Source organism: Rosistilla carotiformis, from assembly GCF_007753095.1.
Classification (GTDB): domain Bacteria; phylum Planctomycetota; class Planctomycetia; order Pirellulales; family Pirellulaceae; genus Rosistilla; species Rosistilla carotiformis.
Genome location: NZ_CP036348.1, coordinates 3,748,648 through 3,806,318, shown reverse-complemented (window position 1 = coordinate 3,806,318; position 57,671 = coordinate 3,748,648). Strand labels below are relative to the sequence as shown.

The window sequence follows — 57,671 nt, the reverse complement described above, 5'->3', positions numbered from 1 at the left end:
AGCGGACTCCCGAGCCGCAACGATCGAGCGCAAATATCGGGATTGGGGCGATCGCGCCGTTTATTCCAGACGTCGCCCCAACGCAGACACGTCAAAAATCGATGACTTGCAAATCTTGCGCGGTATCGATGGTATCCACCCATGCTTTGGCATCGGCGATTCCCACGGGATCGTCGTCGGTTTCCAGCGGATTCAGATGCACGAGCCAGTTTTGCGCTGCCCCGATGGCGGCGGCCGTTTTGCCAACGCGTGTGGTTGAACTGTGCCCGGTCTTGATCGCCCATTCATCTTGGGATGTGCGGAAATTGCATTCGTGCAATAACAAATCGACACCCCGTACAATCCGAACGTAGTCGGCTGTGGGATCCGCAGTCGTATCGGTCACGTACGCCATGCTGTGATCGTTCCAATCGATTCGATAACCGATCGATCCGCCGGGGTGTTCCAGAGAGAACGGAGTCACCGTTGCATCGCCCTTCAATGAAAACGATTGCCCCGGTAGCACCGGCATCCACTCCACTTCCAATCCGACAGGAAAGATCGACTCGCTAAACAGGTGCGTTTGAATCGCCGACAGCTTCTCCGGATCGCCCCAGACCCGCACCGTGGCAACCGGCCGTTGGTACAACACACTCAGTAGAAACGTCAGACCACAGATATGATCCAGATGAGAATGCGTCAGCAGGATGTCTAAATGATCCGTTTCGATCCGCGGTGGCAACCGGAACATCCCCGATCCCGCATCGAGAACGATTCCCGATTCAGGCAAGAGATAACAAGACGTCTGACGCGTTTCGCTGGGGTGATATCCAGCGGTTCCCAAGCAATGCAGTTTCATATCCGCAGGATACACGAAATCTTTCCCACGTGTCGTCTGGGGATTCACAGGAGCCAAAATCGTGGCAGCTTCTTGTCGGACCGGGCGTGTTGGCTCGCTTACCGCGCGCTCCGTATCGCTCACGACAACTCGATCGCGTCCCCAACGCAAACCACACAGCGCATGCACCAAGTTAGAACGCTTGTTCACCATCCACTTCACTCAAATCCAACCGGTCCCGTCTCTGTTTGGATCAACCGTGCGGCGGAACATCGAACTTCCGGGGCGTCCCATGGCATCCGTGCAATTTGGGTCGGTTGGTAAAACGCTTGAACGTCATGCTTGTCGGTGTCAGACTATCGATCCTCAATGGTTCGAACCCGAACTCCCGCCTGCCCCCACCTCGCCACCGATGGAAGCATCGATGAAACGGAAGCCCTACCTGAATGCATGGAATGCCACTTATCGATTCATCGGAACGGCGCTCTGGGTCGGCAATCTATTGCTGGCAACCTTGGGGGAATTGAATGCCAAGGAACCGGAAGTGGCGGCGGTCCCCGCTCAAATCGACGCCAGTTTCGCGCATCTGGCAGACCGCTCCAAACCCTCGATGCGATGGAAAGCTGAAACGCCAGCGCAACACCAACAATGGCAGCAGAACTTGCATCCGGTAGTTGTCGATCTCTTGGGGAAGATGCCCGACCGTGTTCCTTTGGAAGTGAAGTGGAGCGAGGAGAAGTCGTTCGACACCTACACACGGCACAAGATCTATGTTCGAACCGAAGCGGCCTATTGGGCGCCGGTATACTACTTTGTTCCTCATCACCGCGCCGCACCATTGCCTGCGATCGTCTGTTTGCACGGGCACAGTGGAATCGTTCCCTATATTGGCGAAGCGAAAAACGCTCATGAAGAAGCAAAGATTCGCGACAGTCAACTGGACTATGCCGTCTACCTGGCGAAGCACGGATATGTGACCGCCGCGATCAATGTCCGCGGCTGGAACGAAACCGCCGGCAATCAGGACTCGGGAGTCAAGAACCTCCGTCGCAGTTGCACGCAAGTCACGATGGATTCCTTTTTGTTAGGAATGACCCCGCAAGGCTTGCGATGCTGGGACGCGATGCGAGTGATCGATTTCCTTCAGAGCCGCCAGGAAGAAGTCGACCCGGACAAGATCGGAGTCGCCGGTCTTTCGGGCGGAGGGACGCTTTCGATGTATCTGCCCGTTTTGGACGACCGCGTCAAGTTGGCGATGATCGCGGGAGCATTCTCGACGTATCGATCGTCGATTTTTCCGATCCGCCACTGCATCTGCAATTGCCTGCCACGGATCATGCAGTATGCGGAGATGGATGACGTCGTCGCACTCTACGCGCCGCGCCCCGTTCTATTGATCAATGGCGTCGAAGATCCCATCTTCCCGATTGCCGGTGCGCGTGAGGGGCTGGAAACCTTGCAACAGGTTTACAAGCTCTTGGGCAAACCGGACAACATCCAGGCAGACTTCTTCGACGGCGGTCACGCTTGGTCGAACAACAAAACGCTTGAGTTTCTTGCCCAACACTTCGGCTTGCCCACCACGCCTCCATCGCAATAGATCGCGTTCAGCAAGACGGACTGCTTTGCGACGCAATGCGGGGACCGAACCTACGGCTGCGTCGGTTCCATGGTGTTTCTTTTCAACAGTTTGGTGTCAACTAACCAATCGCACAGTCGTTCGGGCCAATCGCCGGCGGCCGTGGTGGTGCCGGGGCGAAAGCCAAATCCGTGGCCGGCGTTGCTGTAAACATGCATTTCGCAAGGGACGCCCGCTGCCTTGTATTGCAGGTAGACGCCGACCATTCCGATGGCGATGTCTTCGCGGTCGTGATATCCAAACGCGATGAAGGCGGGGGGCATGCCCGGTTCGACGGTAAACGTTGCCGATTTGCCGGGGTAGATGAGGCCTTGGAAATCGGGCCGGCTGCTCTGGCGTTCGATCGGATCGTCACTTTTCGGATCTCCCATCTCCGGATGCATCGCGGCGTAGGCCGCCAATTCGCCGCCAGCGGAGAAGCCAACGATGCCGATGCGGTTGGGATCAATCTGCCACTGCGTTGCATTGGCTCGTACCATGCGGATCGCGCGGCGGGTGTCATCCATCGCGTGCCCTTCCAAGGTGTAATCGGACTCGGGCTCGCGGCACAGCCGATAACGCATCACAAACGCCGCGATGCCATGCTCGGCAAACCATTTCGCTAACGCGTCCCCTTCGTGCCCCAGGCAGAGCTTCGTGTGGCCGCCCCCCGGCGCGATCAAGATCGCGGTTCCGGTGGCCGTCTCTGGCGTAGGTAGGTACGGTGTGATCGACGGATGATGGACATTGCTGACGTTGGTCCCTTCCACCGTCTCCGGTTCGTTCATCCGATGAACCGAACCCGGTGCCCCGTCGACCCAAAGTGGAATTCTAACGGGCGTTTCCGCAGCGGACGCTTGAACGAAAGAGAGTCCTGAGAGAGCCAAAACCACACAAAACGAAAGCCATCGTGTCATAACGCCGCCTGAATTTTAATGCATCGAAGGAAAGGTGGGGGATTGTTTGCCCGCCATTGTAGTCACTGCACGCCTACTCCTGGCGATTCCGCATGTGGTCGGCGGTTCGATAGAAGGAATGTCTTAATTGCGCGGCCAGATGGATGTCTTCGACCAATTCGTCGATTGCTTGGTTCATGCACAACATCCACTGATCCCGTTCCGCCTGACCGATCGAAAAGGGCATGTGCCGGGCGCGAAGCATCGGGTGGCCGTATTCTTCGATGTACAGCGAAGGCCCGCCAAAGAAGCCCGACAGGAACTTGAACAACTTGTCCCGCGATTCGCTCATATCCTCGGCATGCATCTTGCGAATCGTTTCGGCGGCGGGCAATTCGGTCATCAAGTCGTAGAACCGATCGACCAATCGCCGCACCCCGTCGGCGCCTCCGAGTTGACTGTAGGTGGTTGCGGCGGCCATGCGGTGGGATCCTGTGCGAGCGGCAAATGAGCTTTGAAGGAGGGCAACGATTCAAAGCTCATTTTTTAAGCGGGCCGTCGGACCATTGGCAACCGCCCGAGACCAAATTCGTCCGTTCTCGAGCTTGGGAAACGCACCAACGGGCCAATCCCGATTTTCGATGAACGCAGCTTTCCCGTGCCGCGCAGCAGCGTTGGGCGGCGTCCGTGGTGAAGCATCCCCCGTTCCGCGGCCTACAGTTTTTCCGCCGCGGGAAAATCGAGCGTCGTATCGTTGACGTGGTTAAACAGGTTGGAGAAGGTCGCCAATCCGATATAACCGACCGCCTCGGCAATCTGCCCGTCGGTGTACCCTGCCGACTGAACCGCTTGCAGTTCTGCGTCGCTTACCAAACCTCGACTGGCGATCACGCGGCGGATGAAAGTTAGCAGCGCTTCGTGCTTCTTGTCGCCCGATTGGAACTGCCGCGCGGCAAGGATCTCGTCGTTCGCGACACCAACCTTTTTTGCCAACATCGAATGCGCGGAGACGCAATATTGGCAACCGTTTTGTTCGCTGACCGCCAGGTAGATGATCTCACGCTCCGCAGGCGCTAGCTCCCCTTGGGCCAACGCGTCGGACATCGAAAGATAGGCGTTTAACGCCGCTGGGCTGTTGCCCATCCCTTGAAAAATGTTGACGACCTTTCCCATTTTGGCGGTCAGGTCGTCGTAAATTCCCTTCAATGGTCCTTCAGCTTGGTCGGGAGTGATGGTTTGAAGGCGTGGCATGGGGGATTCCTTGGTTGGGGTTGTTCGATCCGACGCGACCGAGCGCGCCGCTAGGGTTTGCACCCAATTGACGCAGCACGGCGGCGATCCTTACAAAGAAATTTCCCCCTCCTACCAACGTTGGAGGTGTCGCGGACCGGGGCTCACGCCATGGACCGCTGGCGGTGAGGCACGGATTACTGCTTCGAAGCCAGATCGTTGCGGATGAACTTCAGCATCAAAGGGTGCGCCGGTTCGGCCATGCCACCGTGATTGTAGCCATCGAGTTCGAACAGTTCCGTCCGCGCATGCCCCGCGACTTTCATCATCCGCCATAGGTAAGCGTTCTCTTCATAGCGGCCCAGTATTTCCAACTCGCGATCCCCGGTGATCAGCAGTAAAGGGGGCGCATCACTACGCACGTGGTACAGCGGCGCCATGTCATCAACGACCGGCTGCTTCCCACCGATCCCACGTTCGGCGCGGATCGTGAAGTGTGTGATCGTGTGACCGCTGAACGGGATCAAACCCGCGATATCGTCGGCTTCGATTTTGTGTGCGGCCAACCAGCGGCGGTCGAGTCCGACCATGCTTGCCAGATAGCCGCCGGCCGAATGCCCGCTCACATAGATTTTCTCCGGCGATCCGCCGTAGTCGGCAATGTTTTGGAAAGTCCAGGCAACCGCTGCGGCGGCGTCTTCGATATAGGCGGGCGACTTCACCGCAGGCCCCAAGCGATAATTCACCGCTACCACGGCGATCCCTTGATTCTTCAAGCCCTTGGGAATCGATTTGTTCCCGGCCGTCAGCCCACCGCCGTGGAACCAGACGACGGTTGCGAAATCCGTTTTGTTGTCGGGGTAATAAATGTCCAACTTGCACCGTTCGCGCATCGCGTCGGTCAAATCGTCGCCACTGCGATAAGCAACATCCTCATCGGTCTTGTAGGTCGTCGCTGCGGGGGCGGCATCTTGCGCCGCGGCATGCAGCAGCGTGGTGAACGCAAACGCCGCAACAAATAGGAAACGGAGTTTCAAAACGGAGGGGTTAGGCATGGTGATCGACAGGGTGGGAGGAAAGGCGAACCGCCTCGCGAGGGACGCGAGGCCGATTTTCAAGAGGAAGACTTTTTGTCCGCGTCAGCCGCTTGCTTGGCGTGGAATTCTTGTTGCTTCTTGATGAAGAATTCCAACTGGCGACGAATCGGAGGCGAATGCGGTTCCAGTGCAACCGCTTCACGCTGCGTGCGGACAGCCGCATCGTAATCGCCCAAGGCGTAATAACAATGCGACAGCGTATCGGTCAGCGAAGCCAACTTAGGCGTCAACTCCAGCGAACGGCGACTGTAGGCCAGCGCCCGCTTGAGGTCGCCGTTTGTGTTTGCCGCCAGCCACGCATACTGATTGCAGTAATGGGAGATGATCCGGTTACGTTGCATTTGATTGACGCCCAAGGCCTGGCGTTCTTCATCGCGAATCATCCGTTCGAATTCGGTCAACGCCGTCCGCATTGCCCGCTGGGTGTCTCGTTTCCATTGTTCATCGCCATCGAAGCGGTACATGGCGATCAAGATGTCGCCGTCCAGCGGATCGGCGGCGATGGCCGACTTCAACGCGGCAGCCGCTTCGTCGGGTTGTTCTGCTTGCAGGTGTCCAAGTGCCGCGTTGTAATGCATCCGAGCTTCAAAGTCGTCGAACGCATAGATCAATTCGCGTTCGACGATGCGGCGGAAATCACGATCGATCTTCATTCGATCGACCGTCGGTTTCAGCATCTCCGCCGCTTCGCGATGCTCCTCAAACTCGCTCAGAATCATCGCCAACTTCCATCGCGCATCGGCCGCGCTGGACGTATCGATCGGACTGCGGTCGATCACATAACGGTATTCGCGTTGGGCCCATGCGAATCGTCCGCGACCGACCAACTCCATCGCCACCAGCATATGGCGTTGGGTCGCTTGCTGCCGCGCATCGGCGGTCATGGGGCTGCTGCCATCTTCGTTCAACGGTGCCAACGGCGCAAGCTCCAGTGCTTGGGCGACCCATTGTTCGCCCTGCTTCGGCTCCCCCGTTTCGGTCAGCGCTTCGGCAACCGCGTACGACAACCACGCATCGTTTTTAAAGTCGCTTGGATCGCGATGCAGCAGCTTTAAGACGATCGTCCACATCTGGTGATCCAACGCCCATTCCACCGCATTGCGTAGCGGCTGCTTGCGGGATTCGACAAGTTCAAGACTCTCGACCGCCAGATCCAAGGATTCCGATTTCAGCCCGTGTTCGAGGGCGCGGACAGCACTGATCCGGTACAGTTCCAAAACGGCAAGGTCATCGCTTGATCGCGTCGTGTGTCCGGCGACGCGTTGCCGTTCGGCAGCAATGAACGCGCGCCATCCGGCGACGTCGTATTCGTCGTGCGCCAAATCGTCGGCATACAACGTCAACCACTTGGCCGCTTCTCGAGCGTTTGCTCCCAACGCCTCAGCGATCACGGCACTATTGCGACGGCGAACTTCGATCGAATCGGCCGTCGGTTGCTGCATGATCAAGAGTGCCGCCGATCGACTCAGCCGCAGCTTGGTTTCAAACCGAACCAACCGACAGAGCGCCGCCAGCCCTTCGCGTTGCGGCAGCGCCGCCAAACGATCCATTCGACTCTTGCGTTCGACTTCCGATTGCGATCCATACTCCGACAGGATCTGCCGCACGTCGGTCGAATCGTCTTCGGTCGACCAACTGACCTGCAAACTCTCGACCAGGTACCGCGCTGCCATCGCGATCTCACTGTCGTCGTTCAATTGAGCTGCGTGCAGCGCGTCGAACGCCAACAGTCCCATGCGTTGTAATTCGCCCCGAGCGCGGATCCGTTTGGCGTAACTGGGATCGCCCAACTGCGTGATCAGACGATCGACTTGTTCTCGCAGCTGAAGATCACCGACCGGTTGGACCGGATCGTCGGCCGCCTGCAATGGTATCGCGGTCAGCACCAGAAGCAACATCGCCGCACGGAAAATCGAGGGCTTCGGGGCCGAAGCCGCAGCGGGAATGATTGGCGTTGGCATAGATTAAAACCATCTTTCGACGCATCGTGAGCGAAACACACAGTCTACAGTCTAACCGGATTGCCGGCGGAATAGCAAAACGGTCAGATCGTCCGGTTTGCTGGGCCGACCTTCCCCAGGGCTGCCCATCCGTTGGACGGCAAGACTTGTCAATTCGTTAACACTCTCTTCGATCTTCCCGCTGCGAATTCGATCGATCGCTTCCTGGATCGTGACGTTATCGGTTAAGCCATCGCTGGCCAACAGCACCGTGTCGCGCGCCGCCAACCGGATCGCCGATCCAATTTCAATACGCATCGAAGCCGAACCCACAGCATTCAGGATCACGTGCCGTTCGGCATGCTCCATCGCTTCTTTGGAATTCAAAAAACCGGCGGCCAGTCCAAATCCAACCGGCGAATGCGAAGTCGTTTCCAGTTTGATCTTGCCTCGCGAACCGACAACCAAGACCACCGAATCCCCCGCATGATACGGGCGGACTTCGTCTTTGGTGATTTCGACCACGGCCAGCGTCGTTCCCGATCCAATGCCCATTGCCTGGACCGCTTCGTTAGCGCGTTCGAAACCGTTGATGATTCCAATCCGAAGCATGAACTGTTGACGCAGCGCCTCGTTGATCGCAAGCACCATTTCGCGAACCGCCATCAACGATGCGACCTCCCCCGCCGAATGCCCGCCCATCCCATCGGCAACAATCAGCACGCAGGTGTCGCCGTCACAAGGAACAATCGCCGCGACATCTTCGTTGGGCGTTTCCTTGTTGGGGCTTCGCGACGTGAAAACGGCCGCTTCCCCACCGGCCGCTAGATGAACAGCGGCGCGGTTCATCCGCCGATCACGGTAGATTATCGAAGGGCCTGGGCCGCAGGGATTGAGCACCAACTGAACTTCCTTATCCAATTTAGTTTCTTTAGATGTCCGTGGCACACCAAGGGCAACAGCTCCAGAATTCACGCGTCACGCCCCAATCACACGATTGACATTTGTCCTTCGATCGAGGCAATTTCCACGATCGCTGCACCGCACTCTGGCACCAGGGACAATATCGCATGAATGGCATCAGACTGCCGCCACAGGCTTCGTTTTCGCAGGTCGTCGTGTAGCGTTTGTCGGTAAACGAACGGGTCGAACCCAATTCGAATTCAGCGCCATCGCACCACGGACAGAAGGACCAATCCAGCTTCATGCCGCCGTCGCAGCGTGGACAAACCTGCGGGAAACGGGTCTCTCGCACCTGTTGGTCGCGATCCGAACTGCACCACGGACACGCGATCATCGACTCGGCGACCGGCCCGTTGCACTTCTTGCAGAATCCGTTGACATCGACTGCCTTGCCGTAGCTGCGCAGGAACTGCTGGTACCGCAGCGTCCGCCAATCGCGTCCTGTCTTCTTCTTTTTTCCAGCGTTTGCCGTCGCTTCGTTGTTCAGGATCGCACGCGGTTTCAAACGCCGAAAGGCAGACAACATCTGCGTCGCGTTGCGGTAGCGTCGCTGTGGTTCCATCTGCAATGAACGCCGCAACATCTCCACAAACTCAGGACTCACCCGTTCGCAAAGCGCCCGATAATTCGGGGGCGGCCAGGTGAAAGGCCATTCGGGCAGCTTGCCGCTGAAGACGCGATACAGCACCAACCCCAGCGAAAAGACGTCGCTGCGGAACGAAGGACGCCCCATCGCTTGTTCGGGAGCGATGTAGCCAACGGTTCCTGAACCAGACGCACGGAGCGTCCGCATGGCAATCTTCGCGATCCCGAAATCGGTAAGCCGCAGGTCCCCCTCGGGAAACAAGACCATGTTCTCGGGCTTCAGATCGCAATGAATGATCCGCCGCTCGTGGGCATACGAAACCGCTTCGAGCATCTGTTCGGTATAGCTGATCCCTTGGGCAATCGACATCCGTTTGGTGATGCGGTCCCCCAAAGTCTGTTCGGCCAGCGGAAACGCGAGCACAAAATGCCCTTCGATAAACTCCGCGTTCTTGAGCGTGAGAATGTTAGGATGATCCAACGACGCCATCATCCGCACTTCTTTCAGACATTCTTCCAGCACATCGGAACTGAGCGTCTGCGAATAAGGGATCTTCAGCGCAACGCGGACCCCCTCGATCGTGTCTAGCGCACGGTAAACACCTGCGAAGCCCCCTTCACCGAGCTTCTTCTCAATCTGATATTTTCCAAGTTTCTGTCGTGACTTGATCATCCAGGTGCAGCAATCAAAGATCCAGGTCGCCGTCGGGCGATTCGATACCACGCGAACTCAACATAATGATACTTCACGCCTAGCATATCGAATCGCCAGCTTGGGGAAACCATGCGCGATTCTTTCCGATCACGGCTTTTTGATTTTCTGCGCAGCCTGCCCAACCGACCTGGCCCACCGCGCGGCAGCAATGCCCGGCGGCTCGATGGCTGATCCGGCACCGATTGCCTGCCGGAAATGAACGCCGGCATCGAGCTTCGATGCTCGCCGGACTGACGCCCGCGATGCGTAACCGAATCGGCGGTAAAACAGTCGCCGAACAGGGCAATTCCTGTCTATCGGTTGCCAAACAGCTTTTGCAAGCCGCGGGAGAGTTCCTTTTGCAGGGCGTTCTTGGCAGTCTCCTCCAACGCCTTGGTTCCCAACCGCGTCAGCGATTCTTGAACACCTCGCGAATCGAGGCTCGGACGGTTGAACGTACCATCGATCGGGATCTGGAATGTCTGGCCGATCATTCCTGCTTTTTTCATGTCGGTGCCGGCCCAAGCCTCTTCGATCGGGATCTGTGCGTTCAGCTCCAGCCGTCCGTCCAGCGAAGCGCTGCCGCTGGAAACCACCTGCACGTCATCCAGTTGCATCATCAATCGCTGATGCGTGACGACGCCGTTCTCCATCACAAAATCGACCGATTGGGCGGGCAATTCAATCCAACGGTTGCCCGCCGTCAGCGGTTTGCTGCCTCCCAGCGACGCGAATTGGCCGATCACACCGACCACGCTGTTCGCGATCGGGCCTGGGCCCACTTGCGCGTGGTCGATCCCCAAGCGGCCGCTGATTTTGTTTTGCGCCGGGGCCAGCGGATAGATCATCGCGTGATCGATCTCCAACTTAAACGTGCCGTTGACATCCGTCGCGTCGGCCAACAATGGCGCTACGTACTTCAACCACGTTCGCGTCATCTCTGTTTCCAGTTCCAACCCTTCGGCAATCAGGCCGGGCGTGGCTTGGATCCACATCGGATCGTCCACGTAGCTGGCTTTGCCCGCCAAGTTCAGTCGGCCCTTGGGCAATTGAATCGTCGTTGGGGCAATTTCGATCTGCCCCGCCGCAGTTTTTAAAGGAATCGAAGCCGCGCCGATCTCCACTCCCGCGATCGTTGCGGTCTCCCAAGCCAGTGTCCCCGAAGCGACCACGTCGACGGGATCGTCGCCGTGCATCCGCACCTGCAAATCGATCGGACCCTCGCTGGAACCGGACATCTGGATCGGCTGGCCGATCAGTTCTTCCAACCGCCGCGCGATCTCGTCGCTGCGAATCCGTGCCGGTCCCGAAACCGAGATCTGCGTGTCGGTAGCGTCCGACCGGTACTTGGCGGCCAACGTGGCATCGAGCCACTGTGTGGTGACCTTCAAATCCTCCGCGTCCACGTCGCCGCTGGATTCGATGTATTGAACCGTACCGATCAGTTTCATGTTCGGTTCACGCCACAGCGATTCGGTCGTGGTCTGCACCGGGATCGGTTGGGCTCCGTTGGCGAAGTTCACCTGCCCGGCAACGCCCACGTTTTGCAACAGCTCCAAATTCTCGCCGTCGGCCTCGACGTTCGCCTTCCAGATTCCGTCGATTCCTCGCAGCGTAGCCCGCCCTTCGACCGACCCTTTGTACTGGTAATCGCTGGATTCCACCGCCGGTTGCGGAACGAAGTTTGTAAGCTGAATCGGTTGGAATTGTGCGGCGATCGCGTCGGTCGATTGACGCAGTCGTTCGATGTCGGCACGCCAGGCGATTTCGAGATCGCTTTGACCGGAGGCGCGATAGTCGCCTTGGGCGCTCAGGGCCGCCGCATTCCCGATCGCCGTGAACGATCGAATCGCAATTTCATCCATCGCCATTGGAAGCTTGCCATCGAAGTTCAATTGCAGCGTCGATTGGCTGTAACGCGCGCCGGACCAAACCACCGCTGGTTGTTCCAGTACCATCGTCGCGGCGCGCAACACACCGTCGGTCATGGCAATGTCCGCATTTAACGTCGCTTGGAATTCCCCTTCAGCCGCTCCCATCTCCGCGGGCAGCCAAGGCCGCAGCAGGCTCACGACCGCTCCCACCCGGCCGTTGCCAACCGCTTTGATCGGCAACAGGGTTTGCGAGGTCGGTTGGTCGATCGGCCGTTCCAGTTCAAGGTCCCACATTTGTGAAGCGTTGCGCAGCGTGATCGCCGCTTCATTCAATCGGGACAAATGATCGCCGCCCCAAATTCCGATCGCGCCGACTTTCAGATCAACCGCTGGTTCGCGAATCGTTTCGCCTCCCGACAAACCGATCGCCAACTTCGCAGCGGTCGCCTGACCGTCCAGTCGCCATAAGCCATCCGGCTGCGCAGTCCAGCGAATGTTGCCCGACGTGCTTCCCCCCAACTCCGTTTCCGACATATCGACAAGCGGCGACAACATCGTCGCCAAACGGCCCAGGTCGACGTTGAATTCCGCTTGCCCGTTACGAAGGTCGCCGCTGCCGGTCGCGTTGGCGAACATGCTGCGAATCTGCAGCCGTTCGGCCATGATCCAGGCTCCCGAGGGGCGCGCGGCCAATTGGATCGTCATCGGTTCGATCTGCAGCGGCCGACCAAACGAGGTCGCCCGAATCGGATCCGACTCCAAATCGATGTTCGTCAAAAATCCCGACGCATCTTGGATGCCGCTGAGACTGCCACGCAGGATCGCCGATTCGATCGACGCGTTTTCGCGCAGCGGCAAAAGCCCAGGTGCCGCTTTGGTCAGTCGTGCCAAATCGACCTCCAGCCCCGCCGTGCCCGAAAGGGCTTCCAGCCAAGCAAACGGATTTTCCGCGAGATCGCCGGCAACGTTTTCCGCAGCGATGCGGAAGGTGCCGTTCAGATCGGCAACGCCCACGTCGCTGCTGACTCTTAGCCCCATCCCTTGCAGGTGGGTTTCGGTATAAAGGAAGGAACCTTCCACGCGCGCCGCCTGGATCGCCCACAACTGTTCCGACAACCGCGGATCGCCGACTTGAACATCGCGCAGATTCAAGCTGCGGAAATCGCCACGCAACGCTCCGCTGGCGTCGATCGTTAGCCGCACATCGCCGTCGGCAAGCCCCGCGACATACTGCGGTGCAAGCCCATCGTCCGTTGGAAACCGCATCGCCAGCAGTTTGGCGATCGACAGCGGCAGCGCCGCCAAAGACGCGTCGAGTTGTAAGGCTCCGGCACCGCCTTGCGCGGGCGCAGCCAGACGCAGTTCCAGCTTGCCCGTCTGAGATCGTGGGTCGATCAGTGTTAGCGAAACATTGCCCTGCGGTAGGTCGCCGACCAAGGTGAGGTCAGCCGCGATTCCGGCCAGCTTCCACTGTTCGCCGGTCGGCGCACTGGTCAGCATCGCTTCGGCATCGCGGACGACGATCTTGATCGACATCGCATCGCCCGAATCGGCCGAGGCGTCGGACGTTGCCGACGGTTCTGAATCGTCCGCGGCATTCAGCGCGGCGAGATCGGATTCCAAGCTGCTGGTTCCCGAATCGACAGCCACTTCGCTACGCAGCCCCGTCGCCTGGACGGTTCCGAAGTCGTTGCGTCCGGAGATCAGATCGATCAGTGTGATTTCGGTTTCGATTCGAGACGCGGTCAACCGCGTCTGTCCGCTGGGGCCCGTCAATTCCAAATCGTCCAACCGCAGCGGCGTCAACCAACCCAAGCGAATTCCGTAGGCCTTTGCCTGCCAGCCATATTTTGCCGCGTTGCTGCCCAACAGCGAATCGGCGATGGGCGAATTGCACACGATCGAGGGGCCGACCGCGATCGCTAAGACGATCGTCAACGCGAAGAGCCCCAACGCAATCCGATTGCGAGTCCGCCGTCGCTGACGCATCTGATCGGTCCGCCGACGGGATGTCTCGATTGCTTCGTCCATGTCCTTATCGATGCGTCCCACAACGAGCCTCCTGCTCCATCGGAAATCCGCCCCGCTCACCCCACACCTCGCCGATCGACCCTGTCTGCCCAGGCCGTGCGGTTGGTGTTTGCGCAGCAGCTACCTATCATTACGAATAGACCGGCGATTCTAAACAGAATCCGCGGTTCAGCCCAACAGCATTCTTGGAGTTGATATCATTGGCCGATTTCCTGCAAATTACAACAACCACACCGACGGAGAGCGAAGCCCAGCAGATCGCCGCGGAATTGATCCAGCAACGCTTCGCCGCGTGCGTGCAGATTGAAGGCCCGATCGCCAGTCATTATCGATGGGAAGGAGCGGTCCACTGCGATTCTGAATTTCGTTTGAGCATCAAAACCGTTGCGGCGAGGTATCCCGAGGTGGAGCGTTTGATCCAGTCACTGCATTCGTATCAGCAGCCGCAAATCATCGCGTTGCCGATCGTTGCCGGGACGGCAGGTTACTTGGACTGGTTGACCGAACAGACACGCCCGATTTGCTAGCGGCTGCGATTCGTTAGGGTTGGAGCCAGCGGCGGCTGTGTTAAACTTTGTTGGGGCATCCAAACCGTTCTTCGCGACGGTTCATCATCAGGATTGCGGGCACCCAGCTCGCGGATAAATGGATTTGCAACAGTACGGCGAACGATTTGAAGGCTTCGGGCCCAATCCGCTGGACCCATTGGGGCCGCGGCCGACGCAGCGGATCGATGCGTCCTCGCCCCCCGAACTGCGAACTTTGGTTCGCCAACGATTCCCTAAGGCCCCCGGCATCTACGGAATGCTGGATCGCCGCGGTCAATTGATCTACGTCGGAAAATCGAAGCGATTGCGTACGCGGCTGTTGTCCTACTTCAGCCCCCGCAATGCCGAAGAAAAGGCGGGCCGGATCATCCAAGCGTCCCAGACGATCCTGTGGGAGACGCAGCCCAGCGAATTTGCGGCACTGCTGCGTGAACAACAACTGATTCGCCGCTGGACACCGCGTTGGAACGTTCAAGAAATTCCGAAACGCCAACGCCCCGTCTATTTATGTTTGGGAGGCGTGCCAGCACCCTATTTCTTCATCGACAGGATGCCGCCGGCGGACGTCGTCGCCAGCGAAGGGCCGTTTATGGGAGCCGGCAAGATGCAGCGGGCGGTCGATGCGCTGAACAACTTTTTTCGACTGCGCGATTGCAGCAGCAAACAAGAACTCTATTTCGCTGACCAGTTGCAACTATTCGACCTGCAACAGCGTCCCGGGTGTCTGCGGTATGAGATCGGCCGCTGCAGTGGTCCCTGCGTTGGGCAATGCACGCGCCGTCAATACGATCAACAGGTGGCCGAGGCGGAGAGTTTTCTCGATGGCTTCCATGCAGGGCCACTGGAAGCGATTCGCGAGACGATCCAACGGGCGGCGGAAATGCGACAGTACGAACTGGCGGGGCGGATGAGTCGCGATCTGGTCGCGTTGGAGTTTCTGCATCGGAAACTAATGTTCTTGGCCGCGGCGCGGCGCAAATTTACATTTGTGTATGCCGTTGCTGGTCACGCCCCCCAGGATACCGCCGCCGAACCGCAACGCGGTGTCTGGTATCTGATTCGGCAAGGCGAGGTTTGCGAATCGATCGTCGCGCCGCGCTGCCCTGAAGAATTTCAGCGGGCACGTCCACGTGTCGCCCATTGGAAACGCGTCCTGGCCGATCCTGAAAACCATCGCTCGGCGAGCGCTTTCCCATTCACTTTGTCACTGGTCGCCAATTGGTTGCGAAAACAACCTCAGGAACTCGAAAGCACCTTCCATCCGTCGGAAGCTGGCCGCCGCTACCGCGATTTGGCGCGGTTGTGACCGCTCGCCGTTTCGCTTGGAACGCAACGGGGCCCCTCCAGCTTGGTTTCGCTAGAAGGTGGTCTCGCATTCGATTGGCGAATCGAAGGCGACGGGAAACGCCCTCAGCGATCGCGCCGGCGGATAAGCTGCCACGGTAAGCAACACCGGCTTGGAGTACGTGCCGCCATCGCCACCGCTGCACGCGACAAGATCGGCACAAACCAACGTCGACGCGAAGGCTTTTTGATTGGCCTGGATAATGTCGGGCGAGTCAACCAGAAGTGTGTGCAAGAGTTGATCGACGCGCCCGGTTACCTCGGGTTTCGTTGTATCCGCACGTGCTTCGGATGTCCGTGCGCGTTTCACCGTGAGAAGAGATGGGATCGATGAAGAAGAGCCTGATCGCAACGTCGTCGCAGCATGAATTTGCAAACGCGGAGCTGCCGAGCCGCCGCCACGATAGTTCTCAGCACTGTGAGCGTTTGCTCGACGAAGCGGAATCGCTGGTCCAACAGGCGATCGACGACGCCCAGACCGATGCGCCGGAGCTGTCGGTGGTGATCCCAGTCTTCAACGAACGCGAGACGCTGCCGCAAGTGATCGCCGCGGTCCAAGCCCTGCCGATCACGAAAGAAATCATCGTCGTCGACGACGGTAGCAGCGACGGAACCGCCGATTGGCTGGCTAGCCAACGCGGGAAGTCGGGGCTGACGATCGTCCTGCGGCGTCGCAATCGCGGCAAGGGATCGGCCCTGCGGATGGGCTTTCGCCACTGCCGCGGCGAGATCATCGCGATCCAAGATGCCGACCTCGAATACGATCCCCGCGATCTGATGAAAGTCATCCGGCCGATCCAGGATGGACTCTCCGATATCGCCTACGGTTCCCGCTATCTGGGCAACCACGTGCAGGACCCTTCGTTCTTGCATCGCTTGGGGAATCGCGTGCTGACCGGTTTAAGTAACGTCACGACCGGTCTACGGTTGACCGACATGGAGACCTGTTACAAAGCGTTCCGCCGGGACTTGATCCAAGGGCTGACGCTGCGACAGTGCCGATTTGGATTTGAACCCGAAGTGACGGCCAAGTTGGCTCGCAGCGGCCAAAGGTTCATGGAAGTCCCGATCGAATACCAGAGTCGCGGCTACGACGAGGGGAAGAAGATCGGTTGGCGCGATGGTGTCAACGCGATCTACTGCATGTTACGGTACAGCCGCTGGGATTGAGCCGCCAGTTGGTCCAGGCGGTGCGGATCGAAACGCGGGGCTGAACTTCGAACGTGTTGGAACTCCATCGATGTGGCTTCGCAAACGACTCGCCGACCGCTTTATCCTTCGTCCCTCGCGGCGCGTGGTCGACGATCCGCAACCCGCGACGCGGATGATCGTCGACGGACCGCAAGGCGACATCGAATGCTTCGCGGCGCGGAAGCCAGCTGGCACACAAGCCGCAGCGCCGTTGGACGTTGATCAATCGCCGGCCGATCTGCTGATCTTAAAGTTGCCTGGGACAGGCGGCCGCGCCGAGCGATCGACAGCTTTTCCCGCCCTGCTCTTCCAGCCGCGCGATGTCGAAGTTTGGACCTGGAATCCGCCGGGCTACGGACTCAGCCAAGGCTCCGCCTCGCTGCGACACATTCCCGCCGCAGTCCTTGCCGTTTGGGATCATCTGCAACAGCACCGCGTCGGTCCCAACACGAAGACATTGATCGTCGGCAACAGTCTCGGTTCGGTGACAGCTTTGTATTTGGCCAGCCAACGCGAGGCCGACGCGCTGATGATCCGCAACCCGCCGCCGCTCGTCGACATGGTCCGCGACGGCAACGCCTGGTGGAACGCTCATCGCGGCGGAACGTGGATCGCGGCATCGATCGAAGCGAAGATGGACGCCACGACAACCGCCAGCCACTGCCAGATGCCAGCTCTGTTTGTCCAATCGCAACTCGACGCCCTCGTCCCCGCTCGGCTTCAGCAATCGATCATCGACGCCTACGCCGGCCCGCACCGCCTGGTCGTCCTGCCCGAAGCCGAACACGATACCCCCTACCGCGCCGACGACCTCGACGCGATCCAATCGGGACTGCAATGGCTGCTGCCCAAGATGTTCGACCAACCGCTGGAGTAAAGGCTTCAGCCGAACGAGCTCAAGGCGCTGGAGTGGAGGCTTCAGCCGACTCAAGCGCCGCACCGTTCGCCCAAACGCTCGAGTCCAGCGTTTCGGTCGCCGCGGAGCGAGAAAATTTGCAGCGTGGTGCCGCCTCGCGGGAGAACGCCGCCGTCGCGTCGACCGAGCGGAAAGTCAAGCTTTTCCGGCACGATTGGTACAAACCGTGCTGGGCCGACTCAAGTTGTGAAAAAAGCTTGCCGATAGCCCCTAAGGCGACCTTGCGAGGATGAAAGTGATACAGTAAATTTCGGACACGAGAGGAACGCCGCCTCGGAAACCCAAGTCCCACGAAGGACCTGGGCGTCCCCGGAGCAGCAATCCGCTCCATATTCCCCTGTAGCTCAGTTGGTAGAGCAGGCGGCTGTTAACCGCCTTGTCAGAGGTTCGAGTCCTCTCGGGGGAGCTTTTTCAAGCCATAAAGGCTACGAGCTAGTATGAACTAAAAGCCCGACCTCGAGTGATCGAACGTCGGGCTTTTTTTCGTTTGCACCTTAGTCCTTCCGCTTTTTCTTGCGGTGTTTGGCCTCAGCCAGCAACCTTCCGCTGTCTGTTAGGAGGTTTTGTGGCATTGAGTGTAGTCCGGTAATTATCGCCATCCACCACTCGGCATCTGCTCCCAGGTCTGCGTGTTTTGTTGGCAAGGCTACGCCGGGGACATGCAAATGTCCAAATCAAAAAACGATTCGAACGCATGAGTATCGCCGTATTGGACACTCGCCTTGGACGTTGAGCGTTACAATCAGATACAGCAAAGCTGATATGGACAGGAGAAAAGGACAATGTTCTCGCGAGAATCAGAAATGTCTACAAGCGTCCTGCGATGGATGCGACGTAGCGGTTTGATCGTGAAAGAAGAATTTGTGTCTCCTTGGGGAATCTGTGATTTTGCCGGCATTCAGTTCAACTTGAAGCACGTGCAGCACAGGCTGGGACTTAGGCAGAAAAAGGCTGTGACGTCCATCACAAGGGCAGCGTTACTGCTGCAGGTCCCCGACGTTGAAGATCGCCGGTCTATCTCAGTGGATTGCCTTGCGAAGAAGTTTTCAACTGCGCTTACGCGTGAGTGTCTAGAGCGAGACATTGCTCGTCTTCAAGCCGACGGTTTTTTGGTGCGAACTAAGCGTGGCACGCTTCAGAAACGCAATGGTTGGATGCCGCTTCAGGATCGTATCGTGGCCGTGGAGGCTAAATTAGCCCGTGTCGAAGAGGCATTGCAGCAAGCTCGGGCAAACCTAGGGTTTGCCGCAGAGTCTTACGTGGCGCTTCCAATCCAGTTGGCACGACGGGTAGCTGCAGACCCTAGCCAGTGGGAAAAGTACTTTGATCTGGGGATTGGTTTGATTGGAGTAGCGTCGACTCGATGCGAACTTTTTATTGATGCGGACATCAATTCGCACTGCCACGATCCAGCAGTACGTCTTTATTGCGCTGAGAAATTTTGGAATGAAGCTGCACGCTCAGAGGCAACTTAACATTAGTGGCTCGGCAACGGACTCAGGGCGTCTTGCCGTGCCCTCGTCAGCAAATGGAGGCAATGACTTACCTAGCGCATACGCTGCTGACAAATCCTGAAACAGTGCCATTGAACGACCGGTCGATGGGACCGACGCGATGCCGTCGTACCAGTTTTTGTAGAAGCTGGCGACCTGTTCTTTTGCCCGCGTTGTGTCCTGGAACAGCGTTAGGTTTTTCTTGATGTCCGCGAATTCGGATCGTGCAGGATGCGAAGCAGATAATCTGGACATTGCGTTGTCGAGCCATTTTGATAGTTCAGGGGTGACTTTGACTCTTCGTCTAAGGGCTGGGATGGCAATCCTCGCGCTTGGCGGACGAACTTTCCCACCCGAAACGAAGTAGTTGTAACCCGACCCCACTCCGATAAGTGGCGACTCAATCAGCCCCTTTGCCCAAAGCACAATATTTAGTCCCCAGTACGGACCACCGAGCTTCAATTTGCTCGGTATCCGATCGTTCAGTTCTTCGTGCAACGACAGGATCCCCGGGAATCGTTTTTGCCGTAGTGTGGCTGAACCACTGTCATCGACTAAACTTTGATCAACCACCCAGAATCCATCGGCGTGGGCATCGTGGTAACATTTCTCTGCTTGCTGAACTTTTGGATTACGTTCCGTTTTCTTCGTCAATTGTTTTTGATGCATAAAGATCAATGGGAGAATTAGTCTTCCCGAGAAGCCGTTTGAGCTTTTCCAGTTTCCAGTTGCCTTAGCCAACGCTCTATTAATTTTGTTTCGATCAGCCCCATCCACAATCGGCAGCTGAGGAACACTGATCCATGACGGCTTGTGCAACGCACATTGATCGAGCAATTCGTTCACCATCGCATTTACCGTCGCCTGAACTGGACTGCCAAGGCACAGGCAAAAGGAATCGAATGTTTGGAACTCACTCATGAAATCAAACCAATTGTTTTTATCCCCTACTAGCTTACTACGGCGTGATTCGACATCGTCAAAGCCATCGAAGCAGCTATCCACCCACAGTTTGCGGCTCTTGGGGAGTGCTGCGGAGAGTTTTGGGGCACGGTTCAATGGAACTCGTGCATGAATCGAGTCTCCAAAATAACGAGATGCGAGCCCCGCTGCTTCGTCGCCTGTAACGTTTGGGATATGGTCTGCCATTTAAATTCCTAAATCCTTGCGGAACGAAGCAAGTGAGAACAAACGTGTTCAGGCTCTGGGAGAATGAACATTTCACCAATTCCAACACGTTCGAGTTCGTTTAACAAAGTTGATTTAAATTCCTTTAGGATCGGAACGTAAATTAGCGAGCTTGCTTGACTGTTATCGAGTTCAAATCGTTTCCCATGTAGCGTAAACGCCCCTTGTTGCATCGCAATTCGTTCAGTGTTCCACGTGGGGTTGATCGCAATAGTTTTCCTTCCTCGTCGGGAGTCGCGACCATCCATCTCAAGATACGGCTCGATAACTTTCGCATCCTTTTGGAAATTGAAAACACGAGGAAGGCTAGCATCCACTGCTAGGTTTAATTCAATCGGGTTAAGAATGGCAACCAAGCCATCGTCTTGTTGATTTGAGCAGCATGTAAAAAACAACGCCACCGCAGCGTTCTGAGTCCAGTCGAGCAATCGAGTTGGCAGTCCGTAGTGCTGTGCGACCTGCATCCAACCCAAATTATCGTGCGGAGCAGGCGGACGCGGAAGCTTCATCTCCAGAAACCTCTTCATCTCAGATACCAGGCTCAATGCTTTGTTTCTGGCATCTACTGTCGAATACCTTAATGCTGAAGGAGCTAGTCTATAACTCAACTTGGAGTGGCCGCGGAACCAAAAAACCTTTCCGGGATCGAGCAATGAATGGAATACAGCAAAAAAATCACTTAAAGACTGGATGGTGGTGTCGGCATAAAGTGGGCATTCAAGCGGACACTTTGCGAACCGCCGCCTAATCTTTGCCCGCTCCCTTGCTGATGCTACTGCCACTCGACCCCTCACTGAACATATTGACCGTTTGCATTATTGCTGATTGTCTGGCACTGAACTGGTTCAGCATCATGCAACTTAGGATGAAATACTAGATCATAGCAAACCTTCAAACCTAACGTGCGCTCCGACAAGTGTGGCCAGCCAGCTTTTGTAATGCCAAGCTCCTGATACCCACCACGCCCCCCTGCCCCCAAAAGTGAATATGGGCTGTTGGATGCCCGCCTTTTCTATAACAGGCGCTACGAATGATCGGCTCAGGAGCCAGCAATCGATGATTCGCAGTCGTCCTAGAGTTAGTACGTACGCCGAACGGAATCAGCACGGCGATTCGCGAACTCCGATGGGGTTCGGTAGCCAAGCGAACTGTGCGACCGCCGAATGTTGAAGTCCCCCCGCCAAGCTCGTGCCTTTATCCGTGTTTGGTCTATACTGATCAAATCCGTGTGATGCTGATACTCGTCACGAAACCGACTGTTGAAACTCACGCACACACCGTTATGCCAAGGCGAGCCAGGTTCGATGCAGAGGACCTCAACCCCAATTTTAGCCAGCAATTGCTCGATCGCGGATGGTCGAGCACGCGACGGGCGCGTCATTGCGACACTGCGAACTACAGTTGGAGCCCTGCTTCTGCCGCGCGTCACGCTTTAGGGGTGGCCATTTTGCCTGGGTGATATCCTGCCGTATCGAAATTTCCGAAGCTTGTTCGGCCCCAAATTTCTTGAGTCGGTCGTTCTCCTCCTCACGTGCCCTTAGACATTTGCCCTCTCCGCTCTTCATGCCGCCGTACAGGCAGCGCCTGCGACTTAGCGTGGCATCGCTAACTTCCAGTTCTTGGAGAACTTCGCCCACGCTTTTGTCGGCGGAAAGCGTGGCATCCGCGTCATGCAGCTACTTGATGATCTTTTCGGGTGAATGTCGTCCTCGTTTCTTGCTCATGGTAAATCCTTTGCGGAAATTGGCTCTAGACTTTCATAACACCTGGAGCAGTTTTTGGAGAGCATTCCATGCGACACCAGTGAAGGGGGACTGGACGCCAACGTGCGTGCTTCGTATGACAAGTAACCTCTCTAACGAAAACGCGACGCCGTCTAATGCGCGAACCTGGACTACGCTTTGTCCGGAGAAACATTCGCTGCCAATTTCACCCCTTGCCGAAACGAGTTCTGATGCCAAAGCAAATTTATGGTGGCGAGCACCCTCTCAAAGAAATTTTCAGCTCGCAGTTTGACTTTTTGATCCCTCCATATCAACGGCCGTATGATTGGGACGCCGAGCAAGCAAACGAGTTGTTTGATGATCTGTTTGAGTTCTTTACGGAGCAGCCCAATGAAAACTACTTTCTCGGCAGCATCGTTCTGATCAAAGAGGAGAAAGTTCCGCGTGCGGAGGTGATCGATGGTCAACAACGTTTGACCACGCTGACGATTTTGTTAGCACTGCTTTCGCAAGCGGTCGACACGAAGCACAAGGACGCCTTCGTGAAGTACATACTAGAACCGGGCGATCCATTGGAGGATTTGGAGCCAAAACCAAGGCTGACGATCCGCGAAAAGGATCGAGACTTCTTCGAAAAACACATTCAGAAAGGCGATATCGGTGGTTTGCTGGCCAAGGACTCTCAAGCGTTGGACAACGATTCGCGTCGGAAGATCCAAGCCAACGCGAACACGTTGCGCGATCGTATCGAAGCATCGTTCAAGAACGATCACGCTGCAGTGTTTCAGTTTGGAAAGTTCATCGTCAATCAATGCTATTTGGTTGCGGTCGCCACGCCTAGCCAAAAATCAGCGTTTCGTGTTTTCTCGGTGATGAACAATCGTGGGAAAGACTTAAAGCCTATCGACATTATCAAAGCGGATTTGATCGGAAGTTTGCCGGAAACCGATCAGGAGGAGTACACGACACTTTGGGAGGATTTGGAAGCGGAGGTTGGACGCGACCAATTCAACGACTTGTTTAGCCACATCCGAACCATCTACGCCAAGACGAAAGCGAAGCATGATTTGCTACAGGAATTCAACACACATGTCTTGTCCAAGGAAAGCGACCCAGGTCGGTTCATCGGTGAAGTCGTCAAGCCATTGGCCCGATCGTTTGTCATCGCAACTGGGGCAAGCTATCAGTCCATCGCGAACAACAAACCGATCAATGACAACTTGCGATGGTTGGGGCGGATTCCTCAGTCGGATTGGATACCACCCGCGATTAGTTACTTGACGAAGTTTCGCGATCATCCAACTGATGTGCTTTGGTTCACGCAAAAGCTGGAACGGCTGGCCGCTTATCTGCTGGTAACCGGAAAATATGTCAACGCTCGGTTGGCACGATACGCAGAATTACTGGCGGAACTGGAGCGGGATCCTGGCAATGCAAAGCTGACGAGCGTTGAATTGCGAAATGATGAGATCGAAGAGTTCAACGGAGTTCTTTCGGGAGAGATCTACACGTTGTCGCCGCCTCGTCGAAATTACTTGATCTTACGTACCGATTGCTTCCTATCAGATTCGCTAGCGGAGTACGACTGTAAATTGTTGACGCTTGAGCACATCTTGCCACAGACAGTCAAAGACAACAGCCAGTGGGCAGAGTGGTGGCCGGATGAAAGAATGCGGCGTTTCTGGGTTCACCGTCTGGCCAATCTGGCCCCGCTGAACAGGCGACGCAATTCGAAGGCCAGCAACTACGATTTTGAAAAGAAGAAATCGGCGTACTTCAAGGGCAAAGACAGCGTGACGTCCTTCATTATGACAACGCAAGTTTTGTCTCACGACAATTGGGACGAGGCTGTAGTCAAGCATCGTCAGGCCGATCTGTTAGGTCTGCTTGCGGTCCGCTGGGAGTTAAAGTGACCGTAGCAAGTTACTTTTGCCGATCGAGTCAAAGCGATTCTGCACCAAAGGGATATCACTCAAGAAGAACCTGCGGCGCGAATCGAGCGCACTCAATTAGATATCGGATATGCGCGCTCGCAAAGCTCGACCGCAACGAAAGTCGATACTTAAAATATCGGCTGCACCCAACGTAGCTCCAACGCAGCGATGTCCATACCTCGAAGTCTCTGCGATTCTCGACTTGAGGGGATTCAGTAGGGGACATCCACAATATGATTGCCCTTAGGGAGGCCGTTGCCTTCGAATTGCGTAGCCAGGACGCCGCGGGATTAGCAGACGTCTAGGCATCTTTTGCGGGGGGCCGTGGAGATGTCACGGCAAGCCTGGGGCGAGATGATCGATCTCGTCCAGGTGCAGATTGTGCGTCGGTTGTGCGATGATCTGCGAAGCTTGTCCCCTCCGCAGATCTTGCACCGATTTTGGCTCGACGGCCCGACTGGTGCGACCTGGTCAAGCGATTCGCGCGACTGTACTAGCGGTCAGCCGGAACTGCGGAGAGTCTCTGCGCGGAAGCCGCTCGACGCAGCCAGGCCCTGGATGCAAGCTCCCGTCAATCCGTTGAAGGGTCTATCCCCAAATCACTACCTTCCCGAGTGAGCTGCACTGCGGCTACTCCGCACCTTCAGCAGCCCATCCAATGACTCTCGACTCTCCAGAAAATGCTCGCTTTAGCTCTAAGAATGGTTGTCCCCAAAATGCACCTTTATAGACCACAGCATCCTGATTGGATCGCAGTCGGTCCGCAGCCGTCCAAAGCTTCTTGTCGAGCTCATTCAAGAACTGCTGCGCGTCCGATGCCGCCATGATTCACTGTTCGCTGGGTAAAGAAGAACGAAAGCAGCGCGTGACGCATTCCCCTCTCGTAGTGTTGCCTTTGCACTGCAAGGATCGTATTGTCTACGTGCACCGCAAACAAGCAGGCTTCACACCGCTTGCAATCTTGAACATCTTATCGGCGAATCGACTGGCCCCGAGACGGTTGCCAAACCGTCAAACCGAATGAGCAATCGTCTAGTAGCGATCCGTCTATCCCGATGATCTCTCGGCATTGGGGACAGCTGTTGCAGGTCTAGAAACCATTTTCCTGCGTGCGTTTCTTCGGCTACGATGCGATGAACCACAGCTGCGTGGCATTTTGGGCAGAAGCGTAAGCTTGATTCCGTTAGCGATGTCGGTGGACCTAACATGTTGGATTCGGTATCGGACATCAAACGGTCGTAACGGCTGCACCGCCGATCGGTATCACCAGACCGTTGGACAGCCGGGGCGGTTTTGCTAAAAGAGGTTTCGAGCACACCATTGAAGAGAGCTGTCGACGTGCTGGTCGGACCTGGCGATTCTGGAAATCCAAACGCGCAGTAGTTCTTCCCCCAGATTTCTTGGACGAAAACGATGTCAGAGTATCAATGGATTGAATTTCGTGCAGTGGACGGGCCGCTCGATGATGCAAGCTTGGAATTCATGCGCCAACAATCCACTCGAGCGGAGATTTCCCGTTGGTCATTCACAAACGAATATCACTTTGGCGATTTTCGCGGTGATGTCGACCAGATGATGCGGCGTGGCTACGACGTTCATGTCCACTACGCCAACTATGGAATCCGGCGAGTCGCTTTCCGACTGCCCGACGGGTTTCCTTTTGCCGACGCGATCGAACCTTATCTGTTCGAGGAGGGAATCTATTGGGAACCCGATGGAAGCGGGACAGCAGGAATTCTGACCTTAGAACCCGAAGGCGACGCGGGGACTTGGGAATGGATGGAGGATGTTCAGAATCTCGCTAGCGATTTGATTCCGATTCGTGAGATGTTAATCGTTGGGGATCTGCGACCGCTGTACATCGCGCATCTCGCATTCAATTGGAACGACGACGCGATTGAGCCGCCAGTACCAGCGGGACTTCGTGACCAACACTACGCGCTAGACCGGTTGCGCAGTTTTTACGAGATTGCCCCGGACCTATTGTCGGTCGCGTCCGAAGCATCTCCAGAACGGAACAAGAGCGCAAGCGACGATTCCATGATCGACAATTGGATGGCATCGCTCTCCGAGGCAGAACTGGCGGAGAACTTACGGCGTTGCTTAACCGAGCCGAAACTCGCTGCATCGCAGTTGCTCACAACAATCCGCACCCAGGCGTCTGAGGCTCCAAACCTTGGAACTGGGGAGCGTACATTGGGACAATTGCGAGAGGCTGCGTCCAAAATCGAAGCCGAACGATTGCGAATCCAACTTGCAGAGGCGGCAAAACGATCGGCAGAACAAAAAGCCGCAGCGGAGAAAGCACTCGAAAAACAATTGGCTTCAATCGCCGAAAATCCCGAACTTACAATCGGTCGCATCGACAGCGCGATCTCCGAAAAAAAACGCCCCGCCTATCAGCGTGCAGCTAAGCAACTAGGCTTGCTTGCTATGGCTTGCGGCAAACCGATGGCGGACGCGATTCGGCAAAAGTATCCCACACGCAGCGCATTGAGCAGTGAACTAAAAAAGGAAGGCTTCTAAGGGACGGCTCAAAAATGACTTCCCGATTCAATCTTTCATAACGTGCCAATCGGATGTCTCGTTCTTGGCTGAAGCTCGAACTGGAACCTTTAAGTTTAAGGGACGGGTTTAACCCGTTGTGAGGAAATTGTACTTCGAGAGCTTGGCGTCGTGCCGGATGTAGTCTCTGCTCAGAAATCGCTCGGTCGCCTGCACGCCACGCCGATAAATCCGTTTCGAGATTGCGACTTTAACCTGCAGCCCAGTGCTCGTGGCGGCTGATAACTCAAATTGAAACACTGAATAGCCCTGGCCGTCCCTTAGCGATATCCCACGCAGTTTTTTTCCCGACCGCGAAATGATCCAGGGCGATGTCTCGAAGATTCTTAAGCCCCCCTCCCTTTTCCTGCGGAGGCTGAAATCGGCTAACGTATACGGATTCCGCTTCGTCCAGCTCCTTAGATCGTCGCGACGGTCGCGACGATTCACCCCCAGCCAAGAACCCAATATGATCCTAACCGCTATCGACTATGCGATCATCGGTGCCTACTTCGCCATCACGATTGGGATCGGATTCTGGTTCCGCAATCGAGCCAGCAAGGACATTGCGGAGTATTTTGTCTCTGGACGGTCGTTGCCATGGTGGATTGCCGGGACGTCGATGGTCGCGACAACGTTTGCCGCAGATACGCCGTTGGCCGTAACTGGGCTTACGATTCAGCACGGTCTGGCCGGGAATTGGGTTTGGTGGTCGTTTGCGCTCGGTGGCATGATCACTGTTTTCGTTTATGCCAAGCTGTGGCGAAGGTCGGGCGTGATGACCGACGTCGAGCTCGTAGAGCTACGCTACTCGGGCAAATCGGCGGCCCTGCTGCGTGGTTCCCGGGCGATCTACGTCGCCCTGATCGTCAATCCGATCATCATCGGTTGGGTGACGTCGGCGATGTTCATGGTGTTGGACGAAACTGTCTTGTTCGAACTGCCCGCGTCGACGCTCGAACAAACGGTATTCGGCGATAACGCGCTGTCGGTTCGGCCTTGGTTGATCATCGCTGGAACGCTGATGATGGTGGGCGTCTATGGGACGCTTTCGGGGATGTGGGGCGTTGCCGTCGCTGATGCGCTGCAATTCTGTCTCGCGATGTTCGGCTGTATTGCCTTGGCATGGCTGGCGATCGCGCACTTCGGTGGCGCTTCGCAATTGGAAGCCAAAGTGATCGAGAACTTTGGCGAGGGCGGCACGGCAGCGTTTGATTTGATCCCCGATTTTACAGGTGCCAACGCATGGCTGCCGCTGCATGTATTTTTGTTGCTGCTGTTGGTGCAATGGTGGGCGACATGGTATCCAGGCGCTGAACCCGGCGGTGGCGGATTTATCGTTCAGCGGATGGCGGCTTGCAAAGATGAACGTCATTCGCTGCTCGCGACGCTGTGGTTTCAGATCGCCCACTACTGTGTTCGTCCCTGGCCATGGTTAGTCGTAGCGCTGGCTGCGCTTGCGATGTACCCGGAACTGCGTCAAAGCGAACTTGCGGATCCCGCTTTTAACTCTGGCGTCGGTTTTCCGAGAGTGATGCGCGACCTCAGTCCTCCGGGACTTCGCGGCCTGTTGACTGTCACGTTCTTCGCCGCGTTCATGTCGACGCTCAGCACCCAAATGAACTGGGGCGCATCGTATATTAGTTCGCGATGTCTACCAGCGGTTTATGCGTCCCGACGCAACGGAAAAACAATTAAACCGAGCGTCGCGTTATGCGTCGCTGATCGTGTTGCTGGCCGGTGGCGTCGCGTCGGTGCTGATGTTTGGCCAATCGGTCGACGCTGCTTGGCGGTTGTTATTGGCGTTGGGCGCTGGCACAGGAGCCGTTTTTATGCTGCGTTGGTTTTGGTGGCGGATCAACGCTTGGAGCGAGATCGTTTCGATGTTCGGATCGCTTCTGTTTTTCTTGACAGTCGAACCGATCGCGCTTGCCAGCGGACTGGTGTCCGCCGATGGCGGCGGCCCCATCTTAGGGCCGGAGGTTAAGATGTTTTCTGTTGCCGTGATGACGATCGCGCTGTGGGTGATCGTTACTTGGTTAACGCCCCCCGTCGATGACGCGACGCTCGATAGGTTCTTTCAAATGGTCAGGCCGGGCGGACCGTTTTGGAAGCCGGTCGCCGAACGCAATCCCAACGTCAAGGTCGATACCGACATTGGCCTTTCGATCCTAACCGCCCTCTCCGCAACGGGGATCGTTTACGCGGTGCTGCCGGGAATTGGGAACCTGATCTTTGGGCACTACCAAGCCGCGGCGCTGTGCGGCGGGATCGCCGCCATTTTGACAGCGATCGTTGCCGTTTTGGTGAAGCGATTGACACGAGTCGATTCTCATTCGTAGGAGCAGCAGTAGGGGACATCCACAAAATGATTGCCTTTGGCGTGGCGGTTGGCCTCGAATTGCGTCGCCAGGACGCTGCGGGAAGAACGGGCGTCTAGGCATTTTACTGGGGGCTTGTTGATGTCTCCGCAGGACTGGGACGAGGCGAGCCATCTGGTCGAGCGGTTTGTTCTTTCGAGTGACTCGACTCTGGGGTGGTTCCATTTGTCGCCCCGTCCCATGCAAGTTTTGCTGCTAAATACTGCAGCGATCGAGAGTCGTTCGCTCGGTTGCAGCTTAGAGGCAACCACGTCGGGTGCAAGTTGACGCGTATTGAAGCAACTGACATTGGTGGTCGGGTGCAGGGCAGGAAGAACAAACGCAGAGGCGCCGAGAACGCAGAGTGTCTTTCGCCCACGGCCCCTCTGCGATCTCTGCGGCTCCGCGTTTCAATCCCGTCATTTCCTTGTGAGGTCAAGCGAACATTTATATGGGGAGCGTCTCTTTCGGCGCCGCCATCGCTTCCCCACTCTGAGCGTTCTTGGTATTTTCGTTCTTTATGATTCCCAAGGACCCAACGACAGACACTCGCGTGCAAACTGTTTGCCTGATGGCATTGGCCGTCGTTGCAGTCACTTTCTCGATCTATTGGCTCCGCCCGGTGTTGGTGCCGCTGGTGGTCGCGCTGATTGTGGTCAGCGGGGTAAGTCCCATTCTGACGACGCTGGAGCGGCGTTTGGGCGTGAACCGGTTGATTGCCGCGGGGCTCACATTTGTCTCCGGCGTGGGACTCATGATTGCGTTTGGGTTCTCCGTTTGGATGTCGATGGTCGATCTGAATGCCAATTCCGAAATGTATCGAGTTCGCGTTCAAGAAATTGTCGACTGGGCCGAACTCCGCGTCGAAGCGATCGGCAGTCGCATGGAAGAAGAAGCGGCTCTCTTTTTGCCTACAAGGGAATTGTCAGTCGACGCGACCAAGTCGCCTGAAATCGTTAAAGCAAATGAGCCCCCGATGCGAGACGCGAGCGAGTTTGTCGACGCATTTATCCGGGACGGGATTTCGATCATCTCTCAGGCATTTATCAATCTTGTGTCGACGTGTGCCATCGTGATGATCTATGTCTTCTTTCTGTTGATCGGCACACCGACGGTCGGCGACGATTGGCCGATGGTCCGCGAGATCGATCAACAAATCCGTTCCTACCTCGGACTCAAGACGATCATTTCCATCTTCACGGGATTGGCTTTTGGCATCGCGCTGCGGATGTTCGGCGTCCCGATGGCATTCACCTTTGGCGTTTTGGCGTTCCTCTTAAATTTCGTTCCAAACATCGGTCCGCTCGTTGCCAGCCTGCTTCCGATTCCACTGATCCTGCTGAATCCAGAAGGCAGCATCGGGTGGATGGCGTCGGCGATCGTCGTCACGTGCGGTATTCAGGGCATCAGTGGGAATTTGATCGAGCCGAAAATCATGGGCAATTCATCCGACCTGCACCCTGTCACGGTGCTGGTCGCACTCATGTTTTGGGGAATGATGTGGGGAGTGATTGGGATGTTTCTCGCGACCCCCATCACTGCGGCCATGAAAATACTGCTGCAACGCATCGATTCCACCAGGCCGCTTGCCGATTTGATGGCTGGGCGATTTTCTGCCAACGGGGCTGCAGAAGATCGCAGTTTGGTCGTGTGAAAAGCGTCGATCGCCCGGGGCTCTTACGGAACCTTGTGGTTTGGCCAAGGGATGTCGTTTGCAAAGATAGGTTGAGCATCGGTTGCCCGACGCGAGTGAACAGGCCTGCGGCTCGGGGAAGGGAGCGGTCGACGATACCGATAACGATTCGGTTCTTGCCCGCAGGACGCGTGACAGAATCCTTGCACGCTGTGAAGCCCCCTGTAAGTTTGTGTCGTCGCATTTACAATCGGGCGATGTTTCAACTGCGCTGTACCGTCCGAGATTGTCAAGAATTGCTTGAGCCATGCGAGCGAGGCCTAGCGTGCCGCGCCGGCCATCATTTTGATCAAGCCAAACAGGGCTACTGGAATCTCCTGCAACCTCAGGATAAGAAGTCGAAGAATCCTGGCGATTCGCTGGATGCTGTTCTGGCCCGTCACCGTTGGCTTCAACGTGGGCACGCAACATCCCTGATCGAAACGCTGCGTCCGTGGGTTGCGACGGCCGCCACGCTGACGAATCAAAGAACGCTTGATTTAGGGTGTGGTGAAGGATCGTTTGGTCCTGCCTTGTTTCCCGACGACGCCGATTCGTACTGCGGTATCGACCTGTCCCGGCGCGCTATCAAGTTGGCTGCTCGCCGGTGGCCTGAGGCGACTTGGGTGCTGGCGAACGCGGATCGCGAGTTGCCGGCCGCCGATCAAAGTGTTCAACGCGTGATCTCACTTTTCGGGCGGCGTCCGGTTTCGGAGATCTATCGCGTTCTTGCGCCCGGGGGGATCTGTGTGGTTGCCGTGCCGGGCGAAGATGATTTGATCGAACTTCGCGAGAAGGTCCAGCAAGCTGGCCATCGCCGCAGTCGTTGGGAAATGATTGCCGACGAGATGACGGATGCCGGTCTTGAAGTCGTGGATCGGAAGCATTGGCACATCAACGTCAACCTAGATCCGGACGCGATTGCCGACGCGTTAGCAATGACCTACCGTGCGGTCCGCCATTCCCAGAAGTCTCGCTTGGATTTCGTTCAGGCGATGGACGTCACGCTGGCTGCGGACCTGCTGCTGCTGCGGCGGAATTAGATCTCGGGGCTTCCGCCCCGAGCTAACGACGTGGACTTCTCCGGAGTCTATCCATGTGCGAGGCGGCGATTCCTTTTGCCGTGCAATGCATCAGTAAATCGCCAAAATGAACTTCCCACCTCGCAACGCCAAGTAATTTCGTGGTTGCCTGACGGGTACGATCGGCGGCTTATTTTTTCTCGGGCCTGCGTTGTTGCATGCCGTTGCGAGTCGCCTGGGCCGACAGAGGATCCTCGGGCCAATGGTGTTTGGGGTATCGCCGCCGCAGTTCTTTGCGAACCACCGTGTAGGTCGTCTTCCAAAAGTTGGCGAGGTCGTCGGTGATCTGCTGGGGCCGTTGATTGGGGCCCAATAAATGCAATTGCAATCGGACACGTCCGCCGGCGATCCGCGGCGTGTCGGTCCATCCAAACAGCTCCTGCAGCTTGACGTGCATCACCGGCGGCTTGCCCGGCGTGTATTCGATCGTCCGCCAATTGCCGCTGGGCACCTGCATCCTCGCGGGCGCATGACGCTCGATCGCTTGCTGCTGCGGGTAATCGAAGCTGCCGAGCAAATGGTCCAACCACGGGGCGGAACGCAATTGGGCAAACGAGGTCCGCGATTGGCAAAGCTCGCGCAGCACCTGGTTGATGCGGTCGTCGTCCAGCGGCGGCAATCCCAGGTCGGGGGCGTGGCTGTTGAGAAACGCAACGCGGTGGATCAAGCCAGCGACCTCCGGCTTGTCGGGTGGAAAGACGCGGGCATGCTCGAGAGCGGCTTCGTCGTACAACAACTGCGCGGTCTCGGGCGAAGGCGTGCAAGCGATCGGAGCCTCCGACAGTAGCAGATCGGAAAAATAGAGGCAGCGCCGCATCTGTACGGCTTGCGATTGCGGATCAAAACGGGGCTGATCGACCCGCCGCACCTGGTCGTCGTCCAACCAGCGGGCGTCGATCTGTGTCGCCATGCGTACTTGTGCCTCGGAGCCCGACGCTTCGACATCCAAGCAGAGGAACAACTCTCCGCGATCCGCCTGCGCTGTCGCCACGTGACAGGCGACCGATCCGCGATGCAGTCGAACCCCGCGGCCACCCACCATCACGCCCTGCGCGCTGCCGGGCGATCTGCGTCGGGCGACGCGATCGGGAAATGCGGCGAGCAAGGCACGGGCCAGCAAATCGGCGGCGACCGTTGCGCCGTCCGACAACTGCTGTCGCGGCGACGACTTCGGCCGTCGACCCGCCAAGCGATCGGCAACCTTCCAGATCGTCTTCACCGCGCCCGGATGCACCCGAACGTTGGCGTTGCCGGCCCGCAGGTCCTTGAGCATCTGCACGCGGAGCGCAACGTCACAACTGCCGACATCCGCTCCCGATGGCAATGAATCGCGATCAAACGGGCTGCGCTCGGTCAGCAAAGCGGCAGCCAGAGCCGCATCGTCGGCGATCCCCAGTCGTTCGGCTTCGACGAGAAACCGGGCAAGTCGCGGCGACAGCGGTTGGGCAGCCATCTGTTTGCCCATCGAGGTTACCGCGCGATCGGCATCGACTGCGCCCAGCAATTCCAACAACCGGTACGCCCGGTCGACCGAATCCGAGCGAGGCGGCGTCAGCCATGGAAAGTCGGTCGCGTCGCGTTCACCCCAGGCGGCCAGCGTTAACGCAGCGCCGGAAAAGTCCGCTCGCAAGATTTCCGGCGAGTCGGCTGGAGGCCGCGTCCGCTGAAGGGTCTCGGGCCACAATCGCCGGCAGACACCCGGTTCGGTACGCCCGGCTCGCCCGGCCCGCTGCGTCGCCGAAGCCTGCGAGATGTTTTCGATCTGCAGCCGGGGCAGCCCGACGCGGTCGTCGTAACGCAACACGCGAGCCAGCCCGCTGTCGATCACTCCGGTCACGCCTGGGATGGTGACCGAGGTTTCGGCGACGTTGGTCGACAAGATTACTTTACGCTGGCCGCTCGCGGCGATCACACGGTCCTGCTGGTCGGGCCGCAGGTCGCCGTAAAGTTGCATCACCTGGTAATCGCCGGCCAAACCGGCTGCTTCGATCGCATGCTGAGTTCGACGGATCTCGCCGACGCCGGGCAGGAACACCAGGATATGGCCGGCAGTGCTGTGCAACATTTCCGGCAACGCGGCCACCACCTGGTTTTCAATCCGATCGGTCGACAGATCGCCCGCATGCGAGATCGCGACGTCGAACGAGCGCCCACGACTCTCGATCCCTTCGGCATCTCCCAGGAATTTGACAATCGGCTCGGGCTGCAACGTGGCCGACATGATGACCAGTCGCAGGTCGTCGCGTAGCGTCCGACGGATGCGGCACAACATCCCCAGTGCGAGATCACCGTCGAGCGAGCGTTCGTGGAATTCGTCGAGGATCACGCAACCGACGTCCTCCAAAAGAGGATCGTCCTGCAGCCGACGCAGCAACATGCCGGTTGTCATCGCGATCAAACGCGTCTCGCTGCCGACTTGGCGATCGAAGCGGACGTGGTAGCCGACTTCGTTGCCGAGTTTGGATTGCCGCAGCGTTGCCAGCCGAGCTGCGGCGCTGCGGGCTGCCAAGCGACGCGGTTGGACCAACAGAATTCGACCGGACTGCCCGGCCGTCGACGCGGACGCGTCAGAACCCAACAGGGCCAACGGCACGCCGGTCGTCTTGCCGGCTCCCGGCGGCGCCTTGAGCACCACCGACCGTTGGCGCGCCAACGCCGCCGTGATTGCATCGATACAATCCGCGATCGGCAATCGTTCTATTTCCAGGTCGGTAATAACTTAATACTCCGTTGCACCTAAGGGCCCTATTCAGCAGCAAGCACAGCGTTTTCACGTCTAACCGCAATACCGTTCAACGAAGCGTCGTGGACGAGGCGACGAGTCCATTTGCATGCATCAGACCAAATCGCTGGGACTCGTAACCTCGTCCACGACATCTCGCCGCGCATTCTTGCGACGGTCCGAGGCTCCTTCGTTGAACGGTATTGCGTTTAACCGCGTGGGCATCACCCCGCGTTTTGAAGGGCCACGCGGCCCGATGGGCTCGCGGTCAAACGAAAACACTCAAGACGACTGCTTAGAACAGATTTTATCGACCCGAAAATGCGAATCGTCAACTCAGGTGACCGCTTCCCCGGTTCAATTCGCGAAGTTATCTCAAGCGGATGGTCTGGAAAAGCGAGTTGCCGTTAACGCGAAACCTCGCCACGGGTGATGGCGTGGAGGGATACAACATTCGAAGGTGGGGGCGTTTTTGTGCCGCGTCGGGGCGGTCAACTTCCCGTCTCGCAAAGTCGCGTTCCGGCAGGACGTCGTGAAATGGATCGCTCTCGTCGAACTCCAGCCAAACCATAAAGGGGGCCGAGAGTCGACGGATGTCGGCCATGCGGTAGCTAACCGTCGCGACCGAGACATTGAGCCGATCCGCAGCGGCACGCATGCTCCGTGCGTCGGCCGCAACATTCTGTAAAACGTTGCGTTCAAAGGATCGCAATGCACTTTGCTTCGCCTCAGATCGCCGAGGAGTTTCAGCAGAATGATGTGGGGCAGAATGAGTCGCGTTTGCGGTAGTGGACGAGGCTACGAGTCCCTCCTCCAACGTTGCCGTCGTGTTGCTTGAGGGAGGACTCGTGACCTCGCCCACTACAGACTCGGTAGTGGACGAGGCTACGAGTCCCTTCTCCAACGTTGCTGTCGTGTTGTTCGGGGGAGGACTCGTGACCTCGTCCACTACAGACTCGGTAGTGGACGAGGCTACGAGTCCCTTCTCCAACGTTGCCGTCGTGTTGTTCGGGGGAGGACTCGTGACCTCGTCCACTACATTCTCGGTCGTGGACGAGGTTGCGACGGATCGTAAACGAGCTAGTTGGCAGCTCGTCGGCCAGCGTTTAACGACAATCCTATACGAACGTGCTTTGCCGTTGACGGACACGCGCGCAACCCGGCGTATGTCGCTTGGGGGGAACGCGGGGGCTGGACTTCTTCTCAACGAACCGCCTACTGACCCGCTCGATCTCAAGCAACTCAGTAACTCCTTTTCGCAACGCCTGGCTGACGGACTGGAAACATTTGCTGCGTTGGCCCAAACCGGCGTTTGGCATCAGGATTGCACTGCTAACAGGCTTGTGTCGCAGTCCGAAGTCCAGCGTTCCAGGGAGCGAGAAGATGAGCCAAGAATTTCAGAAGAACCAATCCGTCCAATGGAACTTCGGTTCCGGCGTAGGGAAGGGGAAGATCAAAGACGCGTTCATAAGCAAAGTCACGCGAACCATTAAGGGGAGCGAAGTGACTCGCAATGCAACGGAAGAAGAACCGGCCTACCTGATCCATCAGGACGATGGCGATGAGGTGCTTAAGTGCCAAAGCGAGTTAACGAAGGCTTAGTTTTGCGGTTTTATTCGCTTGTGGATTTGCGCGAGTTTCATGCCGTTTGGGACTTGTGGCGAAAACGATCACGGCGATCACTGACTTGGAATGATGGATGGATGTACGAGACAAACTGACGGTTTTGGCCGACGCAGCGAAGTACGACGCGTCGTGCGCCAGTAGCGGTTCGAAGACGACACGACCAGGCAGCACGATCGGCAGCACCGAGGGGATGGGGATTTGCCACAGCTACACGCCCGATGGACGCTGTGTCTCGCTGCTGAAAATCCTGCTGACCAACTACTGCATCTATGACTGCCAGTACTGCGTCAATCGCATCTCCAGCGATACCCCACGGGCTCGGTTTACGGTCGACGAAGTTGTCTCGCTGACGATGGAGTTCTACAAACGTAACTACATCGAAGGACTGTTCCTCAGTTCGGGGATCATTCAAACATCCGACTACACGATGGAGCAATTGATCGCGGTCGCCAAAAAGCTGCGAACGGAGCAACGTTACGGCGGGTACATCCATCTGAAGACGATCCCCAACGCGTCGCAGTCGCTGATCGAGGAAGCCGGTCTGTGGGCGGATCGCTTGAGCGTTAACATCGAACTGCCGACCGAAGGCGATCTTTATAAGTTGGCCCCCGAGAAAAAGAAGCCTCAAATCGAAGGGGCGATGGCGGGCATCCGCAACAAGATCGACGAGACCAAGCAAGAACAAAAGGCTGGATTCAAACCGCCGCGTTTCACGCCCGCTGGCCAGAGCACGCAGATGATCGTCGGCGCGACCGACACGCCCGATGTCGAAGTTCTCAAGACGGCATCGCAACTGTATAGTTTGCAGAACTTGCGCCGCGTTTATTATTCCGCCTACAGTCCCATCCCGCATGCCGATGCGCGTCTACCCGGTCAATCGCCGCCTCTGGTTCGCGAGCATCGCCTGTACCAAGCCGATTGGCTGATCCGCTTCTACGGATTCGACGCAAGCGAAATTGTGGCCGAAGCGGATCAGAACCTCTCGCTGGACATCGATCCCAAACTGGCCTGGTCTTTGGCGAATCGGCACTACTTTCCCGTCGACGTCAACAAGGCCAGCCGGGAAGAGTTGCTGCGAGTTCCGGGGATTGGTGCGAGGAACGTCAAACGCATCTTGAACATCCGTCGCTTTCAGTCGCTCGCCAGCGGCGACATGAAGAAGTTGCGAGTCGCCTGGAATCGCGCCAAGTTCTTCGTCTTGACCGCCGATCACAACCCCGCGTTGTTAAATCTGGACAAGCTCGACTTGCGGGCCAAGGCGAAACCGAAGACGAAACAGTTGCTGCTGTTCGACGCCGCAAGTTCTGCTCTCTCCGGTGAAGTCTAACTGCAGAGCGGCCGCATTCCATCGGCCCCAAACAAGATGCCCCACGCCGCGTCCCGCTGAAAGTTCCCCTCATGCAATCCATTCACGTCGATACCTTTGACGACTGGCGCGACGCAGCGCGACGTCTATTGGCGTCGGGCGTTTCACCGACCGACGTGCAATGGATCGGGGGTGCAGAGCGATCTCTGTTCGATGACGCACCATCGCCAACCGCTGCGGAGCATGGTGGAAGAGGCACAACGCCAAGCGTTCCGAAAGCGTTTCTGGAGCTCGCCCGATACGTCGCCTGCCATCGCGAATCGGGCCGTTGGTCGTTGCTGTATCGAACGTTATGGCGTTTAACCCACGGTGAGCGTCATCTGCTGCAGGTGACCACGGACGACGATGTTCATCAATTGATGCAGATGCGAAAAGGGGTCTCCCGCGACATCCACAAGATGAAAGCCTTCGTGCGTTTTCGTAAACTCGAGACCGGCGGCGCGGAGGAGCAGTTCGTTGCTTGGCACCGTCCCGACCACCGGATCGTTCGTTTGGCCGCACCGTTTTTTGCACGTCGTTTCGGAGGCATGCATTGGTCGATCCTCACCCCGGACGAATCGGTGACTTGGGATCAGACTTCGTTGCACTACGGACCGGGAGTGCCCGCTTCGGAAGCTCCCAACCAGGACGCGTTGGAAGATCTGTGGAAGGCCTATTACGCATCGATCTTCAATCCGGCACGCGTGAAGGTCGCCGCGATGAAGCGTGAGATGCCCGTGCGACATTGGCCCACGCTGCCCGAAGCCACGCTGATCGACGATCTGTTGCGGCAGGCACCTGCCCGCGCTGACGCGATGATTCAAACTAACGAAGGTTTTGCCGAAACGGCGGCCCACTTCATGCCTGAGCGTGGCGACTTGGTGTCGCTGCGTCTTGCGGCCGCCAACTGCCGTGCCTGTCCGTTGCACCAGTGTGCCACGCAAACGGTCTTCGGCGAAGGTTCGCCGTCGGCTCGCATCGTGTTGGTCGGAGAACAACCCGGCGACCGCGAAGATATCCAGGGGCATCCGTTTGTCGGCCCGGCGGGCAAGTTGCTCGACGAAGCACTGAAACACGCAGGGATCGAGCGTCGCGAAGTTTACATCACCAACGTTGTTAAACACTTCAAATTTAAGGAAACCGAGACTCCGCGTGGCAAGCGGCGTTTGCATCAGAAACCGGATTCGCGAGAGATCTACGCCTGTCGGCCTTGGTTGGAAGCGGAGCTTGCCGCGATCGGTCCCCAGGTGATTGTTTGTCTGGGAGCAACCGCGGCCCAAGCGTTGTTTGGGCGCGACTTTGCCATCACGAAAGATCGAGGAAACGTGATGCGAACCGATTGGTGCGACATCACGATCGCAACTTGGCATCCGGCAGCGATTCTGCGGATGCAAGATGCGTCGCGACAAACGCAGATGCGGACGCAGCTTGTCGAAGATTTGACATCGGTTAAGTAGCGGGTCGATGGGGGAACGGGTTTGCGCGCGACTCGGGGGGGAGTTCGCCTGAAGGCTCGACTCCAGCTCTCGCACCGGGATTAGAGATACGCCTCGATCGCTTCGGCGAGCGCTTCGGCAATCGAGTCTTTGTAACGCGCGTCTTTTAACCTACGTTCATCCGATTCGGCGTTTGTCTTGCCGGGGCCGGTGATGAAGCTGATTTCCACCAAACAACGCGCCGTTTTGGCGAGGTGATTCTGCGGATTCAAAACGCCCAGTCGTCGCTCATCTTTGATTCCGCGATCGCGATAGCCAGTGACACCGACTGTCGCTTTCTGAACCAAGTTGGCCAACACATACGATTTCTCCGTCGGACCGGTGCCGGGCCAGACAAGTGTTTCGGTTCCCTGCACGTTTGGATTGGAAAAGCCGTTGAAGTGGATCGAAAGAAAAACATCCGCCGCTGCGTCTCTGGCAACGTGAGCCCGCGCCGCAATCCCGACGTTCACATCGGTCTGTCGCGTCATCCGCACGTCGTGCATCGCCGACAGGATCCGCTGCACTCGTTTAGCGATGTCCAAGGTGAGGTCTTTCTCGAGCGTCCCCTCCGGCGCGGTGGCATTGTTGGCGGAGGATCCGCCTACTTTTGTGTCACCGCCGTGTCCGGCGTCGATCACGATAATCGCCATAACTTCTTGCCTTGTTTCGTGCGGTTTCATGCCTGTCGGACACTTCCGTCATGGCCGGTTGGAAACCGGATTGGGGCGGTGGAGCAATCAAAGATTCCCATTGGTTACGCTGTCGATTTTATCCTGCATCGTTTGGTCGCGGTCAGTGCGTGTTCCCACCTTGATGCTTGTCGTGATGCGTGGTGCCCCCATCGCATGAACACGCTCGTGGCAACGCTTGATCGCGGCAAACACATCGTCCCATTCCCCTTCGATGTTCGTGCCATAGGCGTGCAACTGGTGCTCCAACCCGGCTTCTTGCAGCACCTTCTGACATTCGGCTACGTACTTGCTGACCGAAACGCCAACTCCAATCGGAACGACGCACAAATCGACGATTACTTTCATTTCCATTGAGTCCTCAAGGCATTGGCCCATCAAGTCGGATCGTCCGCGTCCTGCCCGATTCCAACTCAAGCAGATCTGCGGATCGGACGCTCGCCCACAAACCGTAAGCGAGATCTTGAGCGTAGCCGAAAATTGCCCTCGCGTCTTCCCGTTTCAGTGTCTTGCGGTCGACCGGGTTGAGCTCTTGCGTTCGCGTGCCATCACGTTGGAGGAATCCAAAACGCCGAATCGCTCGGGACCGATCAACGCCTTTTTTGGTTCGGCTTGCTGATTTGTGATATGTTAAACCGGCCCTGCGCAACGGAGGCGAAGCTTCCGTGGCACCCGCAATAACCGCAAGCGTCCTGCCCTTGGCGCAGAATAACCATGTTCCATGGCATCATAAAGATGCAAACGACTGTCTGACGCGGAGACGATCGCGCTCGCAAACAAATCGATGAGAAGCAAGATGAATTCCACAGCACGATTGGCCGCTCTGATCGCTTTCCTCTCCTGTGCGACCCCGACGATTGGTGAAGAGACGACGCACAGCTTCCTAGCATGTGGTCAAAAGACCTACATCATGGATGCCGACGGAAAGGCGACCTGGACCTACCCGGCCTCCACACGAGACGGCTATGTGCTGCGCGACGGCTCGATCGTTTTGACGCTCAGCAAATCAAAGCGTCATCGCGGTGGAGCGGTTGTCAAAATTGCCCCCGACAAAACCGAAACCCTGCTTTGGGAAGGAACGCAAACGGAAGTCAACAGTGCGCAGCCAACTGCCGAGGGGAATCTTGTCATCACCGAAGCGGGGGACCAGCCACGCCTAATCGAAATCGATCCCGAGGGAGAGATCGTCCTGGAATTCCCGTTGGCGTGTCAAAAGAAGAATCATCATATGCAGACGCGGATGGCCCGGAAGCTCGCCGATGGAACTTTCCTCGCACCGCATCTGCTGGACTTCGCCGTCTTCCACTACGGCAGAGATGGTGAAGTCTTAAACAAGCTGGACACCACCGTCCCCGGCGATACCGAACATAAGGTCCACAGCTGGCCGTTCACCGCGATCCGGCATGGCGACGGGCACACACTCGTATGCTGCACCCACGGAAATCGCGTCGTCGATTTCGACAGCAACGGCAAGATCGTTTGGACGCTTACCAACGATGATTTACCGGGCAACTGGCTTCAAGATCCCTGCGGGGGCCAGGTGCTTCCCAACGGTAACATCGTGATTGCCAGCTACGCCGCCGGACGGGCCGATCCAAACGCTCCGAAACTGTTTGAAGTGACACGCGACAAGAACGTTGTCTGGAAATATGTCGACGGTCAAAAGGTCGGAATCCATCACTTTCAATTGCTCACCACCAATGGGAAGCCGTTGCAAGGGCCGGTTCTAAAGTAGACGCAAATCGCCGAAGTGGCATTCGGCCCAACACCGGCCACTGGCCCTAACAATTTTCGTGAGTCCTGCTTTACAAGGCGAAGCAGATGATGCAGCATCCAAAGTTCCATCGAAGTATGACCATGAAAATGTTGCACGTCCTGGGGCTTGTCAGCGTCGCATTGGCTCCGATGTTGGCAGCCGCGGCCCCTCCGAACTTTGTCATCATTTTCACCGATGACCAAGGGTATCAGGACGTCGGCTGCTTCGGTTCCCCCGACATTCGCACTCCATGTTTAGACGCCATGGCACAGGCGGGAATGAAGTTCACCAACTTCTACGCTCAACCCATTTGTGGACCCTCGCGAGCTGCCCTGATGACAGGATGCTATCCTCTGCGTGTTGCCGAACGGGGGAACACGAAACAGGTGCATCCTATTCTGCACGAGCAGGAGATCACGATCGCTGAAGTGCTGAAACCACAGGGCTACGCCACAGCCTGCTTCGGAAAATGGGACCTGGCGAAACACGCTCAGACAGACTTCTTCCTCGACCTCTTTCCGACTCACCAGGGATTCGACACTTTCTACGGAACGCCCACCAGCAATGACCGCGTTGTGAATCTCTACCGAAACGATGCGTTGATCGAAACCGACTCCGATATGGCCACGTTGACTCGGCGTTACACCGATGAAGCCATTGCGTTCATCGAAAGGAAGCGGGATCAGCCGTTTTTCGTTTACCTGGCTCACACCATGCCGCACACGCGACTCGATGCATCGCCGAGGTTCAAGGGGAAGAGCCAACGCGGACTGTATGGGGACGTGATTGAAGAAATCGATTTCAACGTCGGCCGCATCCTGGAGACGCTCGAAAAATTGAAGTTGGCTGAAAATACGTATGTTCTGTTCACCAGCGACAACGGCCCATGGCTGACCAAGAACAAGAACTATGCAGACGGACACCGACGATCTGACAATGGAGGATCAGCGGGACCGTTGCGGAGCGGCAAAGTGTCGACATTTGAAGGGGGCGTGCGAGTCCCCGCGATCCTATGGGGACCGGGCAAAGTCCCTGCGGCCACGGTTTGCGATTCCATCGCCACGACGTTGGATGTGATGCCAACGTTTGCATCCCTTGCCGGTGCGCCGGTGCCGTCGGATCGAGTGATCGATGGCGAAGACATTCGCCATCTCTTCCATGGCGAATTCGACAAGGCGAATCCCGAGAAGACGTACTTCTACTACTTGCGAGTTCATCTCCAAGCGGTACGTCAGGGGAAGTGGAAATTGCATGTACCTCGAGCGTCAGAACCAGTCGGAGTCGCTCCGTTCAGCCGCAACACACACATCGGTCCCGAGGATCGTGTCGGCTTTGATGAACCGTTTCTAGTCGACTTGGAGAACGATCTCGGTGAAACTTCCAATCTTGCGGCGGAGAATCCAGCGGTGGTTGATCGCTTGATTGGACTTATTGAATCGATGCGTGAAGACCTAGGCGATCATGATCGCGTTGGAAAAAACATGCGTTTTTTCGACGCATTGGACGACCGCCCGGCAACGCCACCCGTCCCTGCGCCTCCGAAACGGGGACGGCAGTCGTCGCCACCTCATCAGTGAAACCTTCTATAAACGGTTCCCCCGACATAACATTATCCAACGACCGGCCGCAACCTCCTATGAAATACGTCGTCTTCTCTCTGAGCATCTCATGCATCCCCTTTGCCCTGACGGGGAGGATCCGTGATCGGTCTACCTTCCGAGGGTTCTTGGCGTTGTGTGGACTGATGGTTTTGTTAGTTCCTGTTGCGATAGCTCAGGAACCGGAGCCGTCGTCCGGTGACGCTGCGGCGATTCGACCTGAATATCCCGACTTCAGCTGGCAGCGCATTCCGTTGTACATGCACATTCGCAAAGCCAAGACCTTTACCAACCGTGAGATCGCTTTTTTGGCGAAGTTCCCATTGATCACCTTCGAGAAAGCCAATGGACATCAGGACCATGGTTCGGTCGAAGCGGGAACGTTGGCCGCGGCGAAAGCGGTCAAGAAGCTCAATCCAAACGCAAAGATCCTCTATTACCGCAACGTGATCGTTCATTATGGCGACTACAAAGTGGACAAACAGCTTGAGGAAATTCCAGGTGCGTTGCTGCGCGATGAACAGGGTAAAACGAACCTCGTTCGCAATCGCTCCGCCGCTTACGATTTGTCCAACCCCACGCTTCGCAAATGGTGGATCGATTCCTGCAAGGTCGTGACGGCCGATGCGTCCATCGACGGTCTCTTCATCGACGGCAACATCAAAGCGCTCGAACCGGGCTACCTACGCCGACAGATCGGGGCGGAGAAGAAGGACCAAACGATCGACGGGTATCACTTGTTGATGAACCAAACACGCGAAGCCATCGGCCCGAACAAACTGATGATCGGCAATATTCTTCGGGCCCGCTTCGATGATGGGGGACTTGAGTATTTGGATTACTTCGACGGTTCGTACCTCGAAGGCTTCTTCCACAACGTGGGTGGGGTGAGCTATCCGCAATACGTTGCCAAAGGGATCGACACGATGCAGCGAGCGGCACGCCAGGGCAAGATCATCGCCTTCACCACCGGTTTCAACGCCCCCAAGAACACAAGCGATCTCGGCATCGACGAAAGCCACGGAAGCATTGAATCCGATGCGGCCGCCCGCGAAGCCCTTGTCTATCCCTTGGCCATCTTTCTGATCTGCGCCGAAGAGCACAGCTACTTTCGCGTCCACGAAGGTTACTCTGCCAACGGGAATGATCGTTGGATGCGATGGCTTCCCGAGTATGACCGCCCCCTTGGCCCACCCGTCGGTCCGGCAACGAAGGAAGGCTACCGCTACTCGCGGAAGTTCCAACATGCAGCGGTTCAACTCGATATCGAAAAGCGGACCGCAAGCATCCAATGGATTAGGGAGAATAGAGAATGAACCGAGATGCCATCCCTCAAAACGCTGGACCTCCACGACGCCAGGTCGCCGCGGCCCGGGACTTTGTGCGACTCGGAGCTATTGAACGTTGCGTGGATTTTTTTGTGCACCACCTAGAAGAATCGATCGGAACCATGAACCCATTATTCATTCGATCTACCAATCCAACCCCTCGTGACCCGAGGATCGTTTCGAGCCTTCCGCATCGGAAGCGTTATCGACGCGTGTTGCGGATGTGGGTGTTTCTTTTGCCGCTTGTCGCTTCAATCGCTGCCGCTGAATCCGAGCCATCCCGCCCCAACATTGTGGTCGTTATGGCGGACGATATGGGCTGGGGAGATTCCGCGACGTACGGTCACCCGCAGATACAAACACCCCATCTCGACAAGTTGGCAGCGGAAGGCGTGAAATTCACTCAGTGCTATTCTGCCTGCGGCGTCTGTTCACCGTCGCGTTCTGCGATCCTGACCGGCCGGACTCCTTATCGCAACGGGGTCTATCGGCATCTGTCGGGGAACCACGCCGCTCATTTGCGAGCGAGTGAGATCACGTATCCGAAACTACTGAAATCGATCGGTTACGCAACCTGCCATGTCGGCAAATGGCATCTCGCATCGAAGCCCCAATTCAACACCGCGGACTATCCACAACCTGGCGATCACGGTTACGACTATTGGATGGCAACCCACAACAATGCGGAACCGAGCCACAAGAACCCACGCAACTTCGTCCGCAATGGTGAACCAGTCGGTGAACTTCAAGGCTATTCCGCGCCGTTGGTTGCCAGCGAAGCTGCGCGTTGGTTGAGTGATTTACGAGACAAGTCGAAGCCGTTCGTATTGTCGGTCTGGTTCCATGAACCGCACTCCCCGATCGCGACCGATCCGCAGTTTCGCAAGTTGTATGATGGGCACGAGAACGCAACCTACATGGGCAATATCACTCAGCTCGATCACGCACTTGGGATCGTGTTGCAGGCATTGGATCAGGAAGGTGTTCGCGACAACACCTTGGTGATCTTTACATCGGACAATGGGCCGGTCGCCAGGTTCGGCGGGACGACGGGCGGTTTGCGCGGCGGTAAACGTAGCGATCATGAAGGTGGAATCCGTGTGCCCGGTGTCGCCCGTTGGCCGGGACACATCGAACCGGGAACCGTTAGCGACGTGGCGGTGATCGGAACCGATATTTTCGCCACCGTGCTGGATATCACCGGCGTTCCGCTTCCCAAGGACCGCACCATCGATGGCGTCAGCATGGTGCCTGCATTTAAGGGAGAACCGGTCGAACGAAAGATACCGCTGTTCTGGCGAACCCACGTCTCGCCACCGGCAGATCGCGTCGCCCTTCGGATCGGCGACTGGAAACTGGTCGGCGACGAAACGCTCACAAAATTCCAATTGTTTGAGATCCAGAAAGATTGGAAGGAAGAACACGATCTCGCCGCTTCCATGCCGGAGAAGACCGAACAGATGAAGCAGCGGATGTTAGAAGTCTGGAGGGGCATCGAAGCCGAAGGCCCCGACCACTGGTGGAAGAACGAACGGCAACAACCGACGCGAGGCGGAAAGGTGAACTATTGATTCAACCGTTCCACCGCCCATTCCCTTGACGTTCTCTCCACCGTAAGTGTTCACCGCGCCGGCGTTCAACCGCAGGAACGCAAGCCATCACCGACTGTCCCGCGTTTCGAATGCGATCCGATTCGAGAACGCCCCATTCCTTACGCCCCCTACGTTTTCAAAGCGACGATATGTGTGTCGATTCCATCATTCGAGTTATCGCCCTGTTCCTGCTATCGACGGCGACGGCGTTTGCCGCGGAAAGGCCCCCCAACGTTGTTCTGATCTTCGCCGACGATCTCGGCTACGGTGACCTTGGATGTTACGGCGCCACGAAAGTGCAAACGCCCAATATCGACAGGCTGGCAGCCGAAGGACGTCGGTTTACGGATGCCCATTCGGTGTCGGCGGTTTGCACACCGTCGCGTTACGCGTTGCTGACCGGGCAATATCCAGTGCGGGCCGGAGGCAAAGGCGTGTGGGGACCGGCACCGATCAATTCGCCCCTGATTGTCGACACCGAGAAGACGACGATTGCTGATGTCTTCAAAACCAGCGGTTACGACACCGCCGCGATTGGAAAATGGCACTTGGGATTTGGCGAGGGGACGAATCACTGGCAGGGTCGACTGCGTCCCGGACCGCAGGATCTCGGCTTTGACTACTACTTTGGCATGCCAGTGGTCAACAGCGCGCCCCCCTATGTCTATGTGGAAAACGATCGCATCGTCGGCAGCGACCCCAACGATCCGTTGGTCTATCTTGGCAAGAACGCGCAGGGGACCACCCCGATCACTCCGATTCCGCCCGAAGCCGCACAGCGTACCGCCAATCTGTTTGGTGGAGCCAAAGAAGCGCACCAACGGTTCAACGATTATCAGGTCGGAACCACGCTCGCACGAAAATCGGTCCAATGGATCAACAACCGCCAAGACCGCCCTTTCTTTCTCTACTTGGCGACCACCAACATCCACCATCCGTTCACGCCGGCCCAACGATTTCAGGGAACCAGCCAGTGTGGACTCTACGGCGACTTTATCCACGAACTCGATTGGATCGTCGGCGAAGTTCTTGGGTGCCTGGAAGACAACGGGCTGCGCGACGACACGCTGGTGATTTTCACCAGCGATAATGGCGGCATGTTCAATCGCGGTGGACAGGCCGCGTTCCACGCCGGGCATCGACCCAATGGCGATCTGCTGGGATTCAAGTTTGGCGTTTGGGAAGGCGGTCACCGCGTGCCGATGATCGTTCGTTGGCCAGGTAAGGTGAAGGCCGGAACCACGTCGAAACAATTGATCGGCAACGTCGACATGCTTGCGACGTTTGCTGCATTAACGCATCAGACGCTGGACAACGTTCAGCGGGCCGACAGCGTCAACATGCTTCCTGCGATGTTGGACGATCCCGATGCCCCGATACGCGACCATCTGCTCCTGGCTCCGCACAAGGGGACGCACCTGTCGATACGCAAAGGCAGGTGGATGTATATTCCCGGAAAAGGGAGCGGCGGGTTTGGTGGCAGAAAGCCAGGCGTTCACACTTTCGCCGGCCCCGCTGCGGCCAGCTTCGTAGGCGCCGTCAACAGCGACATTCAAAATGGCAAGATCAAGCCGGAGGCACCCGCTGCGCAGCTTTACGACCTGGACGCCGATGTCCATCAAACGCAGAACCTCCACGACGAACATCCCGAAGTGGTCGCGCAGCTGAAGGCGTTGCTGGATGCGTACCAACCAAAATCCGACTAACGTCGACGCCGCGGCACGAACTCCGCGAACGAATCGCCCACGCTCATCGGAACAACGCATCGATCAACGCTGGCCTGCGCTGCCAATGAGTTCCCCAGCGCGTGGAGTTGTCTTCGGTATTCTCATTGGATCGCCCGCCTCTCGTCGGTTGGCATCGCAGGCAGAGATGCAGACCGGAGCATCGCTTGCAAACGGCGAACGAAATCGTAAAGGTCGTCGAAACCTCGGCTCCATTGCTCCGCATGCATGATGAGTAGGGCAGCGACGAAGTGGAGTCCCCGCGTGCGGCGAGTTCCCCGGGCGATTGTGCAAACAGAGGACACGAAACGGGCCCCGACACACCAAGGGTTTACGGCAGCGCATCGGATGGTCTTTGCAGATGAAGCCCCGTGATCTCTTGGTGAGTAAAACGCTTCGACCCGCAAACGCTACGGATGTTGAAACGCTTGCTGCGGTGAGGGGGCAGTCTTCGTTTCCGCAAGCGAACGATGGGGTTGGGAGCATCGACAATCCGCGCTGCTGATTGCATGTTTCGCGATGGGGGGAGCTTCGGTGCAACGGGCGCTTTGGATTGTCGTGCGATCGCAGCGACAGTCAACGAGGTTGCTGACGTTCACGCGTTCATTGTTAACACGGCAACCCGTCATACCGCTTGCGGCACAGTCGATGGGATGCCTGCGGAAGTGGTGAGGCCAAGCAACTTCGTGCATCCCCGATCGGCGCGCCTCCCGGGCTCGAAAACTCGTGCGCGGCTTCGATTGCGTCGGCCCCACTCCAACGCCCCTTTGCCACAGTCAAGAAACTCGCGACCGGTCCGCTTCTTGCATTGGTTCACATCTTTCCCTATCCAATCCTGCGCTGGACTTCCATCTAGCCCACAGTACTGGCAGTCCGACGATTCCACTTGCCTTTCCCCACCGCACGCGTCGGTTCACCAAAACTTCCCCCATAGTCCTGGCATGCATCGGCAATCGACATGCCTTGATGCGCGTCTTTGTGCCTGTGAGCGTCCCCAGTTGGAATATTCGCCGCTGGATTAGAAAAAATCATATTTATTGCATAGGGATCCCTTCTCCAATCATTAAACTCGTCTACTCGCTCCCATTGGAACTAGTTGACGATGTGGCGCCGATGACGACCGTGCTGGCTAAGACCCCCAAGGCGCAAGATGCTCTCTGCGAAAAAATATATCGACGGCTTCACTTCACGAATTTCGGAAAAGCGCAAGACGCGAGGGGCTCGCACCGCGTCGCGGACACGTCGCCGATTGGGATTGCTGGAGCAATTGGAAGATCGGCGTGTGCTGGCGACCTTCCCGCCGGTCGATGTTAGTGGACTGATTTCCAGTATCAATACCGCCAATGCCAACGCGGAAGACGATGTGATCGATCTGGGGGGCGGAACATTTACGCTCACAGCGATTGACAACGATCCGAGTGGGCCGAATGCTGGCGATGCGGCGAACGGGTTGCCGGTGGTTAGGGCGGATGGTGGTAATTCGCTGACGATTATGAACGGCACCATCGAACGGGATCAGACGGGCGGCACGCCGGAATTTCGGATTCTCAGCGTCGGCGGCGGGGCGGATCTCACGATTCAGGACACCGTCATTCAGGGCGGCGATCTGTCGTCATCCACCAACACGGACCTCGGCGGAGGAATTCGCTCGACCGGCACGCTGACCGTCATCGGAAGTTCGCTCACGTCCAATACTCCCAGCGGCCTGGAGAGCAGCGGGACAGCGACGATCATCAATAGCACCATTGCGGCAAATACTGGCGCCGGAATCGTAAACAAAGGGTCGATGTCGGTTGCAAACACAACAATTTCCGGCACCTTGGGCGAATCGAGCAACGGATTGCTTAACTACGGATTATTGGGAAAAAACGCCGATTTGGCGGTACTGAACAGCACCATCGCGAACAACTCTGGGTGGGGGATCACGAATTCCACAATTTTGTTTGGCAACGCAACTTTGTCCATCCACAATAGCATTCTGTCGGGCAACACGGGCGGCGACTTCTCCGCAACAGGGTCGGGCGGAGGACCATCGACCAAGACCGGCAGCAACAACCTGGCGGATCAGGCGAACTTCCCCGGCCGCATTGCCGCCGTCACGAACTTCGATGCCAGCCTGGCCGACAACGGCGGTCCCACGCAGACTCACGCCCTGCTGCCCGACAGCAACGCCATCGACGCCGGCGACAACGCCTTCGCCATCAATCCCGGCCCCGACGCCACCATCGGCGGTGGCGACGACACGCCGCTGGTCATGGACCAGCGAGGTACGGGATTCGCCCGAATCGTTGGCGGCACGGTCGACATCGGCGCGTTTGAATTCTTTGTCGAAACGCCCAGTCTGGTCGTGACCACCAAAAGCGATGTCGTCGACAACACCGACAACCTGACCAGCCTGCGGGAAGCGATTGCGTTTGCGAATCAGACACCCAATACGCTGGACGAAATCACTTTCGGCGACGGCAGCAGCCTGACCGGTGGAACCGACTTTACAAATCTCAATGCGGACACCATCACGCTCGGAGGCACAGAACTGACGATCTCTTCCGACATCACCATCACCGGCCCCGGAGCCGACCTGCTGACAGTCAGTGGCAACGATGCCAGCCGCGTGTTTGATATCGCGAACGGCGATCACGACGTGACGCTCGATTCGTTCTCGATTGCCGACGGAAGCGTTGGGGGTAGTTTCGGCGGCGGAATTCGCAATCATTCGACCGGCACGCTGACGATCACCGACGCGGTTGTGTCCGACAGCAGCGGTGGCTCCGGTGGAGGCATCTACCAGGCGGACGGCACACTCCACGTGGAACGCACCACGTTGCGCAACAACACGGGCACTCACGACGGTGGCGGGATCTACATCGATGGTGGTACTGTGTCGCTGGTCGACAGTTGGGTGGCGGATAACACGGCTGCCGGTTTATCTGGCGGCGGAATCCGCCTCAACGGCGGCACGCTCACGGTGATCGGCAGCACGATTTCCGGAAACATGGCAACGACCGGTTATGGCGGGGGGATCAACTCGTCCGGCACCGTCGCCATTATCAACAGCACCGTCTCCGGCAACACGGCGAATTCACTTGGTGGCGGAATCTTCAGCGGCGGATCGCGTTCGTTGACCGTGGTCAACTCGACCGTAACCGGCAATACCGCTGGCAGCGCTTCCAGCGGTGGCGGCATCCGTCAGAGTTCCACTAGCACGGTCACGATCGTCAACAGCATCGTGGCCGGCAACACGACTGGCGGAGCAACACCCGACGACATTAGCGGAACGATCGACACCACGAACTCCGCATCCAACATCGTCGGCGACTCTGGTTCCGCCGGCGGACTGACGGACGGCACCAACAACAACCAGGTCGGCGTCGACGCGGGCACCGTCCTCGCAACGAACCTCGCCGACAACGGCGGCCCCACGCGAACCCACGCCCTCGTCGCCAACTCCCCTGCCATCGATGCGGGGGACAACGATCTGGCCACCGACAATGGCACGTCCGGCGGGATGGCCCTGGCGACCGACCAGCGTGGTGAGAATCGCATCCTCGGCGGCACGGTCGATATCGGCGCGTTTGAATTGACGCCCCCCGCGCCGAAGAACGTGAACCTGTCACTCAGCAGCAATACGGGTACCGAAGCCGCTGAAACAATCATCACGGTGACCGCCACGGCGGATTCGCCAGTCAGTAGTGATCAAACGGTGGTGGTCAATGTCACCGGCACCGGCATTACGTCGAGCGACTTCGATCAACTGACGGCCACGATCACCATCTCGGCCGGATCGAACACCGGCACGGCGGACTTCACCATTCAGAACGATACGCTGGTCGAACCGACCGAAACGGCGATCTTTATCCTCTCGAATCCCTCCGCCGGCCTGACGCTGGGCGCGACCACGTCGGGCACCGTTGCGATCACCGACAACGATACGTACGACACGGAAGTCACGCTTGTTTCAGGTGTGTTGACGATTCAGGATATCAACGGCGGCACGTCCAGCGACGACCTGAGCATCAGCTACGCCGGAGGAACTTACACGATTACCGACAACGGTGGATTGGCCATCACGACCGGGATTGCCGGGGCAACAGGTGATGGCACGGATACCGTCACGATTCCAGGATCAGGTGTGACCGGGATTCGGTTTGATCTGCTGGGTGGCGATGACCTGGTCACCGTTACTAGTGTTCAGGCGGCGTTATCTGGTGGGTTCACCATTACGGGGGGAGCAGGTTTCGACCGGGCGGTTGTGGACGGCACGATCGCCACCACCGGGATCGGAGCGGTGAACATCACGACTTCGGGACCAATTGTCCTGAACAGTGGTTCCAGCGTTACGACAGTCAACGGCGGCATTACGCTCGATGCGAATTCGGCGGGTGCTCAAATGGCGCGCTTCATCGGGTTGGACGCAAACAACACCCTGATTCAAACGACGGGAACTGGCAATATCCAGCTACTGGGCCACGGCGCGGCCACTGACAGTGGCACCTCGGACCTTTACGGCGTCGACCTGCGAGGCGGGACTCGTGTCCGTTCGACAGCGACCGGTTCCAGTGCGGGAATGATCGCGATCACCGGGGTCGGCGGAAATGCGGCGGCCAATAATTTCGGCGTGCGAATTCTGGGCAGCACCACGGAGGTCAGCAGTGTCGATGGCGACATCCTGATCAACGGGACGGGCGGCAACGGATCGAGCTTGAACAATCATGGTATTTTAGCGAGTGGCGGAAGAATCGAATCGACAGGTGCGGGGGAGAACGCAGCCTCGATCGTCATCACCGGAATCGGCGGCCGCGGCCCGACTGGAGATGACGGTGTACGAATCGATGGTTTTCAGGTAAGCAGCGTAGCTGGCGAGATCACGATCACTGGCACTGGCAACGGAGAAGCACCTGATTTCCGGGCCAGTGGCGCCAGCATTATCGGCGGCGGGACCGCCACGGGCGCGATCACGATCAACGCCAATTCGATCGCGTTGCAGGGCACCACCAATGTTCAGTCGACCGCTGCGTTGACCATCCAGCCTCGCACGGCGGGTACGACCATCGGCATCGGCGGCGGCACGGGCGATCTAAACCTCGACGACACGGAACTGGGAATGCTCAGCGACGGTTTCAGCAGCATCACGATCGGCGATGCCAGCAGCGGTGACATCGACATCAACACCGCGACATTCCATGACGCGTTGAACCTGATCACCGGCGGTGAGGTCCATGATCTTACTGGCGCAGATCTCAACATGTCCGGTGGCGACACAGTAACCGTTGATGGCACAGTTACTCCCGGTCAATCGCCCGGTGTTCTAGAGGTCACTGGCGACTTTGCTTTTGCAGACGACAGCACCTTCGAAGTCGAAATTGGTGGGACTTCGCCGGGGACTACCAACAACAATCACGATCAGATCGACGCCTCGGGTTCCGTCAGCATTGGATCGGGCGTTGTCCTGGATCTGGTCGCCGTCGGATCTTTCGCGATCCAACGCGTCGGTGGCGAATCATTCGAGATCATCAACCGCACGGGCGGAACGGGGATGTTTGACGGGCTGGACGAAGGCGACACCGTGAGTACAAACTTCTTCGGCTCCGGCCTCTCGGCCACCATTACCTACCTGGGTGGCGACGGCGACGATGTGGTGATCCAAGTGGAACCGCCGCAGGCGGACATCTCGATCACCAAAGACGACGGGGTCACTTCCGCAGTCCCTGGCCGGGACGTGCTTACGTACACCATCGTCGTCAGCAACGCCGGACCGAACGATGACCCTGCCGTTTCGGTCACCGACGTCATTCCTGCGGCGCTAACGGCCACATATACCGCCAGCGCCTCAGGCGGCGCGTCGGGCAACACCGCTGCAGGTTCAGGAGACCTATCCGAATTGCTCAGCCTGCCTGCTGGCAGCTCAGTGACTTATACCGTGACCGCGAGTATCGATCCGAGCGCGACCGGAACGCTGGCCAATACTGCCACCGCGACCGCTTCTGTCGTTGACCCCGACGGCACGAATAATACCGCGACGGACGACGACACGGTGCTGATGCCTGCGGCGGATTTGTCGATCACCAAGACCGACGGCCAGGGCACTGCGATTCCAGGCGATTCGGTAACTTATACGATCGTGGTCACGAACAACGGCCCCAGCGACGTGACGGGGGCAACGGTGTCCGATACCTTCCCAGCCATCTTATCGGGAGTTACCTACACCAGCGTGACCACAGGAACCGTCAATGGTAACACGGCCTCCGGTTCAGACGACATCAGCGATACCGTGGACATGAGCGTTGGTGCCACGATCACTTACACCGTGACTGGAACGATCGATTCCGGAGCGACCGGATCGTTGGCCAATACGGCGACGGTATCTAGCGCCATCGATACGAATTCCGCGAACAACAGCGCGACGGATACCGATACGCTCACGCCGCAGGCGGACATCTCGATCACCAAAGACGACGGGGTCACTTCCGCCGTCCCTGGCCAGGACGCGCTTACCTACACCATCGTCGTCAGCAACGCCGGACCGAGCGATGATCCTGCGGTTTTGGTCACCGACGTCTTTCCTGCGGCGCTAACGGCCACATATACCAGCATCGCCTCAGGCGGCGCGTCGGGCAACACCGCTGCAGGTACAGGAGACCTATCCGAAACGCTCAGCATGCCTGCCGGCAGCTCAGTGACTTATACCGTGTCCGCGAGCATCAATCCGAGAGCGACCGGAACGCTCTCCAATACCGCCATCGCGACCGCGTCTGTCACTGACTCCGACGTCACGAATAACTCGGCGACCGATAATGACACGTTGTTGACACCAATGGCCGACCTGTCGATCGTGATGTCGGACAGCCCGGATCCTGTGGCCCCTGGCGGAACGCTGACCTATTCGTACAACGTCGTGAATAATGGACCTAGCGCGGCACAGGGTGCAACACTTTCGTTCTCACTGGATCCGGCTTTGACACCTTCGCGCTCCCCTTGGTCGGTTGGGGAGCCGATTGCGCCCGGTCAAGGCGCGTTTCTCGTCTTCACTTCTACAGTCGCTGTGGCTGCGACCGGGACGCTAACCAGTGGCGTCACTGTCTCGTCATCGACGCCCGACCCGGATACGAGCAACAACTCCGACTTAGGGATCACTCAGGTTGGCGGGTTGGACTATGGTGACGCACCGACAGGTGGCGTCATTGGGTCACCACCCGACAGCTATCCAACCTTGATCGCTCAAAATGGAGCTCGCCACGTAATCGTTCCAGGAGCCCCCGTCCTTGGTGCCGGCATCGACAAAGAAGCCGACGCCCAGCCCAATGCAACCGCCACCGGAGACGACGCGGATGCCGAGGGTGACGACGAAGATGGCGTCGCGTTTGATTCCGATCTGATCGCCGGAGCCCTTGCCGATATCACCGTCACGGCCAGTGCCGCTGGCGGATTGCTCAATGCGTTTGTCGACTTCAATGCCGATGGCGATTGGGCCGATGCGGGCGAACAAATCTTTACTGACCAGCCCTTGGCCGCCGGCGCAAACTCGCTCTCCTTTACCGTGCCCGCCGATGCGATGCCAACCGGGACCTTTGCTCGATTCCGAATCGACACCGGGGGCGGATTGTCTTATGACGGGCAGGCAGCGGACGGTGAAGTCGAAGACTATGCCGTCGAGATTCAGATACGCACGGTTGATTTGCAGGTCAGCACCACTGCGGGCAGCGAAGCGGGCCAGACCCAGATCACGGTTACGGCGAAAGCCGATGGTCCCGTCATCGGCAATCAAACGGTTGACATAGCCGTTACAGGCACCGATATCGAGCTAAGCGATTACACACTATCAGGAACTCAGATCCAGATCGCCGATGGCGAGACCGAGGGCAGTGTCACGTTCACCGTTCTAAACGACGATCTTGTTGAAGCGGCGGAAACCGCCACGTTGACGATCTCGGGACCATCGACCGGGATTCAATTGGGTGCCACGACGTCAACCGACATTGTTATCGCCGACAACGATTATGCCACGCTGTCGATCGATGACGCGGAGATTCTTGAAGGCAACAGCGGGGAAACGTTGATGCAATTCACCGTCACGCTCAACGGTCAATTGTCGACAACGATCAGTCCCGGATTCGAAACGATCGATGGATCGGCAAGTGGTGGTCATGTACCAAGCGTCGATTATCAAGATGCCAACAGCCATCTTAGCTTCAGTCCTTCGACCGCCACGACACAAACCAAGACGATCACAATCAAGATCAACGGCGATACGGAGATCGAACCGGACGAAACGTTTGACGTGGAATTGTCGCCGCTAGACAATTCTTCCGGCTTGGACATTCGCGTCGTCCCTGGTAAAGGTCGCGCGACCGGAACGATTCTCAATGACGACGTGCCCCTGGGGCCTCAACTGTTCTTCAAGCAGGTGCTCGACGAGCGTGTCTGGTTGGGCGTCAATGACATCTCGCCCGACGGCATCATCGTCTTCGCGTGGGGGACCGAAACCGGCGAGACCTACCTGCCTCAGTATGGAGTCACGCTGGGCATTGCCAATGCGACACTTATTTCATTGGCCGAAGGGGGCGCCGACGGCACGACGTCGGGAATCATTCCGATTCCCTTTACCCCCGAAGGTCAAGCTTACCTGTTCCAAGCCTTTGAGATGGCTCCCAATCCGCAGGTAACCAACGTCTTGCCGCTGAACATCGCCGGTTCGCCGGTGGCCGTGATGTCGAACAACGCCGCTCCAGAACCGATCGCGGAACTCCCCAACTTCACCGCAACGGTCGGGAAGCCCTTCGAATTCGATATCGCCGACGATCCCTTCGTCGATCCCGATTCGGAAACGCCGTTGTTCTACAACGCCCGTCAAACCGATGGAGCGCCGCTACCCGAATGGCTCGACTTTGATCCGGCGAACCTCTCGTTCCACAGCCACGCGATCCCGGAATCGGGCCAATGGTCGATCACGGTTACCGCAACGGATCGCGGCACCCCGGTTCAATTCACCAGCACCACGTTTGTGTTGCGTGCCATTGCCGATCGGAGCGTTTGGCAAAACCGTTCGGAAGCTGTCGATGTCAATGGCGATGGCAACACGACGCCCGTCGATGCCTTGATCGTCCTGAATCACTTGAACTCCGTGGACGATCCCTCGCTTTCGGCGCAGCGTGCCGACGGCGAATTCCAGATCGACGTCAACGGCGACCATCAGGTGACTCCTATCGATGCCTTGCGTGTCCTCAATTGGTTGAATCAGTCGGCCGCGGCTTCCAACGTATTGGTGGCACCGTCGGGAGAGTATCACGGCGACGAAGAGGAGCATGCAGAATCGGCGAACTTGAACGATGCCGCGTTTGCAAACGCACCAAAGATTGGCTCCCTTGACAGTTTTTCGGTTACCACGGCGTTTTCCCAAACGCACGACGGAGCGAACGTCGACGAAGTCAATGACCAAGACGACCAGCAGGAGAGCAAAGAGGAATACGAGGAACGCGTCGATAAGATTTTCGCCGACGTTTTCTAGTTCGACCTCCTGGAATGGGTGGGAAACGGGAGACGTCTGGCTTGTTCTCCCGTAACTCTCCCCCACGGAAGCGAACGACACGCGAACGGTTGCGATCGGGAAAGGCACAACAAGTCGGTACGCCGGCGGCGGCATCCCATACGGCGTTCCGACATGTTGATTCCCAACGCGTTAAAAAAACGCATCGAGACGCATGACCTGTATTGGAACTTGGTGCATCCGGATCGATGCCGGCCGTCCCGTGTCGAGGATGAGGGAAATACGCTGGCATAACGCCCCGAATTCCGCAGACGAATGAACACATAACCGTCGCAGGGCAGACGGAAATCGCTTCCGCGTCCCAACCTGTCCCGAGGGGGAAGCTCCAATCCATTGCATCGCCCAGGCCAAAGCGTAGCAAGCCCGGCGATCGAAGCGCCGGCCTGCGGGGGCTCATCCGCCGAATGCGTCGGCTAGCCACCATCGTTATGCCCGTGGATAACGCGAAGTTACGCGAAACAACGACAAGCAAAGTCTCATCCTGTCTTAGATCGATGTCGTCGCACGTTGCGTTGCTGCGGCGATCTCCTG

General features: G+C 57.5%; 37 protein-coding genes, 1 tRNA gene and 1 pseudogene (1 of these 39 running past the window's edge). 22 read left to right on the top strand and 17 right to left on the bottom strand.

The features are described from left to right. Positions 1–91: 91 nt before the first annotated feature. Positions 92–853 carry an MBL fold metallo-hydrolase gene (locus Poly24_RS13770; RefSeq protein WP_197451895.1) on the bottom strand — a complete coding sequence of 254 codons (762 nt, stop codon included), beginning with the start codon at positions 851–853 and terminating at the stop codon, positions 92–94. 388 nt (positions 854–1,241) lie between these two features. On the opposite strand from Poly24_RS13770, the gene Poly24_RS13765 reads away from it, so the two are divergent. Continuing rightward, positions 1,242–2,417: an alpha/beta hydrolase family protein gene (locus Poly24_RS13765; protein WP_145096158.1), complete on the top strand. Its 1,176-nt coding sequence runs from the start codon at positions 1,242–1,244 to the stop codon at positions 2,415–2,417. 50 nt (positions 2,418–2,467) lie between these two features. Here the strand turns inward: Poly24_RS13765 and Poly24_RS13760 are convergent, their stop codons facing one another. The 8 genes from Poly24_RS13760 to Poly24_RS13725 all read right to left on the bottom strand — a co-directional run bounded on the left by Poly24_RS13760 (position 2,468) and on the right by Poly24_RS13725 (position 13,766). After that, positions 2,468–3,223 (bottom strand): alpha/beta hydrolase, encoded by a 756-nt coding sequence (locus Poly24_RS13760; RefSeq protein WP_231753130.1) that lies wholly within the window; start codon positions 3,221–3,223, stop codon positions 2,468–2,470. A gap of 202 nt (positions 3,224–3,425) precedes the next feature. After that, the gene (locus tag Poly24_RS13755) at positions 3,426–3,812 is read right to left on the bottom strand and encodes a group II truncated hemoglobin (RefSeq protein WP_145096152.1); all 387 of its coding nucleotides are present in this window, start codon (positions 3,810–3,812) and stop codon (positions 3,426–3,428) included. Between the two features lie 233 nt (positions 3,813–4,045). Continuing rightward, positions 4,046–4,582 (bottom strand): carboxymuconolactone decarboxylase family protein, encoded by a 537-nt coding sequence (locus tag Poly24_RS13750; RefSeq protein WP_145096149.1) that lies wholly within the window; start codon positions 4,580–4,582, stop codon positions 4,046–4,048. Positions 4,583–4,758: 176 nt separating this feature from the next. Next, positions 4,759–5,616 carry an alpha/beta hydrolase gene (locus Poly24_RS13745; protein ID WP_145096146.1) on the bottom strand — a complete coding sequence of 286 codons (858 nt, stop codon included), beginning with the start codon at positions 5,614–5,616 and terminating at the stop codon, positions 4,759–4,761. A 59-nt stretch (positions 5,617–5,675) separates the two neighbouring features. Beyond that, complete coding sequence (locus Poly24_RS13740) at positions 5,676–7,619, bottom strand: hypothetical protein (protein WP_145096143.1); 1,944 nt, start codon at positions 7,617–7,619, stop codon at positions 5,676–5,678. A 51-nt stretch (positions 7,620–7,670) separates the two neighbouring features. Continuing rightward, positions 7,671–8,519 (bottom strand): PP2C family protein-serine/threonine phosphatase, encoded by an 849-nt coding sequence (locus Poly24_RS13735; RefSeq protein WP_145096140.1) that lies wholly within the window; start codon positions 8,517–8,519, stop codon positions 7,671–7,673. A 10-nt stretch (positions 8,520–8,529) separates the two neighbouring features. Continuing rightward, complete coding sequence (locus Poly24_RS13730; protein WP_145102889.1) at positions 8,530–9,819, bottom strand: serine/threonine protein kinase; 1,290 nt, start codon at positions 9,817–9,819, stop codon at positions 8,530–8,532. A 335-nt stretch (positions 9,820–10,154) separates the two neighbouring features. After that, positions 10,155–13,766: a hypothetical protein gene (locus tag Poly24_RS13725; protein ID WP_231753129.1), complete on the bottom strand. Its 3,612-nt coding sequence runs from the start codon at positions 13,764–13,766 to the stop codon at positions 10,155–10,157. A 164-nt stretch (positions 13,767–13,930) separates the two neighbouring features. Between Poly24_RS13725 and cutA the strand changes: the two genes are divergently transcribed. Both cutA and Poly24_RS13715 read left to right on the top strand, forming a co-directional pair. Continuing rightward, positions 13,931–14,272 carry a divalent-cation tolerance protein CutA gene (gene cutA, locus Poly24_RS13720; RefSeq protein WP_231753128.1) on the top strand — a complete coding sequence of 114 codons (342 nt, stop codon included), beginning with the start codon at positions 13,931–13,933 and terminating at the stop codon, positions 14,270–14,272. Between the two features lie 118 nt (positions 14,273–14,390). Beyond that, positions 14,391–15,599, top strand: a complete 1,209-nt coding sequence (locus Poly24_RS13715) for a GIY-YIG nuclease family protein (RefSeq protein WP_145096131.1) — start codon at positions 14,391–14,393, stop codon at positions 15,597–15,599. A 51-nt stretch (positions 15,600–15,650) separates the two neighbouring features. On the opposite strand, the gene Poly24_RS13710 is transcribed toward Poly24_RS13715, so the two are convergent. Further along, positions 15,651–15,872 carry a hypothetical protein gene (locus Poly24_RS13710; RefSeq protein ID WP_145096129.1) on the bottom strand — a complete coding sequence of 74 codons (222 nt, stop codon included), beginning with the start codon at positions 15,870–15,872 and terminating at the stop codon, positions 15,651–15,653. A gap of 95 nt (positions 15,873–15,967) precedes the next feature. On the opposite strand from Poly24_RS13710, the gene Poly24_RS13705 reads away from it, so the two are divergent. From Poly24_RS13705 to Poly24_RS13690, 4 genes are all read left to right on the top strand, one after another. Next, positions 15,968–16,807, top strand: a complete 840-nt coding sequence (locus tag Poly24_RS13705) for a glycosyltransferase family 2 protein (RefSeq protein WP_145096126.1) — start codon at positions 15,968–15,970, stop codon at positions 16,805–16,807. A gap of 70 nt (positions 16,808–16,877) precedes the next feature. Then, complete coding sequence (locus Poly24_RS13700; RefSeq protein ID WP_145096123.1) at positions 16,878–17,705, top strand: alpha/beta hydrolase family protein; 828 nt, start codon at positions 16,878–16,880, stop codon at positions 17,703–17,705. Positions 17,706–18,077: 372 nt separating this feature from the next. After that, positions 18,078–18,150 (top strand) — tRNA-Asn (locus tag Poly24_RS13695). A gap of 442 nt (positions 18,151–18,592) precedes the next feature. Next, a complete protein-coding gene (locus Poly24_RS13690) occupies positions 18,593–19,219 on the top strand; it encodes a hypothetical protein (protein ID WP_197451892.1) in 627 nt (208 codons plus the stop codon). Here the strand turns inward: Poly24_RS13690 and Poly24_RS13685 are convergent. From Poly24_RS13685 to Poly24_RS27430, 3 genes and pseudogenes are all read right to left on the bottom strand, one after another. Then, positions 19,205–20,386 carry a hypothetical protein gene (locus tag Poly24_RS13685; protein ID WP_145096117.1) on the bottom strand — a complete coding sequence of 394 codons (1,182 nt, stop codon included), beginning with the start codon at positions 20,384–20,386 and terminating at the stop codon, positions 19,205–19,207. The genes Poly24_RS13690 and Poly24_RS13685 overlap by 15 nt on opposite strands. A gap of 8 nt (positions 20,387–20,394) precedes the next feature. Then, the gene (locus tag Poly24_RS13680; protein ID WP_197451891.1) at positions 20,395–21,207 is read right to left on the bottom strand and encodes an FRG domain-containing protein; all 813 of its coding nucleotides are present in this window, start codon (positions 21,205–21,207) and stop codon (positions 20,395–20,397) included. A 314-nt stretch (positions 21,208–21,521) separates the two neighbouring features. Continuing rightward, positions 21,522–22,101 (bottom strand): annotated as a pseudogene (locus Poly24_RS27430) (integrase core domain-containing protein); the annotation flags it as partial. 278 nt (positions 22,102–22,379) lie between these two features. Here Poly24_RS27430 and Poly24_RS13670 point away from each other — a divergent pair. From Poly24_RS13670 to Poly24_RS13645, 6 genes are all read left to right on the top strand, one after another. After that, positions 22,380–24,062, top strand: coding sequence for a DUF262 domain-containing protein (locus tag Poly24_RS13670; RefSeq protein ID WP_145096108.1), 1,683 nt, complete (start codon positions 22,380–22,382; stop codon positions 24,060–24,062). Between the two features lie 1,434 nt (positions 24,063–25,496). Further along, entirely contained in the window at positions 25,497–26,609 is a 1,113-nt protein-coding gene (locus tag Poly24_RS13660) for a hypothetical protein (protein ID WP_231753127.1), read from the top strand. Positions 26,610–27,096: 487 nt separating this feature from the next. Next, positions 27,097–28,614 (top strand): sodium:solute symporter family protein, encoded by a 1,518-nt coding sequence (locus Poly24_RS13655; RefSeq protein WP_197451890.1) that lies wholly within the window; start codon positions 27,097–27,099, stop codon positions 28,612–28,614. Between the two features lies 1 nt (position 28,615). Further along, on the top strand, positions 28,616–28,969 hold the full coding sequence (locus Poly24_RS27070; protein WP_197451889.1) for a hypothetical protein: 354 nt from the start codon (positions 28,616–28,618) through the stop codon (positions 28,967–28,969). Positions 28,970–29,540: 571 nt separating this feature from the next. Next, the gene (locus tag Poly24_RS13650) at positions 29,541–30,641 is read left to right on the top strand and encodes an AI-2E family transporter (RefSeq protein ID WP_231753126.1); all 1,101 of its coding nucleotides are present in this window, start codon (positions 29,541–29,543) and stop codon (positions 30,639–30,641) included. A 236-nt stretch (positions 30,642–30,877) separates the two neighbouring features. Further along, on the top strand, positions 30,878–31,702 hold the full coding sequence (locus tag Poly24_RS13645; protein WP_145096093.1) for a methyltransferase domain-containing protein: 825 nt from the start codon (positions 30,878–30,880) through the stop codon (positions 31,700–31,702). A gap of 169 nt (positions 31,703–31,871) precedes the next feature. Here the strand turns inward: Poly24_RS13645 and hrpB are convergent, their stop codons facing one another. Further along, a complete protein-coding gene (gene hrpB / locus Poly24_RS13640; RefSeq protein WP_197451888.1) occupies positions 31,872–34,433 on the bottom strand; it encodes an ATP-dependent helicase HrpB in 2,562 nt (853 codons plus the stop codon). A 1,413-nt stretch (positions 34,434–35,846) separates the two neighbouring features. Between hrpB and Poly24_RS13635 the strand changes: the two genes are divergently transcribed. The 3 genes from Poly24_RS13635 (at position 35,847) to Poly24_RS13625 (ending at position 38,891) form a co-directional block, all read left to right on the top strand. Then, on the top strand, positions 35,847–36,065 hold the full coding sequence (locus Poly24_RS13635) for a hypervirulence associated TUDOR domain-containing protein (protein ID WP_145096087.1): 219 nt from the start codon (positions 35,847–35,849) through the stop codon (positions 36,063–36,065). Positions 36,066–36,162: 97 nt separating this feature from the next. Next, on the top strand, positions 36,163–37,416 hold the full coding sequence (locus Poly24_RS13630; RefSeq protein ID WP_145096084.1) for a putative DNA modification/repair radical SAM protein: 1,254 nt from the start codon (positions 36,163–36,165) through the stop codon (positions 37,414–37,416). A 71-nt stretch (positions 37,417–37,487) separates the two neighbouring features. Continuing rightward, positions 37,488–38,891 (top strand): UdgX family uracil-DNA binding protein, encoded by a 1,404-nt coding sequence (locus Poly24_RS13625; protein WP_145096081.1) that lies wholly within the window; start codon positions 37,488–37,490, stop codon positions 38,889–38,891. An 80-nt stretch (positions 38,892–38,971) separates the two neighbouring features. On the opposite strand, the gene Poly24_RS13620 is transcribed toward Poly24_RS13625, so the two are convergent. Then, on the bottom strand, positions 38,972–39,562 hold the full coding sequence (locus Poly24_RS13620; protein ID WP_197451887.1) for an N-acetylmuramoyl-L-alanine amidase family protein: 591 nt from the start codon (positions 39,560–39,562) through the stop codon (positions 38,972–38,974). Positions 39,563–39,649: 87 nt separating this feature from the next. Continuing rightward, complete coding sequence (locus tag Poly24_RS13615) at positions 39,650–39,949, bottom strand: MTH1187 family thiamine-binding protein (RefSeq protein WP_145096075.1); 300 nt, start codon at positions 39,947–39,949, stop codon at positions 39,650–39,652. A gap of 448 nt (positions 39,950–40,397) precedes the next feature. Here Poly24_RS13615 and Poly24_RS13610 point away from each other — a divergent pair, with 448 nt between their 5' ends. From Poly24_RS13610 to Poly24_RS13585, 6 genes are all read left to right on the top strand, one after another. Further along, positions 40,398–41,336, top strand: coding sequence for an SMP-30/gluconolactonase/LRE family protein (locus tag Poly24_RS13610; protein WP_145096072.1), 939 nt, complete (start codon positions 40,398–40,400; stop codon positions 41,334–41,336). A gap of 122 nt (positions 41,337–41,458) precedes the next feature. Further along, complete coding sequence (locus Poly24_RS13605) at positions 41,459–42,934, top strand: sulfatase family protein (RefSeq protein ID WP_197451886.1); 1,476 nt, start codon at positions 41,459–41,461, stop codon at positions 42,932–42,934. A 173-nt stretch (positions 42,935–43,107) separates the two neighbouring features. Continuing rightward, positions 43,108–44,271: a putative glycoside hydrolase gene (locus tag Poly24_RS13600; protein ID WP_197451885.1), complete on the top strand. Its 1,164-nt coding sequence runs from the start codon at positions 43,108–43,110 to the stop codon at positions 44,269–44,271. A gap of 233 nt (positions 44,272–44,504) precedes the next feature. After that, positions 44,505–45,854, top strand: coding sequence for a sulfatase family protein (locus tag Poly24_RS13595; protein WP_145102885.1), 1,350 nt, complete (start codon positions 44,505–44,507; stop codon positions 45,852–45,854). A 170-nt stretch (positions 45,855–46,024) separates the two neighbouring features. Next, positions 46,025–47,581 carry a sulfatase family protein gene (locus Poly24_RS13590; RefSeq protein ID WP_145096066.1) on the top strand — a complete coding sequence of 519 codons (1,557 nt, stop codon included), beginning with the start codon at positions 46,025–46,027 and terminating at the stop codon, positions 47,579–47,581. Between the two features lie 1,168 nt (positions 47,582–48,749). Then, positions 48,750–57,101 (top strand): choice-of-anchor Q domain-containing protein, encoded by an 8,352-nt coding sequence (locus Poly24_RS13585; RefSeq protein WP_145096063.1) that lies wholly within the window; start codon positions 48,750–48,752, stop codon positions 57,099–57,101. Positions 57,102–57,626: 525 nt separating this feature from the next. Here the strand turns inward: Poly24_RS13585 and Poly24_RS13580 are convergent. Beyond that, positions 57,627–57,671, bottom strand: the 3' portion of a protein-coding gene (locus Poly24_RS13580; RefSeq protein WP_197451884.1) for a M15 family metallopeptidase. Its footprint extends 810 nt past the window's final position; the window shows 45 of its 855 coding nt (coding positions 811–855); its start codon lies beyond the right edge, outside the window; the stop codon is at positions 57,627–57,629.

Coding starts and splice junctions, on each gene's coding strand:
- Poly24_RS13765 (WP_145096158.1), top strand. CDS start 1,242: ATGAAACGGAAGCCCTACCTGAATGCATGGAATGCCACTTATCGATTC.
- Poly24_RS13760 (WP_231753130.1), bottom strand. CDS start 3,223: ATGAACGAACCGGAGACGGTGGAAGGGACCAACGTCAGCAATGTCCAT.
- Poly24_RS13755 (WP_145096152.1), bottom strand. CDS start 3,812: ATGGCCGCCGCAACCACCTACAGTCAACTCGGAGGCGCCGACGGGGTG.
- Poly24_RS13750 (WP_145096149.1), bottom strand. CDS start 4,582: ATGCCACGCCTTCAAACCATCACTCCCGACCAAGCTGAAGGACCATTG.
- Poly24_RS13745 (WP_145096146.1), bottom strand. CDS start 5,616: ATGCCTAACCCCTCCGTTTTGAAACTCCGTTTCCTATTTGTTGCGGCG.
- Poly24_RS13740 (WP_145096143.1), bottom strand. CDS start 7,619: ATGCCAACGCCAATCATTCCCGCTGCGGCTTCGGCCCCGAAGCCCTCG.
- Poly24_RS13730 (WP_145102889.1), bottom strand. CDS start 9,819: ATGATCAAGTCACGACAGAAACTTGGAAAATATCAGATTGAGAAGAAG.
- Poly24_RS13715 (WP_145096131.1), top strand. CDS start 14,391: ATGGATTTGCAACAGTACGGCGAACGATTTGAAGGCTTCGGGCCCAAT.
- Poly24_RS13705 (WP_145096126.1), top strand. CDS start 15,968: ATGAAGAAGAGCCTGATCGCAACGTCGTCGCAGCATGAATTTGCAAAC.
- Poly24_RS13700 (WP_145096123.1), top strand. CDS start 16,878: ATGTGGCTTCGCAAACGACTCGCCGACCGCTTTATCCTTCGTCCCTCG.
- Poly24_RS13685 (WP_145096117.1), bottom strand. CDS start 20,386: ATGGCAGACCATATCCCAAACGTTACAGGCGACGAAGCAGCGGGGCTC.
- Poly24_RS13670 (WP_145096108.1), top strand. CDS start 22,380: ATGCCAAAGCAAATTTATGGTGGCGAGCACCCTCTCAAAGAAATTTTC.
- Poly24_RS13660 (WP_231753127.1), top strand. CDS start 25,497: ATGTCAGAGTATCAATGGATTGAATTTCGTGCAGTGGACGGGCCGCTC.
- Poly24_RS13655 (WP_197451890.1), top strand. CDS start 27,097: ATGATCCTAACCGCTATCGACTATGCGATCATCGGTGCCTACTTCGCC.
- Poly24_RS27070 (WP_197451889.1), top strand. CDS start 28,616: ATGTTTTCTGTTGCCGTGATGACGATCGCGCTGTGGGTGATCGTTACT.
- Poly24_RS13645 (WP_145096093.1), top strand. CDS start 30,878: ATGTTTCAACTGCGCTGTACCGTCCGAGATTGTCAAGAATTGCTTGAG.
- Poly24_RS13635 (WP_145096087.1), top strand. CDS start 35,847: ATGAGCCAAGAATTTCAGAAGAACCAATCCGTCCAATGGAACTTCGGT.
- Poly24_RS13630 (WP_145096084.1), top strand. CDS start 36,163: ATGGATGTACGAGACAAACTGACGGTTTTGGCCGACGCAGCGAAGTAC.
- Poly24_RS13625 (WP_145096081.1), top strand. CDS start 37,488: ATGCAATCCATTCACGTCGATACCTTTGACGACTGGCGCGACGCAGCG.
- Poly24_RS13620 (WP_197451887.1), bottom strand. CDS start 39,562: ATGGCGATTATCGTGATCGACGCCGGACACGGCGGTGACACAAAAGTA.
- Poly24_RS13615 (WP_145096075.1), bottom strand. CDS start 39,949: ATGAAAGTAATCGTCGATTTGTGCGTCGTTCCGATTGGAGTTGGCGTT.
- Poly24_RS13610 (WP_145096072.1), top strand. CDS start 40,398: ATGAATTCCACAGCACGATTGGCCGCTCTGATCGCTTTCCTCTCCTGT.
- Poly24_RS13605 (WP_197451886.1), top strand. CDS start 41,459: ATGAAAATGTTGCACGTCCTGGGGCTTGTCAGCGTCGCATTGGCTCCG.
- Poly24_RS13595 (WP_145102885.1), top strand. CDS start 44,505: ATGTGGGTGTTTCTTTTGCCGCTTGTCGCTTCAATCGCTGCCGCTGAA.
- Poly24_RS13590 (WP_145096066.1), top strand. CDS start 46,025: ATGTGTGTCGATTCCATCATTCGAGTTATCGCCCTGTTCCTGCTATCG.
- Poly24_RS13585 (WP_145096063.1), top strand. CDS start 48,750: ATGCTCTCTGCGAAAAAATATATCGACGGCTTCACTTCACGAATTTCG.